Below are 57671 nucleotides of genomic sequence, written 5' to 3'. Positions count from 1 at the left end.
CAGTAATTCAGGATGTATATCTTGGTACTGTACCTTATATGACAGAAAAGGGTACTTTCGTTATCAATGGTGCAGAGCGTGTTGTTGTATCTCAACTTCACCGTTCTCCTGGTGTATTCTTCGGACAAAGTTTACATACCAACGGAACTAAGTTATATTCCGCACGTATTATTCCTTTCAAAGGATCATGGATCGAGTTTGCTACTGACATCAATAATGTCATGTATGCTTATATCGACCGTAAGAAAAAGCTTCCAGTTACCACTCTTTTAAGATCGATTGGTTTCGAAAGCGATAAAGAAATTCTAGAGATCTTTGATCTTGCTGATGAAATTAAAGTTTCAAAAACCGGACTTAAAAAAGTTGTCGGTCGTAAACTTGCCGCTCGTGTTCTTAAATCTTGGATTGAAGACTTCGTAGATGAAGATACAGGAGAGGTTGTTTCTATCGAGCGTAATGAGGTGATCATCGATCGAGAAACAGTAGTTGAACCAGAACACATAGACGAAATTCTTGAATCAGGGGCTAAGACTATCTTATTGCACAAGGAACAGCAAAATCTTGCTGATTATGCAATTATTTATAATACTTTGCAGAAAGACCCTTGTAACTCTGAAAAAGAAGCCGTTCTTCATATCTATCGTCAATTAAGAAACTCTGAGCCACCTGATGAGGCTACAGCCCGCGACGTAATTGACAAGTTGTTCTTTTCTGACAAGCGTTACGATTTAGGTGATGTGGGTCGTTATAGAATCAACAAGAAACTTGGTCTTAATACTGACAGCGATGTTAAAGTATTAACTAAGGAAGATATTATTGAGATTATCAAGTACCTTATCAAGTTGTTAAATGCGCGTACTGATGTGGATGATATTGACCACTTGAGTAACCGTCGTGTTCGTACTGTAGGGGAACAATTATATAGTCAGTTTGGAGTTGGTTTAGCTCGTATGGCACGTACGATTCGTGAACGAATGAATGTTCGTGACAATGAGGTGTTTACTCCTATTGATTTGATTAACTCGAAGACTTTATCTTCAGTTATTAACTCATTCTTTGGAACGAATGCTTTGTCTCAGTTTATGGATCAAACGAATCCACTTGCTGAGGTAACTCATAAGAGAAGAATGTCAGCTCTTGGACCAGGTGGTCTGTCTCGTGAGAGAGCAGGTTTCGAGGTTCGAGATGTTCACTATACTCACTATGGTCGTTTATGTCCTATTGAAACACCAGAGGGACCGAATATTGGTTTGATCTCTTCATTGTGTGTTTTCGCTAAGATTAATGATCTTGGGTTTATTGAAACACCATATCGTAAGGTAAAAGAAGGAAAGGTTGATTTAAGTAACGAAGGGGTTGCTTATTTATCTGCAGAGGAGGAAGAAGGATTGATTATTGCTCAAGCGAATGCACCATTAAATCCTGATGGTACATTTGTTAATGCTAAAGCAAAATCACGTAAAGATGGTGACTTCCCTTTCGAAGAAATTGAGAACCTTGACTTGATGGACGTTGCGCCTAACCAGATTGCTTCAATTGCGGCTTCTTTGATTCCGTTCCTTGAGCATGATGATGCCAACCGTGCTTTGATGGGATCGAATATGATGCGTCAGGCTGTTCCTGTTATCAAACCTGAGTCTCCTGTTGTTGGTACAGGTCTTGAAGCACATGTTGCTAAGGACTCTCGTACTCAGATTGTAGCTCAAAGAAATGGTGTTGTTGAATTTGTTGATGCAACTAAAATTGTAATCGCTTACGAAAGAAGCGAAGAAGAAGCATTTGTGAGTTTTGAATCAAATGTGGTTACTTACAATTTACCTAAATATCAGAAAACAAACCAGGGAACAACAATTGACCTTAAGCCTATTGTCGCTAAAGGAGACAAGGTTGTTGCAGGGCAAATCCTAACTGATGGTTATGGTACCCAAACTGGTGAGTTAGCACTTGGACGTAACCTTAAGGTGGCATTTATGCCTTGGAAAGGTTACAACTACGAGGATGCGATTGTAATTTCTGAGCGTATTGTTAAGGATGATGTATTTACGTCAATTCACGTTGATGAATACACGCTTGAAGTACGCGATACAAAACGAGGAATGGAAGAATTGACTTCTGATATTCCTAACGTAAGTGAAGAAGCAACTCGTAATCTTGATGAAAATGGTTTGATTCGTATCGGTGCGAATGTTGAGCCTGGTGATATCCTTATTGGTAAGATTACTCCTAAAGGTGAATCAGATCCTTCTCCTGAAGAAAAATTGCTTCGTGCAATCTTTGGTGATAAAGCCGGTGACGTTAAAGATGCGTCTCTTAAAGCTTCACCTTCACTTCGTGGTGTTGTGATTGAGAAGAAATTATTCTCTCGTGCTGTACGCGATCGTAAGTCGAAACAAAGCGATAAGCCATTGTTGCAAAAACTTGACGAAGAGTTTGAAAAAACAGTTGCAAATCTAAACAACGTTCTTGTTGATAAATTGTTTACGATTTGTAATGGCAAAACGTCACAAGGTGTTAAGGATTATTTAAGTGTTGATTTGATTCCTAAGGGTGTTAAGTTTACTCAGAAATTATTAATGGAGATTAATTATCTGCAAGTTGACCCTAACAAGTGGACAACTGATAAAGATAAAAATGACACCATTAAGACCTTATTACACAACTATATTATCAAGTATAAGGAACTTGATAGTGCAAGTAAACGTAAGAAATACAACGTTACAATAGGGGACGAAATGCCAGTAGGTATCATCCAGATGGCTAAGGTTTATGTTGCTAAGAAACGTAAACTACAGATTGGTGATAAGATGGCGGGTCGTCACGGTAATAAGGGTATTGTTTCTCGTGTTGTTCGTCAGGAAGATATGCCATTCCTTGAGGATGGTACAACTGTCGATATTTGCTTGAATCCACTTGGTGTACCATCTCGTATGAACCTTGGACAGGTATTTGAAACTGTGTTAGGATGGGCTGGTATTGAGTTAGGTTTGAAGTTTGCTACCCCAATTTTTGATGGAGCAACTCTTGACGAAATTACCGCATATACTGACAAAGCCGGTGTTCCTGCTTTCGGTAAAGCTTACCTTCATGATGGAGGTACTGGTGTAAGATTTGATCAACCTGCAACGGTTGGTGTTATCTACATGCTGAAACTTGGCCACATGGTTGATGATAAGATGCACGCGCGTTCTATCGGTCCATATTCTTTGATTACTCAGCAACCACTTGGTGGTAAAGCTCAGTTTGGTGGTCAGCGTTTTGGAGAGATGGAGGTATGGGCTCTTGAGGCCTTTGGTGCTGCTCATATTCTACAAGAAATCCTGACAATTAAGTCGGATGATGTAATGGGTAGAGCGAAAGCTTATGAAGCTATCGTCAAAGGTGAACCTATGCCAGCTCCTGGTATCCCTGAATCTCTAAATGTGTTGCTACACGAACTTAGAGGTCTTGGCTTGAGCGTTAAATTAGTATAAGCCTTATATAGAAAGTGAGTGTTGGTTTTACCGACATTCACTTTTCTTGAATCAATTTGTTAATATCCTAATTTTCAATATATGGCATTCAGAAGAGATAACAAAGTAAAGAGTAATTTTACAAAAATCTCTATCAGTCTTGCTTCTCCTGAAGAGATTTTAGAAAGATCGAGTGGTGAAGTTTTAAAGCCTGAAACCATCAACTATCGTACTTATAAACCTGAGCGCGACGGATTATTCTGTGAAAGAATTTTCGGTCCTGTAAAGGATTATGAGTGTCACTGTGGAAAATACAAGCGTATCCGTTACCGTGGTATTGTTTGTGACCGATGTGGTGTTGAGGTAACCGAGAAAAAAGTACGCCGTGAGCGTATGGGACACATCCAGTTGGTTGTGCCTGTAGCGCATATTTGGTATTTTAAATCGTTGCCAAATAAAATTGGTTACCTTTTAGGTTTACCAACCAAAAAATTAGATACGATCATTTATTACGAGCGTTATGTCGTAATTAATCCGGGTGTAAAAGCTGCTGATGGTATCAATTATCTTGATTTCCTAACCGAAGAAGAATATCTGGATATTCTGGATGAACTTCCAATGGAAAATCAATTGCTTGATGATGAAGATCCAAATAAGTTTATTGCTAAAATGGGTGCTGAGGCACTTTGCAGTTTGCTATCTCGTTTAGATCTTGATGCATTGTCATATGAATTACGCCATAAGGCTAGCACTGAAACTTCACAGCAACGTAAAAACGAAGCTTTGAAGCGTCTTCAGGTTGTTGGTGCTTTCCGTGATTCTAAAGAAGTGAACAATCCGGAATGGATGGTTGTAAAAGTTGTTCCTGTAATTCCACCGGAATTACGTCCTTTGGTACCATTGGATGGTGGACGTTTTGCAACATCGGATTTGAATGACCTATATCGTCGTGTAATTATCCGTAACAACCGTCTTAAAAGACTAATTGAAATCAAAGCGCCGGAAGTAATCCTACGTAACGAAAAACGTATGCTTCAGGAGGCTGTTGATTCACTATTTGATAACTCACGTAAATCTAATGCGGTTAAGACAGAAAATAACCGTCCTTTGAAATCTCTTTCTGATTCATTGAAAGGTAAGCAAGGTCGTTTCCGTCAGAATCTCTTGGGTAAGCGTGTTGACTATTCAGCTCGTTCGGTAATTGTTGTAGGTCCGGATTTGGAAATGCACGAGTGTGGTATTCCTAAGGATATGGCTGCTGAACTTTATAAGCCTTTCGTTATTCGTAAGCTTATCGAGCGTGGAATTGTTAAGACTGTAAAATCAGCAAAGAAAATCGTTGATCGTAAAGATCCAGTGGTTTGGGATATTCTTGAGAATGTATTGAAAGGACATCCAGTGCTGCTTAACCGTGCCCCAACTCTTCACCGTTTGGGTATTCAGTCTTTCCAACCAAAATTGATTGAAGGAAAAGCGATTCGTCTACACCCTCTTGCATGTACCGGTTTCAATGCCGACTTTGATGGTGACCAGATGGCGGTTCACTTGCCTTTAGGTAATGAAGCTGTTCTTGAGGCTCAAATGTTAATGTTGTGTTCTCACAATATTTTGAATCCGGCGAATGGTACTCCAATTACTGTTCCTTCTCAGGATATGGTACTTGGTTTATATTACATTACTAAGTCAAGAAAAGGTTGTAAGGGAGAAGGAATCACTTTCTATTCAGCTGAAGAGGCTATGATTGCTTTTAACGAAAAAGCAGTTGATCTTCACGCGATTATTAAAGTGAAAGTGAAAGATTTAAATGAGAATGACGAATTAGTTGATACTATTATTGAGACAACTATTGGTCGTATCATTGTAAATGAGTGCACTCCTGAAAAAGCAGGTTTCTTAAATCAGTTGATTACTAAGAGAGCGCTTCGCGATATCATTGGATACGTATATAAGAAGTGTGGTGTTTTCGCTACTGCTAAGTTCCTTGATGATATTAAAAACTTAGGTTACCGTAAGGCATTCGAAGGTGGTTTGTCCTTTAACCTTTCTGATGTTATTGTTCCTGCTGAAAAAGATGGATTGGTAGCTGATGGATATGCGCAAGTTGAAGAAGTTTTGAATAACTATAATATGGGTTTCATTACTAACAACGAGCGTTACAATCAAATTATTGATATTTGGACGCATGTAAATGCTAATTTGACTCAAACATTGATGACACAGTTAGAAAACGATAATCAAGGTTTCAACTCTGTATACATGATGCTTGACTCTGGTGCTCGTGGATCGCGAGAGCAGATTCGTCAGTTAGGTGGTATGCGTGGTCTGATGGCCAAGCCTCAGAAATCTGGAGCTAAAGGTGGTCAGATTATTGAGAATCCAATTCTTTCGAACTTTATGGAAGGTCTTTCTGTACTTGAGTACTTTATTTCGACTCACGGTGCGCGTAAAGGTCTTGCGGATACGGCCCTTAAAACGGCTGATGCGGGTTACTTAACCCGTCGTTTGGTTGATGTTGCACAAGACGTTATTATCCATGAGTCAGATTGTGGTACTTTAAGAGGTCTTTCTGCTTCTGCGATTAAGAATCAAGAAGATGTTGTTGCTTCATTATACGAAAGAATATTAGGACGTACAACTGTTCATGATATCTATCATCCATTAACTGGAAAACTTTTGGTTGCTTCAGGTATGGAAATCACTGAAGAAATTGCTGATGCTATTGAAGCTTCTCCAATTGAAACGGTTGAGATTCGTTCGGTATTAACTTGTGAAGCTCGTCAAGGAGTTTGTGCTAAATGTTACGGACGTAACCTTGCAAGTGGTGAACTAGTTCAAAAAGGTGAAGCTGTCGGAGTTATTGCTGCACAGTCAATCGGTGAGCCAGGTACACAGTTAACACTTCGTACTTTCCACGTAGGGGGTACCGCGGGTAACGTTTCAGCAGAAAACTCGGTTATTTCTAAATACGATGGTTTCGCTGAGTTTGATGAATTAAGAACTGTTGAGCATACGACTCAGGATGGTAAAAAATACGATGTTGTAATTGGTCGTTTGGCTGAATTACGTATTATCGATAAAAACACAAATATTGCTGTATCAACTCATACAATCCCTTATGGTTCTAAACTGTATATTAAGGATGGAGATGATGTTGCTAAAGGGCATTTGGTTTGTGAGTGGGATCCATATAATGCGATGATTATCTCAGAATTCTCTGGTAAGATTTCATTTGACAATTTGATTGAAGGTATTACTTTCACTGAGGAGTCTGATGAGGCGACAGGTTTTGCTGAGAAAGTAATTATTGAATCTAAGGATAAGGCGAAGAATGCAAGTGTTAGAATCTTAGGTTCTAATGGTGAAATTCTTAAGTCTTACAACTTACCAGTAGGCGCTCACGTTTCGGTAAGTGAAGGTGATATGATTACTATCGGTCAGTCAGTTGTAAAAATTCCTAGAAACGTTGGTAAAACGGGTGATATCACCGGGGGTCTTCCTCGTGTTACTGAGCTATTTGAGGCTCGTAACCCATCTAATCCTGCAGTTGTGTCTGAGATCGATGGAGAGATTACTTTTGGTAAGATCAAACGTGGTAATCGTGAAGTTATTGTAACATCACGAACTGGTCAGGAAATGAAGTATTTAGTTCCATTGTCTAAGCAGATGCTTGTTCAAGAGAACGACTACATTAGAGCTGGTACACCACTTTCTGATGGAGCTACAACTCCTGCTGATATTCTTGCGATTAAAGGTCCAACTAAAGTTCAGGAATATATCGTGAACGAAGTACAGGATGTATACCGTATGCAGGGTGTGAAGATTAACGATAAGCACTTTGAAATTATCGTTCGTCAGATGATGCGTAAGGTTGTTATTGCTGATCCGGGAGATACAACTTTCCTTGAAAAACAAATTGTTGACAAGCAGGCGTTTATGCTTGAGAATGATGAGATTTTCGGTAAGAAAGTCGTAGTTGATGCAGGGGATTCTAATGAGTTGGTATCAGGTCAGATTGTAACTGCAAGACAGTTGCGTGATGTGAATTCTGTATTGAAGCGTAAGGATATGAAATTGGTTGTTGCTCGTGATGTTATTGCGGCTACTTCTACTCAGATTCTGCAAGGTATTACTCGAGCATCACTTCAAACTCGATCATTTATTTCGGCTGCTTCTTTCCAGGAGACAACTAAAGTATTGAATGAGGCTGCAATTCGTGGTAAGGTTGATCACCTTGAAGGATTGAAAGAGAACGTTATTTGCGGTCACTTGATTCCTGCTGGTACTGGTCTTCGCGACTACAAAGACATTGTAGTTGGTGCTAAAGAAGATTACGAAAAGCTTCTTGCTAACACGTCTAAAGACGAATAAGCAAATTCTTAATAAATATAAAGGCTGTTTCATTTATTGAAACAGCCTTTTTTATGTCTCAATCCGAATATAATTTCTTATTTTAGCTAAATTCAATTTAACGACTAAACAGGAAAATAAACTTCTGATACAGAACTAAAAATATTACTAATGGAAGATAATAAAAAAAACAATCAAATCGATATTCAGCTTAGCGAAGAAGTGGCTCAGGGAACTTATTCCAATTTAGCTGTTATTACACACTCTAGTTCTGAATTTGTGGTAGACTTTATTCGTATTATGCCAGGTGTACCTAAAGCTGATGTAAAATCAAGAGTGATTTTAACACCAGAGCATGCTAAGCGTTTAATGCTGGCTCTACAGGATAATATCAGTAAATTTGAATCTGTTAACGGACCTATTAAGAATGTTGATGGCGGTCAAGGACCTCAAGGTCCTATCATTCCGATGGGCTTTGGTCCAACAGGACAAGCCTAGAAAATATAGTTTTAAAAGAAAAGCGGAGCTCGTGTGGAGACTCCGCTTTTTTTGATGTTGTTATTATGAGTTAATCTTGATTTCTTGAGTTTTAAGTTTTTTCCTGATCTTAAATTTGAATAAACTAAAAGCAATAATTGCTATTACTATTCCTAAGCTAATTCCCAAAGAGGTACTAATATTTAGGCCTCCATTTTTTATAGGTGCAACCAAAAGGTAAGTGAAACAAATAGCAGTCATAAAGCTTGCGGGTAGACTTAATATATAATGCGTTTTTTCATTTTTAGCCAAATACATTGCTCCGGTCCAAAGCATAATCATTGAAAGAATTTGATTGGCCAGACCTAAATATTTCCATATTGTTGAAAATTCTAATTGAGACAATAAAAAACCTATTGCAAATAGGGGAAGACTGATTAGAAGCCGGCTTTTTATTGAGCCTTGTTTTAGGCGTAGCATATCAGCTATTGTTAAACGAGCACTTCGAAAAGCCGTATCGCCTGTTGTAATCGGACAGGCAATGACACCAATAATAGCGAAAATTGCGCCTACTTTTCCAAGCCATGAATTGCATATTTCGTTTACGACCCAAGCCGGGTTATGCCCCGAAGTGATTGCGCTGTTCAGAGCATGCGTGTCACCAAAGAAATTAATTGCTGCAGTTGCCCAAATAAGTGTCACGATACCTTCTGCTATCATGGCACCATAAAATACAGGGCGTCCATAACTTTCTTTTTTCATGCAACGGGCCATCATGGGCGATTGAGTTGAATGAAAACCCGAAATGGCACCACAGGAAATAACGATGAACATCATAGGGTATAAAATATTTTCCTCAGGATTTGAATGAAAATTTTTAAATTGAGAGAAGCTTATCTCAGTCATATGAAGACTCCCATCAAACGATTTGAGGATCATGGCACCCGCAATCATTATAGCCATAATTAAGAGGGCTGCCCCAAATAGCGGATAGATTTTACCAATTATTTTGTTGATAGGGAGAAGTGTCGCAATCAGGTAGTAAGCAAAAATGCCATAAAGCCAAAAGTAGAAGCCACCATCTGTTAAATCCTTAAGAAGACCTGCCGGCCCTGTTACAAAGGCAACACCTACAAGAATGAGTAAGAGAATAGTGAAGATTCTGAGGAAATTTTGAAAGCCTGTTCCCAGATATTTACCAACAATTTCAGGGAAACTCGATCCATCATTTCGTATAGAGAGCATACCGGAAAAATAATCATGCGTGGCACCCATAAATATACAGCCCAATACAATCCATATATAAGCTACCGGACCGTATAAAGCACCCAATATTGCACCAAAAATTGGACCTAAACCAGCAATGTTGAGGAATTGTATGGTGAACATTTTCCATGTTGGCATCACTATAAAGTCAACATCATCCTTAAGTCTGATGGCTGGTGTTTTAATTTTGTCATCCGCTCCAAAAAAGCGTTCTATAAATTTTCCGTAGATAAAATACCCTGAAATAAGAGCAAGTATTGCGATTAAAAATGTAATCATTTGATGTTTTACTTGTGGTTTATTAATAGGTATTAAAGTTACCATTAATAATAAATGGAGAAACAGCTTAAATTAAAATTTTTACCAAAGATTCTAATAGGGGAGCTTATCATCTGATTTATATTAATTAAAAGCTGGTTGATTTATTATTATTGACTTTATCTAATCTTTTGAATTTTAAATGTTAAGAAGCATTTTTGTTACACTCTTTCAAGTGCTTATATAAATTTGTTTTAAGTAGTGTATTCCATATATTTGCTAAGCCTGATTTTAGGCTCAATGATAGCTTGAAACCAAATAATAACAAATTGTAATCGAAGAGACTGATGGTTTCGTTTTCATAAACAATGAAACTGAGATAAAGTATGAAGAATTCGATTATAAACTGATAAAACATATAACAATGAAAGGATTAAAAATTGTTGTTCTTGCTAAGCAGGTTCCCGATACTCGTAATGTTGGGAAAGATGCTATGAAAGCTGATGGAACTGTGAATAGAGCTGTTTTGCCTGCAATCTTCAACCCTGAAGATTTGAATGCACTTGAACAAGCTTTACGTTTGAAAGATAAATACCCTGGAACTGAAATTACACTTTTAACCATGGGGCCAGGTCGAGCAGCTGAAATTATCCGTGAAGGTTTATACCGTGGAGCTGATAATGGTTTCCTTTTGTCTGACCGTGCTTTTGCTGGTTCTGATACTTTGGCAACTTCGTATGCCATCTCTCAGGCTTTAAAGAAAATGGGAAATATCGATATTATTATCGCTGGCCGTCAGGCAATTGATGGTGATACAGCTCAGGTGGGACCTCAGGTAGCTGAAAAATTAGCTTTCCCACAGATTACTTATGCTGAAGATATCGTTTCTGCCGAAAAAGGTAAAATTATTGTGAAGCGTCGTTTAGAGCGTGGTGTTGAAACTGTTGAAGGGACAATGCCAATGGTTGTAACTGTAAATGCGTCGGCTCCTGATTGCCGCCCTCGAAATGCAAAGTTTGTAATGAAATACAAGCATGCAAGAGCGGTTTCAGAAATGCAAAATGCTGATGAAGATTATATCGCATTACACAACAATCGCCCTTATTTAAATATTGGTGAGTGGAGTGTTAATGATATTGAAACCAAGGCTGAGGAGTTAGGATTATCCGGTTCTCCAACAAAGGTGAAAGCCATCGAAAATGTTGTATTCCAGGCTAAAGAAGCTAAAGTACTTGAGCCTACAGATGCAGATATGGATGAGCTAATGAAAGAATTAATTGCTAACCATACAATTGGTTAATCGATTGGTTTTACCAGTCATCTCAATGTAGAATTTTAAAATTAAGAACCGTGAACAACGTATTTGTATATTGCGAAATAGAAGAGGGAAAGATTGCTGATGTAAGTCTTGAACTTTTAACCAAAGGTAGATCGTTAGCTGATGATTTAAAATGTGATCTGGAAGCTGTCGTTATTGGTGCAGATCTAAAAGGTGTTGAGAAACAAATTATTCCTTTTGGAGTTGATACTGTATGGATGGCTGACGATAAACGTCTTTACCCATACACAACTTTACCTCATACTTCAATAATTGTAAAATTATTCCAGGAAGAAAAACCTCAAATTGCTTTGATGGGTGCTACCAGCATTGGTCGTGATTTGGGACCTCGTGTTTCTTCTGCACTTCATTCAGGTCTTACTGCTGATTGTACCAGTTTGGTTATTGGCGATCACGAAGACAAAAAGAATAATAAAGAGTATAAAGATCTATTGTACCAAATTCGTCCGGCATTTGGAGGAAATATTGTTGCGACTATTATCAATCCGGATTGTCGTCCGCAAATGGCTACAGTTCGTGAAGGGGTGATGAAAAAAGAAATTCGTTCTGAAGCTTACAAAGGAAAAGTGAAGAATATCGAGGTAGAAAAATACTTGAATTCTGAAGATTTTGTGGTAAAAGTGATTGAACGTCATATGGAGAAATCCAAAGTAAACATCAAAAATGCAGGTATTATTGTTGCTGGTGGTTACGGTGTGGGTTCAAAAGAGAATTTCGAAAAACTAGCCGAACTGGCTCATGTAATTGGTGGTGAAGTAGGAGCTTCACGTGCAGCTGTGGATGCTGGTTACGCTTCTCACGAGCGTCAAATCGGTCAAACTGGTGTTACTGTACGTCCTAAGCTTTATATTGCTTGTGGTATTTCGGGTCAAATTCAGCATACAGCTGGTATGGAAGAATCTTCAATGGTGATTGCTATCAATACCGATAAAAATGCACCAATTAACAACTTTGCTGACTATGTGATTACAGGTGACATTGCTGATGTGATACCTAAAATGATCAAGAAGTACAAAGAGAATACCAAGTAATAATTTAGTTCAAACTCGAGTAGGTTGAAACTGATAATTGATTTCATCGATTATTTATCGCTTACTACAAAATACATCTAAAGAAATGGCTAATTTCTATACAGATAACGAGGACATGAAGTTCCACCTGGAACACCCGTTAATGAAAAAAATTGTTGCGCTTAAAGAGCGTGGCTTCGGAGATAAAGATAAATACGACTATGCACCTCTTGATTTTGAGGATGCTATGGATAGCTACGATCGTACCTTGGAAATTGTAGGTGAGATTTGTGGCGATATTATCGGACCTAATGCTGAAAGTGTTGATCAGGAAGGTCCTCAGGTTGTGAATGATCGTGTTATTTACGCAAGAGGAACTCAGGAAAATCACGATGCTTTAACCAAAGCGGGTTTGATCGGGATGAGTCTTCCACGTGAGTACGATGGTTTGAATTTCCCAATTGTACCTTACGTGATGGCAGCTGAATTGGTGTCTCGTGCCGATGCAGGTTTTGCTAATATTTGGGGGCTTCAGGACTGTGCTGAAACCATTCATGAATTTGCATCTAAGGAACAAAAAGAAAACTATTTGCCACGTTTCGCCAAAGGTGCAACAGCAGCAATGGATTTAACTGAGCCGGATGCAGGTTCTGATTTGCAGGCTGTGCAGTTGAAAGCAACTTATAATGCTGACGAAGATCAGTGGTATCTAAACGGTGTGAAACGTTTTATTACCAATGGTGATGGTGATGTTTCACTTGTACTTGCTCGTTCTGAGGAAGGAACCAATGATGGCCGTGGTTTGTCTATGTTTATCTACGATAAAAAGCACATGGCTGTTAAGGTACGTCGTATCGAGCACAAAATGGGTATTATCGGATCTCCGACTTGTGAGTTGGTATTTACCAATGCGCCAGCTGAATTGGTAGGTTCTCGTAAAATGGGACTTATCAAATATGTAATGTCGTTGATGAATGGTGCACGTTTAGGTGTAGGTGCTCAATCTGTAGGTATTGCTGAAGCGGCTTATCGTGAAGGTTTGGCTTATGCCAAAGAGCGTCGTCAGTTCGGTAAAGCAATTATCGAATTCCCGGCTGTTTACGAAATGTTGACAAATATGGAAGCTAAGCTTAACGCTTCTCGTTCTGTATTGTATGAAACATCTCGTATGGTTGATGTTTACAAAGCTTATTACCATATTTCTCAGGATCGCTCTTTGGATAAAGACGAGAGAGACGATATGAAAAAATACCAGCGTTTAGCTGATGTATTTACACCACTATTGAAATTGTTTGCTTCTGAGTTTTGTAACGAGATTGCGTACGATTCATTACAAATTCACGCAGGTTCGGGTTATATGAAAGATTACCCAATTGAGCGTTTGGTTCGTGATGCACGTATTACAAATATTTACGAAGGAACAACTCAGTTGCAAGTTGTGGCCGCAGTACGTGGTGTAACAACTGGTCAATATCTTGCTCAAATCAAATTCTACGAAGAGTCTGAGTTAAATCCACAATTGGAGTACATCAGAACAACGCTTAAAGGAATGACTGAGCGATATGAGAAAGCTGTTGCTAAAGTTAATGAGATTAATGCGACTGCAGATCATAACGACTTCCTGGATTTCCATGCACGTCGTTTGGTTGAAATGGCCGGATACATTATCATGGGTTACCTAATGTTAATGGATACAACTCGTAATGATAAGTATCAAGCTTCATGTGAGGCATTTGTTAAGATGGGTAAAGCCAAGTGTGCTGCTCATCTTGACTATATCATGAGTTCTGAACTGAAGGATTTGGGAATTTTTAAAAAATAAGCCTAATTAATTCTTTGAATATAGAGGGAGCTGCAGATTGTGGCTCCCTTGTTATATCAGGATATCTCAAACTAATAAATAAACAAAGTGATGATTGAAAGACTTAAATCAGTGGGATAAAATCGAAAGTGATGAAGCAATCTCAATTCTCTCTTTAAAAGATTAGCTTTCTTTAAATGTTGTTTAATTTATTATAATATATTTGTAAATGAGTGGTCGTTTTGATCAAATTAAATTAGACAGCACCGTTCTATTTGCTCTTATTTGTAGCAGATAGCCTTTGCATCTATAGATATCTCAATATCGAGATGAACAATCTTTTGGTACTATGGAATCAGAAAACAACGAATATTTTATTGCCAAATGGAAATCCCAATACAAAAAGGGATTGCTAGAATATATTATCATTTTGCTATTGCGTTCACGTCCATGTTATGGCTACGAACTCATTAGTGATATGAACCAATTTACTTCACTTGAAATTGCTGAAGGAACGATTTATCCTCTTTTGAATAGATTAAAAAAAGAAGGGCTGGTGACTTCAGAATGGGCCGAGCAGGAATCCGGTATTCCTCGTAAATACTACAAGCTTACCGAAGATGGATTAGCCATTTTAGGTACTATGAATGAATATGTTGGTTCTCTCAACTCTTCAGTAGAAAAAATTCTTAAAAAACAGATTCTCTGAAATAAACATTTAATATATCGACAGCTATGCAAAAATATATCTTATCCTTAGATCAGGGAACATCTATATCCAGAGCCATTATTTTTGATAATTCAGGCAAAATTATCTCAATTGCACAAAAGGAATTTGAACAGTTTTCTCCGCGTTTAAGTTGGATTGAACAGGATGCCAATGAAATATGGTACTCTCAGGCTTCGGTTGCCGAAGAGGCAATCCAAAAAGCAGGCCTTAAGGCTGAAGATATCAAAGCAATCGGTATCACAAATCAGCGCGAGACAACTATACTTTGGGACAAGGAAACGGGGAAGCCGATTGGTAATGCTATTGTTTGGCAGGATAGAAGAACTTCGCAGTATTGCGATGAGTTGAAAGAGAAAGGCTACGCACAAACTATCAAAGATAAAACAGGTCTGATTTTAGATGCTTATTTTTCGGGTACTAAAATTAAGTGGTTATTGGATAATATTCCAGGGGCAAGACAAAAAGCTGAAGAGGGAAACTTAGCATTTGGAACTGTAGATTCCTGGCTAATTTGGAAATTGACTAAAGGGGCTTGTCATGTAACTGATGTTTCGAATGCCAGTCGTACAATGATTTATAATATCAAATCATTGGAATGGGATAAGGAATTATTAGAACTTTTAGATATACCCGAAAATATTTTACCTGAGGTACGTACTTCGAGTGAAGTGTATGGCATGACTTCAAAGTCATTATTTGGAGTAGAGATTCCTATTGCAGGTATTTGTGGTGATCAACAAGCGGCTTTGTTTGCCCAGATGTGCTTTGAGAAGGGCATGGTGAAAAACACATACAATACGGGTTGTTTTATATTGATGAATACGGGTGACCAAATTGTAACTTCGAATAATAATTTAATCACGACAATTGCCTGGCAAATAGGTGATAAAGTTACTTATGCGCTAGAGGGAAGTGTTTTTATTGGTGGAGCCGTAATACAGTGGTTACGCGATCAGATGAACCTGATTCATTCTATTGAGGAAATAGAAGAATTAGCTCTTTCGGAGAAGGATAATGGGGGTGTTTATATCGTGCCTGCTTTTACGGGTTTAGGTGCTCCTTATTGGGATCAATACGCCAGAGGAACATTTTGGGGACTCAATATGGGAACCACTCCCGGACATATTGCTCGTGCAGCACTTGAATCGATTGCTTTCCGCTCTCGTGATGTTTTAAAAGCGATGGAACGTGATTCCGGAAATGCATTGACTCAGCTTCGGGCAGGGGGTACGGTTCTGAATAAAACCATTATGCAATTCCAATCTGATATTCTTGGTATCCCGGTTGTTCGTCCTAATGTGAAAGAAATTACCGCTCTTGGTTCTGCCTATTTAGCAGGTTTAGCCGTTGGTTTTTGGCAAGATATCGAGGAGATTAAGGCGCATTGGGAAATTACAGAAGTGTATGACGCAAAAATGGAAAATGATAAAGTTGACAAAACTTTAAAATATTGGAAAAGAGCTATTGGTAGAACCGGACAATGGTTAGATTCAGACGATTAAATACAATTATTGATATTGGAAAGGGGTGATAATTTATAAATTATCACCCCTTTTTTAGTTAAATGAAATTGGATTTAAGATTTAATAAATGTGGGCTCATTACGTAGATTAATTCTAAATTACTCTGATATGACAACATACCTTGTATAACTATGTATTTATTTTTAGGTTTGTATTGAAAGCAATTTTAAAAAGAGCGTTTAAATATGCTTATATATTTTGTGTTTATACATAGCAATACAATGTATGTGGTAATGTGATAATCATGAGATGGTGATTGAAGATTTGAAAAATGATCTAATCAGGATTAAAAGATATTTGATACTAACTCAATAACTAGGGAGGAACAAAAGAATGGTAATGGTACGTGAAAAAATGATTTCTGAAATACAAAAGACAAACCAGGAATGGGATGTTGTTATTGTTGGAGGAGGAGCGTCGGGGCTGGGAGCTGCACTTGAGGCTGTAACACGTGGAATGAAAACTTTATTGCTTGAACAAGACGATTTTACCAAAGGTACATCAAGCAGAAGCACAAAGCTGGTTCATGGTGGTGTTAGGTATTTAGCACAGGGAAATATTTCCTTGGTTCTCGAAGCATTGCGTGAAAGAGGCTTAATGAAACAAAATGCACCTCACCTGGTTAAAGATCAGTCTTTTATAATTCCTAGTTATAAATGGTGGGTCAAACCTTATTATACTTTAGGTTTAACTGTTTATGATTTTATGGCAGGCCGTTTAGGCTTAGGTCGTTCGTTGCCATACTCAAGAAAAAGAACACTCAAATATATACCAACATTAAAGCAAAAGAATTTAAGAGGTGGCGTTGTGTATCACGATGGACAGTTCGATGATTCACGTTATGGAATTAACCTTTGCCAAACTTTTGTCGAGAATGGAGGAACTGCAATCAACTATATGAAAGTGGTTGGTTTGAATAAGGCGAATGGAAAAATTTCTGGTGTTGCTGCCATTGATGGTGAAACTGGAAATCGTATCGATATTAAAGCGAAAGTGGTTATTAATGCTACAGGAGTTTTTGTTGATGATATTATTAAAATGGATGCGCCTAAGTCAAGAGATATTGTTTGTGTGAGTCAGGGCGTTCACCTTGTTTTGGATAAAGAATTTGTTCCCAATGATTATGCCATCATGATTCCTAAAACGGATGATGGACGTGTCTTATTTGCTGTGCCTTGGCACAATAAGGTGGTGGTGGGGACTACTGATGTTCAAAAAGAAGGAGCAGAATTAGAACCCAGAGCATTGGAAGAAGAGATCGATTTTATTTTAGAAACAGCTGGACGATTCTTAGCAAAAGAGCCTAAACGTTCTGATGTAAAATCGGTATTTGCCGGATTACGTCCTTTGGCAGCGCCAACGGGTGAGGGAAAAAAGACCAAAGAGATTTCCCGAGGACATAAAATTTATACCTCGGATGCTGGTTTGATAACCATTACCGGAGGTAAATGGACAACTTATCGTCAGATGGCTGAAGAAGTTGTTGATGCTGCATCAAAAGTGTCTTCTTATCCAATTAAAAAGTCTGTTACCCGTAATATGCCAATTCATGGCTGGAAAAAGAATGTTGACCTGTCTGATCCTTTGTATTTTTATGGATCTGATTCTGATAAGATACTTGCGTTATCGAAGGAAGATAAGGATTTAGGTAAGTTTTTGAGTAAGGACTTGGGGATAATAAAAGCACAGGTTGTTTGGGCTGCTCGTCATGAAATGGCACGTTCAGTTGAAGATGTTTTATCACGAAGAACCCGAGCCTTATTATTGGATGCCAGAGAGAGTGCTCGAATTGCACCGGATGTTGCCCAACTTTTAGCTAAGGAATTAGGATTTGATTCTAAATGGGAAGCTGATCAAGTTGAGAAATATAGAAGCCTGGCTTTAAGATACATTTTAAACTAAAATGAAAAAGCTTTTTGATTTGTGAATACAAGGTGTTAAACGAAGTCATTTGTTTTGTATTCACAAATATAAAGCTGATATGATTGATTTCTTAAGATGAGTGCCTGGTAACATGTACTCATCTTAAACATTCAGAGAAGATATACTTTTGTTTATTATCTTAGAGCTGCGTTGTCAAATAACAGGCAGTTTTTTTTTGATTTGTTCGCAAACGTTTTCATCATTAGGGTTTTTATTTTAGACGGATAAATATACCTTAATTCATTACTGTTTACAAAGGCATCTCTTAAATACCAAACGAATATGAACGAGAAGTTTATTTTATCTCTGGATCAGGGAACAACCAGTTCAAGAGCAATTGTTTTTAATAAGAAAGGAGAAATTGTAAGTTCTGCACAAAAGGAATTGACTCAGATTTTTCCTCAGCCGGGTTGGGTCGAACATGACGCTATAGAGATTTGGTCAACTCAGGCAGGTGTGGCTGCCGAAGCAATCGTTCGTGCTGGAGTCAACGGCTTGAGTTTAGCCGGAATTGGGATTACGAATCAAAGAGAGACGACAGTCGTTTGGGATCGGGAAACAAGTCAGCCCATTTATAATGCGATTGTTTGGCAAGACAGACGTACTGCTAAATATTGCGATCAACTAAAAAAGGATGGTTATGCTGATATGATTCAGGATAAGACAGGTTTAATAATCGATTCTTATTTTTCCGGAACGAAAGTAAAGTGGATTTTAGACAATGTTGAAGGTGCACGTGAAAAAGCAGACGCGGGAAAATTGGCCTTTGGAACGATTGATTCCTGGCTCATTTGGAACTTAACGCAGGGGAAGGTTCATGTGACGGATGTAACGAATGCGAGTAGAACTCTCTTATATAATATCAAAACATTGGAATGGGATACTGAGATGTTGGAACTTTTGAATATCCCTGTGAATATGCTGCCTGAGGTTAAATCATCTTCTGAAGTATATGGGCACACAGTTAGTACGCTTTTTGCGCATGCAGTGCCTATTTCGGGTTTAGCAGGAGATCAACAAGCGGCAAGCTTTGGCCAAATGTGTTTAAAGCCTGGTTTGGTTAAGAATACTTACGGCACAGGATGTTTCATGTTATGCAATACGGGTAACCGACCAGTAAAATCGAAGAACAATTTGCTGACAACTATTGCCTGGCAAATTAATGGCGAAACGACTTATGCATTGGAGGGTAGTATTTTTATGGGAGGTGCCATTGTTCAATGGTTACGTGATGGTTTAGGTATTATCAAAACATCCTCCGAGGTTGAAGTGCTGGCAAAAACGGTAGATGATAATGGTGGTGTATTTATGGTGCCGGCATTAACAGGATTGGGAGCACCACATTGGGATCAGTATGCACGAGGAACAATTGTTGGTTTGACAAGAGGATCTACGGCGGCACATATTGCCAGAGCAGCTCTCGAAGGTATTGCGTTTCAAGTTAGAGATGTTTTAAAAGCGATGGAGGCTGATGCAGATATTAAAATAAATGAACTCCGTGTAGACGGAGGTGCTGCGACTAATAATTTATTGATGCAGTTTCAGGCTGATATCCTTAACGTTCCTGTATCTCGACCTAAAATATCAGAAACAACCGCTTTGGGTGCAGCTTATCTGGCAGGTTTGGCTGTTGGATTTTGGAATGGAGTTGGAGATATTCAACATCAGTGGGGAATGGACAGAAAGTTTGAGTCCCAAATGTCCAAAGATGAAACTCAGCTATTAATCGAAGGATGGGATAAAGCTTTGGATCGTTCAAAGAATTGGGAGAAGAAAAATTAATCTTTTTTAGATCTGGAAGCTGATAACAGTTCTTTTTATTGGACTAAGTATTGAGTTTGTGTCTTGAAAATGTAATTGATTATTAATGATTTTTGTTTTATTATTGAGATTGTATCTAAATAATATTTAAAATTAAAATATACTTTGCATAGCTATGTATTTTTTTTAAGTTTGTCACCACGAGAGTAATAAGACATTAAATAAGCCTGGCTTATTTATTTTTTCTCTTCATGCATAGCATAACAATGTATCTGATTATAAAATGTATTCTTAAAATATTTTAAACATGGAACAGCAAAATGATTTTACATTTGAATTTAATGCTACCATGGATCGTTTTTATAAGTACTTCTCGGATTTATTAGAACGGGAACTAAACGGAAAAGATGGTGCAACGTTTAAAAATTCGAACAAGCAAGTAAGTAATAAGCAATAAAGAAGAATAAAATGGTAATGGTACGTGAAAAGATGATCTTGAACTTGAAAAACATGTCTGAAAAATGGGATGTTGTGATAGTTGGAGGTGGAGCTTCTGGTTTAGGTGCAGCTGTTGAGGCAGCTACCAGAGGACTGAAAACCTTGTTGCTGGAGCAAGATGATTTTACGAAGGGAACTTCCAGTAGAAGTACAAAGTTGGTTCATGGAGGGGTTCGATATTTAGCACAGGGTAATATTTCTCTTGTACTTGAAGCACTTAGAGAAAGAGGGTTGATGAAACAGAATGCGCCTCACCTGGTTAAAGATCAATCGTTCATCATTCCCAGTTACAAATGGTGGGTGAAGCCATATTATACTATAGGATTAACGGTTTATGATCTGATGGCCGGAAGATTAGGTTTGGGACGTTCTTTACCTTATTCCAGAAAAAAGACCTTAAAACATATCCCAACTCTGATTAAAGAAAAGTTAAGAGGCGGCGTTGTATATCATGATGGACAATTCGATGATGCACGTTATGGGATTAACTTATGTCAGACTTTTGTTGAAAATGGTGGCACAGCTATCAACTATATGAAAGTTGTTGGGTTAAACAAGACCAATGGTAATATTTCGGGAGTTACAGTTATTGATCAGGAAACTGAAGAAAAATTTGAAATTAATGCAAAGGTTGTCGTAAATGCAACAGGTGTATTTGTTGATGATATCATCAAGATGGATGCACCAAAATCCAGAGATATTGTTTGTGTTAGTCAGGGGGTACATCTTGTTTTAGATAAAGAATTTGTTCCAAATGATTACGCGATAATGATTCCTAAAACGGATGATGGTCGTGTTTTATTTGCAGTACCTTGGCACAATAAAGTGGTTGTGGGAACAACCGATATTCAGAAAGAAAAGGCAGAGTTGGAACCCAAAGCCCTTGATGAAGAGATTGACTTTATTCTTGAAACAGCAGGCCGTTTTTTAACTAAAATGCCTAAGCGTTCAGATGTAAAATCAGTATTTGCAGGATTAAGACCTTTGGCAGCTCCAACCGGAGAAGGGAAGAAAACAAAAGAAATTTCCCGAGGGCATAAAATTTACATATCTGATTCCGGACTTGTTACTATAACGGGTGGAAAATGGACAACATACAGACAGATGGCTGAGGAAACTGTTGATACAGCTTCAAAAGTAGCAGGTTTTGTCTTAAAGAAATCAATTACTCGTAAATTGCCACTTCATGGTTGGAAACAAAATGTCGATTTAAAGGATCCTCTTTATTTCTATGGTTCAGATGCTGAGAAAATACTTTCTTTAGCTAAATCAAATAAAGATATGGGACTTTGTCTAAGCCAGGAACTTGGAATTATAAAAGCGCAAGTGGTTTGGGCTGTCCGAAATGAAATGGCACGTTCACTGGAGGACGTTTTATCACGAAGAACCCGTGCACTTTTACTTGATGCCCGAGAGAGTGTCAGAATCGCACCTGAGGTGGCTACAATAATGGCTATTGAACTTGGGAAGGATGAAGATTGGATTGAAAAACAAATTAACAAATATACAAGTTTGGCAGCGAACTACGTTTTAAACTAAAATACTCACCCAAAATCTTATAATATGATTGGTTTTCTAAAACCGGCGGCACATAAAGAATTACTGCCGGAAAATAAAATTGACCCGACGTACAAACGATTGCGTTTACAGGTTTTCCTAGGTATCTTTTTGGGATACGCAGGTTATTATCTTGTCAGAAAGGTGTTTTCACTGGCAATGCCGGATTTAGTTGAATTAGGCTATACCAAAACTGAGTTGGGATTTGCATTATCAGGTGTTTCGGTAGCTTATGGTTTAAGTAAGTTTATCATGGGCAATGTGTCTGACCGTAGTAATGCGAGACGATTTCTGACTTTTGGTTTGGTTCTTTCGGCAATCACTATGATTGCAATGGGTTTACTTCCGGTTGCTACGTCATCGATTGCAATCATGTTTGTATTGCTTTTACTTAATGGATGGTTTCAGGGAATGGGATGGCCTCCTTGTGGTCGTGTAATGGTCCATTGGTTTTCTATTCGCGAGCGTGGAACGAAGATGTCGATTTGGAATGTGGCTCACAATGTTGGTGGGGGTATTATAGGTCCTCTGGCTATTTTAGGTGTTGCTATTTTTGCTGACTGGCAATCGAAATTATATTTCCCGGGTTTTGTTGCGCTTGGTGTTGCATTTATAGCCTGGTTATTAATTCGTGATACACCACAATCTTGTGGATTACCAAATATTGAGAAGTTTAAAAACGACTATCCTGATAATTATTCTGAAAAATATGAAGAGGAGATGACTGCTAAAGAAATCTTCATGAAATATATTCTTAAGAATAGATTGCTATGGTCGATAGCCTTTGCAAATGCATTTGTTTACTTGGTGCGATATGGTGTACTCGACTGGGCTCCTTTATATCTTGAAGAAGCCAAAGGCTTTTCGATTAAAGAAACAGGTTGGGCCTATTTTGCATACGAGTGGGCGGGTATACCCGGAACCATATTATGTGGATACCTAAGTGATAAAGTGTTTAAAGGGAAACGAGCTCCTGTGAGTATCATTTATATGATATTGGTTTTTGTTTCTGTTATCATGTATTGGTTCAGTCAGTCGATAGTAATGAATTCGATAGCTCTAATTTGTATTGGATTCCTAATCTACGGTCCTGTGATGTTGATTGGTGTACATGCTTTGGATTTGGTTCCTAAAAAGGCAGCAGGTACAGCTGCCGGATTAACAGGTCTGTTTGGATACTTGGGAGGTGCCTTGTTTGCCAATATTGCTATGGGAGCTGTTGTTGATACCTGGGGTTGGAACGGTGGATTTATTGTTCTTTTGGGTGCCTGTATTGCGTCCATTATCCTGATTGGTATTTCCTGGATTCAGGAGAAAAATGGTCATAATGGTCTTCATCATTAATTTATTGAGAGATTCAATCTTAATTAAAAAACAAATAATAAAAATTAATAATTACTAACCATAAATTTTAAAACACATGAAAAGTCTAAATGTGAGAAATTTGTTAGCAGGTGCTCTAATCCTGACTAGCATTGGATTTGCAGGATGTGAAGATGACACCCCTGATTATAATCCTTACAACTTATACAAAACTTATCCTTTAAACGAACTTAGTGCAGAGGCTAAAATTGTTCGCGACTATGTGAAACCTGACGCTGTGATTGCTCACCGTGGTTCAACATTCTGGGCCCCTGAGGAAACAGAAGCAGCTTTCCGTTGGGCTCGTAATATGGGTGCTGACTATTTGGAGATCGATCTTCAGAGAACAAAAGATGGTGTATTACTAGCTTTACATGATGGAAATCTTCGTCGTACATCTAATATCGAAAGTATTTTCCCAGGAAAAGAAGATTATCCTGTAAGTGTTTTTACATTGAAACAATTACGTCAGTTAGATGCAGGTTCATGGTTTAATATTGATAAACCTGAAAATGCTCGTGCCTCATTCGTTGGCTTACAGATCTGTACACTAAAAGATGTGTTGTTGATTGCCGAAGGTATGAAAGTGAAGAGAAATTCGGAAGGCAAGCCTTACTACAAAAAAGCTGATGGAACTGAAACTCTGGTTTTAGAAGATTCTTCAACGGGAGAGTTTGTTTTTGTTGTTGATAATGACGATAATGGTAACCGTCCAGGTGTTTATGCTGAAACTAAAGAGCCTTATTTATTTAGTGGAATGGAAGCTGACTTAGCAGCCTTTTTAACTGATGCGGGTTGGAATATTACAGATTCTCCTAAAACAATTGCAACGACTCCGGGTAAAGTTGCTGTTGGCAATACCAATGGTCGTTTTATTTTACAAACTTTCTCTCGTGAGTCTGTTGTGAAATTGGAGAAAGAATTACCTGGAGTACCTAAGTGTATGTTGCTTTGGGAAGATGAGAGTGCTGCTTACGTTCGCCCATCCAATTCAATTGAATCATTGGCTGAATTCATTAATTTCTCAGTAGAATATAATTGTCATATTGCAGGCCCTTCTATTGCCGGAAAACCTAATGGGTATCCTGAATTAACTGAACCTTGGATGTGTGAAATGTATCACCGTGCTGGTATGCTTGTTCATGCTTATTCTTTTGATACTGAAGATCAGTTGAGAAAATACAATGGAGATTATTTTTATGCTGGAGTCTCTCGTTTTGACAATCCTGCTCGTGTAATTAGTGGAGATTTTGGATATGATGTAAACCCTAATATGTTTATCGATGGTGGTTTTACTAATTTGACAGATTTGTCAATGAAGTATCAGAACCGTGAAGTTGTGGGTACTGCTCAGGAAGTGATGAATGACTTAGGTTACTAATTGTTAAATCTATAAACGATAAAGATATGTTAAGAAAAATATATATCGCTACACTAGCTTTAGGAATGGTAGCGGCAAGTGCAGTAGCTCAGGAAAAACAATTGACTGCTGAGTCAAAAAAAGGAGGTATCGTATTAACCTCTGCTGATAAGGATTATCAGGTAAGCCTTAATGGTAGAATTTATATGGATGGTGTTCATTATTTCGATGATGCGACTGATTTAAGTTCAGATGCTTCCATAAAGGATATTCGCTTGGGAACTACAGTAAAGTGGGGCCAATGGAGTGCTAAAGTGAATGTGAGCTTTGGTAATAATGAAGTGAAAATTAAGGATGCATTCTTAAGATACAATCAAGCCAAAAACAGTATTTTCACTGTTGGTAACTTCTTCGAACCATTTGGTATCGAGGCATCAGCTTCAAGCAAAAACCTTCGTTTTATTGGTGCTTCCAATACCACACAAGCTATGGGAATTGGTCGTAGCATCGGTTTGGGATACACTTATTATACCGATAAGTTCTACGGATCAACAGGTCTTTTTGCAGGTTCTGTAGATAATCACAATAAGGGTGATCAGGGTTTCTCTACGACTACAAAATTGGTTTATACTCCAATCGTAAACGACAATGTGCTTTTCCAATTAGGAGGTTCATTTACCTATCGTATTCCGGAAGCGAATGGTTTTAACGAGTCATTAAATGATGACGATTATAATCGTGAAGTTTCATTAGCAGCTGGTCCAGAGCATAAATTTTTAAATGCTGATATTAAAGGAGCAAGAACAGATATGCGTTATAACTTCCAATCTATGGTTCTTAGCGGTCCTGTTATGTTGCAAGCAGAGTATACTAAAACGAAAGTGACTCGTGACGATGACTACGTTTCAAGATTGATGAAAGATAACCCTTATTGGACTCATACTGCAGGTGGAGGATATGCATGGCCAGTTGCTCCAGGTGATTATCCAGGATGGTATGGTGAGATGCGTGATATTGAAACAGAAGCTTTCTATGTTACAGCTGGGTTCCTTTTGGGTGACAACTATTCATATAACTCTTCAACTGCTTATATCAATCGTCCAAAGGCTGGTTCTTATGAATTCCTTTTACGTTACGATAACACAGATTTGAATGATATTGATGGAACTTATTTCAACGGAGCTTACGGTCCTGCTGATTTAGGAGCAGCTTTAGGTGGAGCTGGAAATATGAGTATCCAAGGTGGTAAGGCAGAGACGATTAGTGCTGCTGTTAACTACTATCTAAACGATAATGTGATGTTTCGTTTAAACTACAGCTACATGGATGTTCAGAACCAAGTTTATCCATTGGATGAGAAAGTTGGTATGATTAAAGCCAGAGTACAGGTTAATTTCTAATCTGAATCATAAATTATTACACTTCGACATGTAATTTTTTAAGAGTGGGTCAATTCATTTTGACTCGCTCTTTTTTTGTAGTTAACCGTTTAATACTTTTTTAAGAAAAAGTTAACTCAATAGAAACGATTGGGACAAGTGTCTCTATTAAGTTTACTTGTAGAAAATTAAGATGCAGATTTGACTAATAAATTGTTTTTTCTAACTGAGTGTGAACTATTTTAAAAGTATCAATCATGGAGCAATCAAAAGATTTTACATTTGAATTTAATACTACGATGGATCGTTTTTATAAATTATTTTCCGAATTAATTGATAAAGAATTGAATGAGAACAACGACACTGAACCTTCAGATCTAAATAACATAGCTTGCAGGAAATAGGGGCCCCTATTGGAATAGGAGTTTAAAAAATTGTGGCATAATGTAGAGGTGATTTTTTATCTGAATAGAGAAAATCCTTTTAAAAGACTTGTGATGAAAGGGTGTGTCAACAATGATTGATACGCTCTTTTTTTATAGGGAGTAGTAGCTTAAGAAAGATATTTTATTTTTTAAAGAAACATTCTTTTAACCTAAAGTTAACCTTATGGGTGCATTAGGTATATGTTGAGATATTATTTTTGCTTCTGAAATCAAAACAATGTTTTTTAATTTGATTTCGAGTACTACTAAATTAAAACAACCACAATGAAATTAAAGAATCTATTATCAGGTTTACTGATATTGACTGCAGCCCTAAGTACGACTGCACAAGAAAAAGCAGAATTTAAGCCATCAGGAAAAGCATCAGGAAAAGTGTTTTTCAATTACCATTACGATATGACTAATGGGACTAAAAAGGAAAGCAGTTTTGAAATTCAAAGAGCTTATTTTGGCTATAAGTATCACATTAGTAAAGATTTTACAGCCAGTGTGACTTTTGATGTTGGACAAAATGAAGGCGGTAGCGATTATACGGCTTATCTTAAAAAAGCTCAGTTGGACTGGAAAATGTCTCCGGTTGTTAAACTGTCTTTAGGTATGATTGGTTTGGAACAATTCAGCGACCAGGAAAGTTTTTGGGGATACCGTTATATCATGAAATCATTTAACGACCAATATGGATTTGGTAGCAGTGCTGATTTGGGAATTAAGGCTAACATTAAAATCACTGATAAGTTATATGCCAATGCATTTGTGATTAATGGTGAGGGCTATAAGAAAATCCAGGACGAAGATGGAAAACAAAAGATTGGAGCCGATCTTGTATTCAAAAACAAAGGTTTGATTGCAAAATTTTATGCGGATGCCAATACCACAACTGTTGTTGATAATGGTGGCAATGAGAAGGATGTTACTGTTTCAGCTTTAGCTGCATTTGTTGGTTACAAATTCTGTGATCATTTTAAAATGGGTGCAGAATACAACAAACTGATTAATGGAAGTAAGTATTCTAAAGCTGCTGACAATCATGATTTAGATGGTTTATCTGTATATTCAACTTATATTGTGAATAAGAAAGTGGAAGTTTTTGGACGCTATGACTATCTGAATTCAAATAAATTGGATGGTGAGACTGAAAAGTGGAACCTTTCTAAAAATGGAAGTGCGATTACTACTGGTGTTCAGTATGCTCCTGCAAAAGGTGTAAAAATGGCATTGAATTATCAGGGGTTTATGCATAAAGATACAAGTATCGAAGACAAGTCGTTGTTGTTTGTCAACTTCGAATTCAAGTTTTAATTATCGAAATAACTCAGGATTTAAAGCTGCTCATTTGGGCAGCTTTATTTGTTTAGGAGTGTAGGCCTTGCTAATTTTGCAGAATTGAGTAATTACCATTTTTTTAATAATTCGTGTTCATGAAAAAAACAAAATTAGTTTTAGGTCTGTTTCTAATATTTAGCACCTTGGGGGGAATGAGCCAGAATAAAATAGAATTGGCTACAAAAGTCAATAAAGGTTCCATTTCTTTCGCGAGTGAAGATGGTAACTTTAAGTTTGGTTTTGGCGGACGTGTATATATGGATGCTGCAGCCTACTTCGATGATAAAACCGATCTTGGCAGCGGGAGTGAATTTAGAGATGTTCGCCTTTTGATGAAAGCGACCCTATGGAAAAAATGGGATGCAAAAATCAATGTTGGATTTGCCGATGGCGCTGTTGCTTTGAAGGATGTTTTTCTTCAATATAATATTGACAAGAACAGTTTGGTTCGTGCCGGACATTTTTTAGAGCCTTTTGGAATTGAGCAGACAGAGAGTTCAAAAACAACCAGGTTTATGCATGCTTCCAGTACAGTAGAAGCATTCCGTCCGGGACGTAACCTGGGTGTTGCATACGAGCTTTGGGGACAGAAATATTTCTACACAATTGGTTTATTTGGTAGTGATACGAATAATAAAGCAGCGGGAGACGAGGGCTTTAGTTTGAATTCACGCTTGGCATATGCTCCAATCAATTCAAATGGAAATTTACTGCATTTTGGTGTTTCAGGTATTTACAGAACTGCTGATCCGGCTTTTAATAGCGATGGGGAAAGTGTCATGAAATCAATTCGTTATCGATCTCGGGCAGCCACACATATCGAACGTCGTCGGTTTATAGACGCTAATGTGATTGGTGCAGAAAATCAGGTGAAATTGAATTTTGAAATGATTGCTGCTTCAGGGCCTATTTCAGTACAAGGCGAATTTGTTGATGCTAAGGTAAATCGCAATAAAGGCTTTGAGGATTATCATTCAAAGGGGTGGTACGCTCAGTTTGGATGGTTGATCAAAGGTGGCGATTACAAGTACACAATGAAATCAGCTCGTTTGACTAAACCCGGACCTGGTTCTGTCGAATTATTAACCCGTTACAATGAAACAGATTTGAATGATTCTGATGCGGGTATTTTGGGTGGAAAGCAAAAAGATATCACTCTGGGATGCACTTGGTATGTAAATCACAATATTCTGATGAGGTTCAATTTTACCAATGTTGATTTGGATGCTTATGCATTGAATGGAGAGGAAAACTTTAATATGATTCAAACACGCTTGCAGTTTGCTTTCTAATAAAGAATAAATTTTTTTAAGAAAAGGCTGTTGAGATTTAAGTTTCAACAGCCTTTTTTATTTTTTGCATACAGCCATTAGATAATATCCTTAAGCAGTTTCTGATAAATTTCGTAGTTTGTGTCGTCGAAAACACAAAAGGTAATTTCTTTCAGATGTTTCAGTTTTAAACTTTTCGTCATGACAGTCTCAATGGCAATTTTTGCAGCCTCTTCTTTCGGATAGCCGTATACTCCTGTACTAATGTTCGGAAAGACAATACTTTCCAATTTGTACGCTTCGGCTAGTTTCAACGAATTCTTATAACAGGATTTCAATAGATTGGCTTCATTGCTGTTTCCGCCTTTCCAAATTGGACCTACAGTATGAATCACATGCTTGCAAGCTAAGTTGTAAGCATTGGTAATTTTGGCCTTTCCGGTTGGGCAACCATTTAATTTTCGACATTCCACAAGAAGTTCCGGGCCGGCAGCCCGATGTATGGCTCCATCAACACCACCACCACCCAATAAGCTTGAATTGGCAGCGTTTACAATGGTATCAACGCTCATTTTTGTAATATCGCCTTTGTGCAGTTTGATAATCATATTATAGACTAAATAATTTTTGATCAGAAATTATTAAAAAAAAATAATGAAATTGATAGATGAAACAAATAACACTTTTAAACTCAGTTATATTTAATGTAATTTAAAGTTTAAATTTAATTAAAATATCAGAAACGAAAACGATTGCAAAGCCTTGATAGTGAAATTGTTTCTTTTGTATTAAGAAAATATTTCTAAATTAGCATCAGCTAGCCAAGCCATATAATTTAAAAGTAATTGGATGAATTTTATAATCAACAATTCGATTTCTTGATAATAAGAATGAATGATTGGTTTTTAATTCGACAATTCAAAACTTAAACTTTGAATATGAAAAGAGTATTAGTTGCAACAGGGGGTGGCGATTGCCCAGGATTGAATGCGGTAATTCGTGCAGTAGTTAAACGTGCAGCACAAGAAAAAGATTGGGAAGTAATTGGTAGTATTCAGTCTTTTGATGGAATATTGAAAGAACCTACTGAAATAAAAATATTAGATGATGCAGCTGTAAAAGGGATACATTATCAGGGAGGAACGATCATTGGTACAACAACCAAAGGAGGGCCTTTTGCTTGGCCGGTAAAAAATTCTGATGGTACATGGGGATCAGCTGATCGTTCAGATGAGATGATTCGCAAATTGCAATATTTAGGTGTTGACGCTGTCATTAGTATTGGTGGAGATGGTTCGCAGAAGATCTCTCAGGCTCTTTATGAAAAAGGTTTAAACATTATTGGGGTACCAAAAACAATTGATAACGACTTGATGGCAACCGATTTCACCTTTGGTTACCAAACTGCTGTTCAGGTTTGTACTGAGGCTGTTGACAAGTTGAAAACCACAGCAGCATCTCACAACCGTATTTTCATTTTGGAAGCAATGGGACGTGATGCGGGATGGATTGCTTTATCTGCTGCTATTGCAGGTGGTGCAGAGGCTTGCTTGATTCCTGAAATTCCTTATGACATTCAGAAAGTGAAGGAAAAACTGGATACACGTTTCCTAAAAGGAAAAGGTTTTGGAATTATTGTAATTGCCGAGGGTGCTATGCCTATTGGAGGAGAAGCTTTAGCTGAACAAAGTGTTGAAGTGGGAAATCCAAACTTGAAACTAAGTGGTGCTGCTGATCGTTTGCTATATGAATTAAAGGAGGCTGGTGTTGAAGCTGATATCAGAACAACTGTTCTAGGTCACTTGCAACGTGGCGGTATTCCTACAGCCTATGACAGAGTTTTAGCCACTCAGTTTGGGGTCAAAGCTTTCGAAATGGTACTTGAAAAGAAATTTGGACATATGGTGGCTTATCATCATCCTGAAGTTGTTGCTGTACCACTGCCAGAAGCAATTGGTAAGCAAAACTTAGTAAATCCTAACTCTAATTTGGTAAAAACAGCCAAAGGAGTTGGTATTTGTTTTGGTGATTAAACCGAAAAAACTTACAACTAAATACATAAAACCCGAAAGTCAGCAGGCTTTCGGGTTTTGTATTTATAAGAAACGATTTTTCCAATCTGATTTTGGTATCATACAGGACGTTTTTTTTCCAAACCAGGCATATCGGTTTTTAGCAATTTTATCGTATACCCAATTGCAAAATCTTTTGGGCAAATGCCTGAAATGGTAGATTGCTTTCCAGGGATAGATCAAGTGTTTTGATATTTCGAACACGGCTTCGCTTTTGGTGTAGACTTGCCTTTCTTCAATAAAAATGAGACTATCCAGTTTTTCTCCTTTCCAATTTAAGTCACGAATTAATTTATCGGCTTTAGCTGATTGCAATGGACAAAAAAGAAGATTCGCTTTTTTGTTATAAGCCAATAAAAATCTGACTGAAGTATTGCACAAATTGCAAACTCCATCGAACAGAACGATCGGATGTGATGATTGAGATTCTGTCATCAGATTGAGTTGAAAATCGATTTAATAGATGATATTAAAAATGAAGCCAACGGCCAAAATACCGGTTGCTACTACACCAATAAAGATAAGGATTAAAGGCATCTTTAAAACTTTTTTCAGAATAATGATTTCGGGTAAGGAGAGCCCAATCACCGACATCATAAAGGCTAAAGCTGTCCCTAGCGAAGCCCCCTTTTCGATCAGAACACTCACAATGGGGATAATTCCGGCTGCATTCGAGTACATCGGGATTCCAATTAGAATAGATAGAGGAACTGAGTACCAAGCCGATTTTCCCATTAGCCTCGCCATGAAATCTTCCGGAACATAGCCATGTGCTGCAGCTCCAATTGCCACACCAATGACAATATAAAGCCAAATTTTGCCAACAATTTCTTTGACGGTTTCAAAACCCAATTTGATTCGATCCGAAAAACGAATTTTGGTTTCGTCGATTCCTGTTTGCCCGGTTTTCACTTCAAAAACCCAATCCTGAATGTATTTTTCAAGTTTAAGAATTCCTATGATCCAACCAGCAATGATGGCAATTAATAAGCCGGTTAAAGTATAAATAATGGCTGTTTCCCATCCGAAAAGGCCAACCAACATGATCAGGGCTATTTCGTTTACCATAGGAGCAGCAATCAGAAAGCTGAAAGTGACCCCCAGAGGTACACCAGCCTCAACAAAACCTAAAAATAGGGGAATGGCCGAACAAGAACAAAATGGCGTTAGAACGCCTAAAAATGCGGCTAAAATGTTGCCCATAAAAGTCGACTTTCCCGCTAAAGCCTGTTTGGTTTTCTCAGGCGAAAAGTAGCTTCGGATGATGCCGACACCAAAAATGATGAGGACGAGTAGTAAAAGAACTTTAGGAACTTCGAAAATAAAGAAACGCAAGGTTTCACCCAGATGGCTTTTCGGTATCTGAAAAACGGTATCGATTAGATAATCGGCAATATTTTGTAAGTTGACATAAAGCAGATACCAAACGGGTAATAGAAGAAGTACCCAAAGCAATTGCTTTTTATTTGTGATTTGTATTGATTTAATCATGATACAGGGACAGCTTAGGCAATAAAAAAGATATAAGAAAAATACAGACCGGCTAAAATGAAGGTGACCGCAGCCACTTTTCTAAACCAAAACTCGAAGCTTTTAACCCTATTGTAAAAATTACCAACGCCAGATAAAGTAAAGGCAAGCAGGTAAGCGATAATAATAACAGGTAGTCCGGTTGCTATGGCATACACAAATGGCAGATATAAACCATCAGCCTGAGAAATACTAATAGGGATGAGCATGCCGAAATAGAGAATACCACTGTAGGGACAGAATGCTAATGCAAAAATAATTCCCAGTAACAGGGCTCCCCAGTAACTCCCTTTAATCTTCTCCCCATTAATTTTTTCGGTTAAACTGCCAACTCCGGGAAAATTAAAAGAAATTATGTCGAGCATAAATATGCCAACAAGAATCAGAACGGGGCCTAACAAGCGTTCTCCATAAGTGTGAAAAAATGATGAAACATTAAATTTGCTTGCACCGAAATAAAGAATAACACCCAAAATGGTGTAGCTGATAGCACGCCCTAAAGTATAGACGAGTCCACTCAAAAATATTTTTTTCTTATCACCTAAATCTTTGCTGATATAGGCTGTTGCCGTAATATTTGTTGCCAGAGGGCAGGGGCTTATTGCCGTCATCAAACCGAGAAGGAATGCCGATAGGATGGGCAAGTTGCTTTGGGATAAAAGTTGATCAAGATATTCCATTTGTAATGGTTTTCTTACTGAGTGATGACTTAATCTTCCATTCTTATAATTAAAAACTTTGAGAATGGAAGATTAAGTCGTAATGAAGAGGTTAATTTCTTAGTTACATTTCCGAAGAAATGTAACTGAATATGGGTTTGATCAGGAATCTAGCTCTCTGACTTAAGCGTTGACTCTAACTTTTCAAGGTAAGCTTCAGGATTGTTGATTGCATTTCGGAATGCAAAGTTGGTTAGATCCTCAATTTTACCGGATTTTGCATGTTTTACATATAGGCTTGAACCTGTTGCCTGAAATTCTTCAGCCAGATTTTTGTTTTCTTCTTGGTCAATATTTACGTCGAAGAATTTTACATTTAATTTTTCAGCAAGTTCTTTGGCTTTGGCACCAACAACTTTACAGGTTTTGCATTTTCTGTCACCATGAAAATAGTAAATGCCGGCACCTTCAATTTTATTCTCAGCAAGTGTTGTTTCACAAGATTTTGAACTACAATTCGAGCAGTCAGATACGCATGCTGTTGCTTCTTTTTCTGCTGTTTTATCTGTTGCTTTTTTTGTGTTCGACTGGCAAGCTCCTAAGCTAAGTCCAAGAGTCAGAAGAGTTATGCTTAAATAGTTTTTCATTATAATTTGTTTATTGGGTTATAGTGATTTAATAAGTTCTTTGATTTCGGATACAGGGGGTACTTTTCCACTGAATAATACCTTTTCGTTCACGACAAGTGCAGGTGTCGACATGACGCCATAGGCCAGAATTTTCATCATATCATCAACTTTGGTAATGTTTGCTTCGATATTTAATTCTTCAATTGCCTTTTGAGTTGCTTGGTGCAGGGTGTTGCATTTTTTGCAACCGGGTCCTAATACTTTAATTTCCATATTATAAGGTTTTAGTTTTAAAAGGATGCTGAAGCATTCTTTAATGTTTTTTATTTACTTGAATTTATTTCTTTTTCAGCATTAAAAAGGTTTGTAAACACCTCGTTTGCTTTTGCCCAATTCTCTTTATTGAGGCAATATTTAATTTTAGGTGGCATAATCTCGCCTTGTATCAAGCCCGATGCTTTTAACTCTTTCAGATGTTGTGAAAGGGTAGAGCGGGCAATGGGCACTTCTTCAGCTAAATCACCACTGTAGCAACAGGATTGATTTGATAAGAGTTTACAGATATAGACTCTCACCGGGTGAGAGAGTGCTTTGGCAAAACGTGCCAGTTGTTTTTCCTGATCGGAATAAAATTCGTTTTCTGTCATATGTTTCGCATTTCGTAAAAATACGAAACGAAGGTAAGGATTTATTTTAAAAAACGGATAGGATGCGTCTTTTTTATAGCTTTTTACCAAAGCTAATTTATATAAAGCTTATCTTCGGTTATAGAATATAATCGTGAAAATTCTAATTTTAAGCTTGAGTAAAAAGTAAAAATAATGGATACAGTAAAGGAGCAAAAGGGCTTGGTATACAATAAAATATTAGCAGAGCTTGATCGAAAAATTGAAGTGATTCAGTCAGCTATTGCTTCAGCAAAGGAATCAAGAAATAGCGATACTAAGAGCAGTGCGGGCGATAAGTACGAGACCGGGCGTGAGATGATGCAAATCGAAATTGAGAAGAATGAAGTACTGCTGAACCAAACGCTTAAGCATCGAAAAGAGTTGGCTCGTATAGATAGCTCAGAAGAATTCAATAAGGTGTCTTTTGGCAGTCTTGTTGTGACAGATCAAGGAACGTATTTCATCTCAATTGGTATTGGGAAAATACAAATTGGCAATCAGGTTTGTTATGCGATCTCTTTGGCATCTCCTATTGGTGGTTTATTAAAGGATAAACTTATTGGGGATGAGGTGCAGTTTCAGGGAAGGATATTTAAAATAAAAGAGATTGTGTAGTTTGTTAAAACATTAATGTGAAAAATAAATGTGCCCCTATTCTCCACAAGAATAGGGGCATTTTAATTAGTCATTTATGATTTCTTATTGCAATTCTATTTTGTATAGGTCTTCATTTTTGCATTTTCGAGATAGGGAAGTGGTGAAACCAGATCAAATTCCTTTGAAACATCAAGGAACATATTCAGCAGATTTAGGTGACCGCTACCAATGATCAATAGAATTCTTTCTTCAGGTTTCTGTGCAACCCGTTGAAGGTTTCTGAATATTCTCAGATTACGGTTAAACCACCTTCCGGTTTCAAAATCGACGCCTGCAAAATCTCCAGCTTTCTCTTCGTACTTAAAGGGATTCAATAAATACACCGAAAGACTTTCCTTAATTTTTTTTGGATTATTTAATTGGATGAATTCGTCAATTATATTTGATACTTGTTTTGATGTTTTCTTTTCCATATAGATGGAATCAGGTGACTGAAAGTAATAACTTTCAAAATTGGCAGCACGGATACTATCTTTAAATAACGTTTCCATATCGTTATAATGTTTGCCCCAATCATTAACACAGTGAATTTTAGGAAGGTTCAATTTTTTTCCCATCCGGAAAGCTAACTGAAAGATTTCATCTTTTTTTAATTTGAATTGATCTGACTTGTATAATGAGAACAGCGAATCGATTACTCCTTGTTCATTAGGCGTTCTTTCAATTGCAATTATGGTCGGTTTAAAGGTTTCAATGGCATTGCAAATAGCAATTATTTCAGACTGGTAGGGTTCTTCCAGAACTGATATCTGGTCTTTTTTCTTGGTTTTTTGTACATCAAGGTTGTGGTAGGCTAAATGGAAAACACCTAATGTCATAATCTGTGTTTGGGGAGGTGTTTTGGTACCTTGTGCGAATAAAGCATTGGCAAGTATCACGCCACTTAATAGAATCAATATTTTTTTCATAATCATATTTATTGTTTTCGTTAAGGACGTTTAATTATTCAAAGTGTTGCATCTGTTTTTTTGTACTGATTCTTGTAGAATGTTTAGTTAGGATTAAGTTATTATTATATTAAGGCTTATTTATTAGTTAGAAAGATATAGTAAACAAAAAATGGCTCATCGATTTATATCGATAAGCCATTTTTAATATCATCTTGCTTATAAAAGCAAAATTTTTTATCTCAACTGAGCGTTCAATTGTTTTTCGTAGCTCTTGATCAGCTTTTGCATGATTTTATCAATCTGCTTGTCAGTTAGTGTTTTTTCAGTATCCTGGATAATGAAACTTACAGCATATGATTTTTTATCAGCACCCAATTGCTCTCCTTCGTAAATATCGAATAGAGAAACTGATTTTAATAAGTTTTTCTCACAGTTGAAAGCAATGGTTTTGATTTCGGCAAAGCTAACGCTTTTGTCAATCAATAAGGCCAAATCACGCTTAACAGCCGGGTATTTAGCTATTGGTTCGTAGTTCACCTTATTTTTTGTTGCTTCAGCCAATAGAGTCTCCCATTTGAAGTCGGCATAATAAACAGGTGTGTCAATACCAAAGTTTTTTAGTAATTTACCACTAACCATACCCATTTCAACCAATACCTTTTTCTTAGATCCGTAAGTTAAACCCTCAGTAAAAATATCGCTATCCGTTTCGCTGATTCTTAGTTTTTCAATATTGAAACCTAATCGTTTCAGAATATTTTCAGTGTAAGCTTTTAGGTGGAAGAAAGTTGTTGGTTCTTCTTTAAGGTTCCAGTTTGTCGAGTTTTTAGCACCACACATAAATAGTGCTAAGTGCTGGTTCTCAAAGTAATTGTTCACCGGATTCTCATTCTCCTCGTTTACGATATGATGGTATGACTTACCAAACTCGTACAACTTAAGATCTGCATTTTTACGGTTGATGTTGTAAGCAATAGCCTCTAAACCACCAAACAGTAAACTTTGACGCATGGCATTAAGATCAGAACTTAAAGGATTCTTAATACGTACTGTGTGATTTTCCTGAATGCTTTCCAAACCTTCGTAATAGCTGGCCTTCGAAAGAGAGTTATTCATAATCTCGTTGAAACCGCCATAGCTAAGCATATCAGCAAGCATATTTTTAAGTTTGTGCTCGTCAGGTTTTGGAGCAAAACTTAATGAAGCATTAACCTTATTAGGTGTTTCGACATTATTGAAACCATAAATACGTAATACTTCTTCAACGATATCAGCCTCACGTGTTACATCAACACGGTAAGGAGGTACCAATAGGCTCATTTGATCGCCATCAACTTTGTCAACTTTAATTTCTAAAGCTTCAAGAATATTGATGATAGTTTCTTTTCCGATTTTCTTTCCAATCAAACCTTCAATTCTTGAAATACTAGCTTCAACTTTAAAGTCCTCAATAGGGTTTGGATAAATATCGATAAGATCTGATGAAATGGTTCCACCAGCAATTTCTTTAATTAATAAAGCTGCTCTTTTTAAAGCATAAATGGTGTTGTTAGGATCTGTTCCACGCTCGAAACGGAAAGAGGCATCGGTATTTAAACCTTGACGACGCGCTGTTTTACGAACATATACTGAATCGAAATAGGCCGATTCAAGGAAAATATCAGTTGTGCTTGCGCTTACACCCGAATCCATGCCACCAAATACACCTGCAATACACATTGGTACTTCTGCGTTGCAAATCATTAGGTCATTTTCGTGCAATTCGCGTTCTACTTCGTCCAAAGTTGTAAACTTGGTTTCAGCAGGTAAGGTTTTTACAATCACTTTACCACCTTTAACTTTTGCATAGTCAAAAGCATGCAATGGTTGAGCCGTTTCGAACAACACATAGTTGGTGATATCCACAACGTTGTTGATTGGTTTCAAGCCGATAGCTTTCAAACGGTTTTGCAACCATTCTGGTGATTCAGCAATCTGAACACCACTGATACAAACACCTGAATAACGAGGGCATGCCTTTTCGTTTTCAACGATTATTTCGATTGGTGTATTTGTGTTATCAATTTTAAAATCCTCTACTGATGGAATTTTGTAATCGATATCTTTTTGTTGTTTTAGGTAAGCTGCCAAGTCGCGAGCTACACCAATATGTCCTGCACCGTCAATACGGTTAGGAGTCAAGTCAATTTCAATGCAAGTATCGTCCTCAATATTGAAGTATTCTTTGGCAGGTGTTCCTACAACAGCATCTTCCGGTAATACCATAATACCATCGTGACCTTGGCCTAAACCGATTTCATCTTCGGCACAAATCATACCCATTGAAGGCTCGCCTCTTAGTTTTGATTTCTTAATCACAAAACTCTCGTTGCCATCGTATAGAACGGTTCCCACTGTGGCTACAACCACTTTTTGTCCGGCAGCTACGTTTGAAGCACCACATACGATCGGTAGCAACTCTCCCGAGTTAACATCAACAGTTGTGATACTCAAATGATCAGAACCAGGGTGTGGTACACAGGTTTTTACTTCTCCAATTACTAGACCTTCAAGGCCGCCTTTAATTGATTGGATATTTTCAATACCACCAACTTCAAGACCAATTTGAGTTAAAATGTCATCCATTTCAGCAAGCGTCAAATCTACATCTATGTAGTCCTTCAGCCATTTGTACGATATCTTCATTATATGAGGGTTTTATACTGATAATTTCATTGATTGGGAAAATAAAGACTAAGTTAGCCTGTCTTTGTAGAGCAAGAGAAGCTTAGTAATCATCTATTTTCAAGCTTACAAAAGTAGGAATTTTAAGGCAAACAACAAGCAGAATTTTTAATATGCATTTCTTCTCTGTTCAAGCATAATTCGATATCTTTGTCTGTCTTACAAAATAGATCGAAATGACTGATACAAATAACAAACCTCTGATACTTGTAACCAACGACGATGGTGTTAATGCTCGAGGCATTAAGGCTCTTTACGAGATGGTTAAAGGTTTTGGTGAAATATATATTGTAGCGCCCAATCGTGCTAACTCGGGTAAATCAAATTCAATCACTGTTGAGGTGCCAATTCGTATTCGCAAGATTAGAGATGAGGAAGATTTGAAGGTGTTTTCATGCAAGGGGACACCTGTTGATTGTGTGAAATTGGCTTTAAATAAGATTGTTCCTCGTCAACCCGACTTTGTTGTTTCGGGTATTAATCATGGTGCTAATACTTCTGTAAGTGTGTTGTATTCGGGAACAATGGGGGCAACGATAGAGGGCTGTTTAGCTGGTATTCCATCTCTTGGTTTTTCTGTGGATAGTTTTGAGAGTAAGGTTGATTTTTCACAATGCGTGAAATACGGTCGTAAGATATTCGAGAATGTTGTGAAAAATGGTTTGCCTAAAAGTATTTGTTTAAATGTGAATTTTCCGAAAGGTGATATCAAAGGCGTTCGCGTGTGTCGTCAGGCAGATGGCATGTGGAAAGAGGAATTCGATCATCGTACCGATCCTTTTGGTGGAGACTATTATTGGTTAACAGGGCATTTTAAAAATGCGGAGCCTCATGCTGAAGATACGGATGAAAGTGCCATCAGAAATGGCTACGCCTCTGTGGTGCCTACCCAAATTGATATGACTGCACATCACGTTTTAGAAAATCTAAAAAATTGGGATTATGAAGTCCTTGATTAATAATTCCTATGTTGGAACCTTGATTGGTTTACTTGTTCCCGTATTATCAATTTTTATTGCCTACTTGGTGAATTTTCGCGATGAGATGACCTTTTCTCAGTTTATTGATGGGGTTTTGGTATTAAAAATTTACGCGAAGCTGATGGCGGTAGCTGTATATTTTGGTAATGTGATTTGCTTTTTTCTATTTATCAAATTGGATTGGTTAAAAGCAGCTCGTGGTGTGCTTTTAGCGACGATTATTTATTCATTCATTGTCCTGCTTTTTAGAGTGGGATTGTAGGCCTTTTTTATTTTATCTTTTACCCTTGTCTCTTTAAATTATGAAATATTATATCATAACAGGTGAAGCCTCTGGTGATCTTCACGCTTCAAACCTAATGAAAGAACTTAAGAATGAAGATGCCCAGGCGCAGTTTCGTTTTTGGGGTGGCGATTTGATGCAGGCACAGGGGGGAGAAATGGTAAAACATTACCGCGAAACGGCTTTTATGGGTTTTGTAACAGTGCTAAAGAATCTGAAAACCATTCGAGCCAATTTTAGACTATGTGAAACTGACCTTTTGAATTTTGCACCCGATGTTTTAATTCTGGTTGATTACCCGGGTTTTAATTTACGAATGGCCGCTTTTGCTAAGAAACATGGTATTCGGGTTCATTATTATATTTCACCTAAGATTTGGGCTTGGAAGGAGTCTCGTGTGAAGAAGATAAAGGCTTATGTCGATCGTATGTTTACGATATTTCCTTTTGAGACTGAATTCTACAAAAAGCATAACTATGAAGTGAGTTTTGGCGGCAACCCATTATTCGATGCAATTGAAAACAGAGAAAATAAGGATGAGACGTTTGATCATTTTATCGAGCGAAACCAATTGTCCAACAAACCCATTATCGCTCTTTTAGCCGGTAGTCGTAAGCAGGAAATAGAGCGTATTCTACCTGTTATGCTTCAGGTAATTCCTCGTTTCCCCGATTATCAGTTTGTAATTGCTGCCGCACCTTCAATTACAAAGGAATTTTACGCATCCGTATCAAAAGGGAATGATTTGAGTTTTGTTTACAATCAAACCTATGACTTATTGCAACAGTCAAAGGCAGCTTTGGTTGCTTCCGGAACGGCAACTCTCGAAACAGCATTGCTTCGTATTCCTCAGGTAGTGTGTTATAAAATGAGCGGAGGAAGCATTGCCTACCGATTGGGAAAAATGCTTTTGAATATCAAATACATTTCATTGGTTAATTTGGTTGTTGACAAGTTTGTGGTGAAGGAGTTGATTCAACAATATTGCAATCCGGATAATATCAGTAAAGAATTGGATTTAATTATAAACGATGAGGTGTATCGTTCGAAAATGTTGACCAATTACGAAGAATTAAATGTGCATTTAGGCGGGGCTGGTGCATCAGCTCGTTTTGCCAAAATGATTTATGAGGATATTCAAGCCATTAAGGCTTAGTTTTTTTTGAGTTAACTGATTACTGCTCATCCTTTGAGGGTATTGAAACATAAGTAGGAGAGAAAATCTCAGATTTATTTTGCAAATTTGTAACGCACTCCAAAAATTCATACATGTTCACATTATTATTAAAGGAATTTCGATCGTTCTTTAGCTCCATAAGTGGTTATTTAATCATCAGTATTTTCTTATTGGCTACTGGGTTGTTTATCTGGGTATTTCCAGGTAATACAAATGTTTTGGATGGAGGCTATGCCAATTTGGATACCCTTTTTGATATGGCTCCCTGGATTTATCTGTTTTTAATTCCGGCTTTGTGTATGCGTTTGTTTACCGATGAAAGAAAATCAGGAACCATTGAACTTTTATTTACCCGTCCTATTTCTGATTTTAAGATTGTTTTGTCGAAATTTTTTGCAGCACTTCTACTGGTCATTTTCTCATTGCTTTTCTGTTTAATTTATTATTTGTCAGTTTACTATCTGGGAAAACCCGTTGGGAGTATCGATGTTGGGGCGTTCTGGGGATCTTTTTTAGGTCTGTTTTTTCTGGCTATAGGCTATGTTTCCTTAGCTGTTTTTGCCGGTTCTTTAACGGATAATCAAATTATTGCTTTTCTCTTATCGCTGGTTTTGTGTTTTAGTTTTTATATGGGATTTGATTACCTGTCTGATCTGATGATATTTCAAAGTTTACAAACTGAGGTGATTAATTTGGGAATCAATGAGCACTACCGATCCTTGTCAAGAGGGGTTGTTGATTCACGAGATGTGAGTTATTTTATTTGCTTGTCGCTTACTTTTCTTTTTGCAACACGTACAGTGCTTCAGAGTAGAAAATGGTAGTTTACATCAGGCTTTTTTCAAAAAATAAGATCGATAAAATCATATAGCATCATGCAAATATCAAGCAAAAAGAAGAATTTATTTCAACTATTTCTTTCGGTTTTAGTTGTTCTGTTTGCGTACCAGTTTTTACAAGTTTTTCATTTTCGTATTGATTTAACTTCAGAGAAACGTTTTACGCTATCTGATAACACCAAAGCGCTATTGGCCGATTTAAAAAAGCCAGTTTATTTTGAGATCTATTTAGATGGGGATTTGCCTCATGGTTTTAATAAGCTTAAGAATGCAACGGTTGATCTGATAGAAGAATTTAAATCTTATACAGATGTTGAAATTGCTTACAGTTTTATTGATATTAATGCTCAGCTTAATCCAAAATTAAAAGAGAAATCCTTACGCGAACTATCAGAGAGAGGTCTAAAGCCAACCAGTATTCAGGAAACCTCTCGTGATGGAAGTGTGAAACAAAAGATTATTGTTCCCGGGCTTTTTGTTCACGATGGGAAAAAGGAAACCCCGGTTAATCTTTTGAAATCGGTGTCGGGATTATCGGCAGATCAGAACCTGAATCATTCTATTGAAAGTATCGAATATGAACTTTCAATGGCCATCAGATTATTGAATCAGACTAAGGTTAAGGAGATTGCCTTTTTTACAGGGCAAGGAGAACTGGGCGAATATGAAGTGGCTGATTTTACGGCATCTCTTTTACAACGCTATAAGGTCAGTCGGGCTACTGCTTATGAATTATCAAAAGATCTCAAGCGATTTGCCTGTGTGATTGTGGCACAACCTCGAAGTGCGTTTAGTAAAAAAGCCAAATATGCTCTCGATCAGTATATCATGAATGGGGGCAAGGTGATGTGGCTGATCGATGAAGTTGCTGCCTCAATGGACAGTATTTCTGCCAATGGCATGTCTATGGCATTTTATAAGCCATTGAATCTGGAAGATCAGTTGTTTAAATATGGGGTTCGTATTAATCCTGATTTGGTAATGGATGTCCAGAGTCAACTCATACCGGTTCAATCCACTGCATCCGGACAGAATGGAAAATATGTACCGGCTCCCTGGTATTACTCGCCACTTTTGGCTCCACCATCCAATCATCCTATTACCCGAAAGTTGAATATGGTTCGGGTTGAATTTGCAAATTCAATTGATAAGGTTGGAAATAATCCCAATTTAAAACACACTGTTTTATTAGCGAGTTCGAATTTTACCCGACTTCAGAAGGTTCCAACTCCCATTCGACTTGATATTGTTGCACAAAAAATGGAAGCCAAAGATTTTCCTGATGGTTCAAAAGTGATGTCGGTATTGATTGAAGGTAAGTTTCAGTCTGTTTTTAAGAACAGAATTTGGGAAGGAATCGACCGTTCAACTTATAAAGATGAAAGTCCTGAGAGTAAGATGATCGTTATATCTGATGGAGATATAATTAAAAATCGCGTGAGAGGGCTTGGTGGAAATGTACAAATGGAAGCTTTAGGATACGATAGGTATTCCCGAAAAACCTATGGTAACAGGAACTTCCTTCTGAATTGTATTGATTATTTATGCGATGATGAGGGGTGGATGAATTTGCGATCGAGAGAAGTGAAACTTCGATTATTGGATAAAACAAAACTGAGAGAAAACCGTCTTTTTTATCAGATTCTGAATTTGGGTTTACCTCTGGTCTTACTTTTGGTTTTTGCAATTATTTGGCACTACTTACGCCGAAAAAAATATCGAAATTAAACAGCTTCTTTCTAAAAAAAACTGAAGGAGAAATTGAAAGTAAACTCTTGGGAAAAAAGCAGATTCGAATAAATAAAATTCGTATATTCACCACTTAATATTTTTAACATTACTATGAATATTGGTGATGTCAAAAAATAAAATTGCAAGAAAACTATTAAATACACTGACAGATGAAATCTGATTGATTAACAGGATGTTTAGTCAAGTGTTATTTCAAAAGTCAACTTAAAAACAAATTATATACATATGAAATTTGTAGTATCAAGTACTGAGATTTTAGGACACATTCAAGCTATTAGCCGTGTTATTAGCAACAAAAACACACTTCCAATTCTCGATAACTTTTTATTTGAATTGAAGAATGGTGAATTAATAGCTACTGCTTCTGATTTGGAAACCACATTAATTACAACAATTCCATTGGATGCTTCTGAAGGTGATGGTGTAATTGCACTTCCAGCAAAGATTTTAACTGATACTTTAAAAGAGTTTCCTGAGCAGCCTTTGACTTTTGAAGTTGATCCTCAGACTTTAGCTGTGAAATTGAGTACTGAGAATGGTAAGTTTAGCATTCCCGGACAGAATGGTGATGACTATCCTAAAAATCCGGAAAAAGGACAGGATAGCGTTGTAAATATTACAGTGGCTAGCGAAGTATTATTAAAAGGTGTGAACAAAACTTTGTTTGCGACTGCTGATGATGAGCTTCGTCCTGTAATGAATGGTATTTTTATCGAACTGAATAATAATGACCTGACTTTTGTTGCTTCTGATGCGCACAAATTGGTACGTTACAAGCGTCTTGATGGCCGTTCAGAAGTTGAATCTTCATTTATTCTTCCTAAAAAACCAGCTTCATTGCTTCGTAATATTCTTCCTAAAGAAGAAAATCCGGTATTGGTTGAGTTTGATGATAAGAATGCATTCTTCACACTTTCTAACTATAAGTTGATTTGTCGTTTGGTTGAAGGAAAATACCCAAGTTATGGTTCGGTAATTCCAACTAACAATCCTTTTAAATTAACTATTGATCGTGTTGAGCTTTATAATACATTGAAACGTGTTTCTGTATTTTCAAACCCGGCAAGTAATTTGATCAAGTTTGAGTTAAATAACAACGAATTGGTTGTTTCAGCTCAGGACATTGATTTCTCTATTTCAGCTCGTGAAAGACTGATGTGTCAGTATGAGGGAGAAGCTCTTGAAATTGGCTTCAAATCAGTATTCTTGTTGGAAATTCTACAGAATATTTCATCATCGAATGTGGTGGTTGCCTTATCTGATCCAACACGTGCTGGTTTATTCTTGCCATACGACAATGAAAATGCTGATGAGGATGTATTAATGTTGTTAATGCCAATGATGATTAACGTTTAATTTAAACGGATTATATAATATTTGTAAAAAAACCTGATGAGAGTGAGCTTTCATTAGGTTTTTTCTATTTAAGATGAGATCTTTATATTGTAAGATTTAGAGATCTAATTATAACTTCTCCAAAAGAACAAGTCAATATGAATTTGAATTTGAAAAACCCAATTGCTTTTTTTGATTTAGAAACAACCGGAATTAATGTGTCGAAAGATCGAATTGTAGAAATTGCGATTGTAAAAGTTAGTCCAAACGGTAATGAAGAGACTAAAACATTTCGTGTTAATCCGGGAGTTCCAATTCCGAAGGAAGCAAGCGCCATACATGGTATTTACGATGAGGATGTAAAAGATGAGCCCACTTTTAAAGAAATAGGTAAGATTATTGCAAAATTCATTGAAGGTTGTGATTTGGCAGGTTATAATTCCAATCGATTTGACATTCCCTTATTGGCAGAAGAATTTTTGCGTGCTGATATCGATATTGATATGAGAAAACGCAAATTTGTAGATGTGCAGACTATTTTTCATAAAATGGAGCAGCGCACATTAACAGCAGCTTACAAGTTCTATTGTGGTAAAGATCTTGAAGGGGCTCATGGTGCTGAGGCAGATACTATAGCAACATACGAGGTGTTGAAATCTCAATTGGATAGATATGAAACTCTTGAGAATGATATCGATTACCTTTCAAAATTCTCAACTCAGAATAAGAATGCTGATTTTGCAGGAATGATTGTTTTTGATAAAAAAGGGGTTGAAACCTTTAATTTTGGGAAGAACAAAGGCAAAGCCGTTGAAGACGTTCTGAATGAACAACCAGGGTATTACGGTTGGATTATGAATAATGATTTTCCTCTGTATACAAAGAAAGTTTTGACTGAGATTAAGCTTCGAAACTTTAACATGTAGAATCCGGTAAATTAGGATTTCTGATTTTAAAAAAGGAATAAACTATTTCACGAATGACACTATGAAAATATTAGCGATTGGCAGAAATTATGTGGATCATGCTAAAGAATTGAATAACCCGGTGCCAACCGAGCCAGTGGTTTTCTCAATGCCTGATTCAGCGCTTTTAAAGAGCAATAACGATTTTTATTACCCTGATTTCTCAAAGGATATCCATCATGAGGTTGAAGTTGTGGTTAAAATTAATCGGGTAGGGAAGAATATTCCAATTGAATTTGCACATCGATATTACGAAGAACTGGCCTTGGGAATTGATTTTACAGCCCGTGACATTCAGACCGAATGCAAGAAAAAAGGTTTGCCCTGGGAAAAGGCAAAAGCCTTTGATGGGGCAGCTCCCATCTCTAAATTTGTACCTAAAACAAAGTTTAAAGATATCAATGCTCTGAATTTTAGTTTGGATATCAATGGACAACGCGTACAGACAGGGAATACTGCTGATTTGATTTTTTCAATTGATTACCTGATCAGTTACCTGTCGAAATATTTCACACTGAAAATTGGTGATCTGATTTATACGGGAACTCCTGAAGGTGTTGGACCTGTAAAAATCGGAGACCATCTGGTTGGCGAGTTGGAAGGTGAAGAATTGCTAAACTTTCATGTTCGCTAAAGACTGATCCTTTTTATAGCTTGAATTTGTCAAATTTTGATGAATTCGCCCTTAAATAAAGACATTTAGCTGTAATAGTGGTTTTAGACTAGTATCTGAAACCACTATTTTTGTAAGCGCTTGATTTTATTGGGTTTTAAAAGGATTTCTGTGCTTGTTGACTCCGTTTTTAATTTTTTTTCAACCGATATTGGATTTGCATTTCCGCCGAAATGCTTTCAAGTCGGCTAAACATGTGTATCTTTGCAGCGATTTACAACTAAACTAGTTTTATGGATTATCAACATTGGGGCAAACATCTTCGCCAAAGATTTGAAAAATTTGGCGACAAGGTTGCGATGTCCTATAAGAATGAGGATAGTGGGGAATGGGTTGATGTGAGTTGGTGTGAATTCGGAATTCAGACCAGACAAGTATCTAAGGCTCTGCTTAAATTGGGTATTGGAATACAAGAAAGCGTTGCTATTTTTTCTCAAAACATGCCTGAATGGATTGTTGCCGACCTTGCAGTCATGAGTGTAAGAGGTGTAACGGTTCCTATCTATCCAACCAATTCGACAGCTGAAGCAAAGTATATTATACAAGATGCTTCGGTTCAGGCTATTTTTGTAGGTGAACAAGAGCAATATGATAGAACCATGGAATTGCTTGGAGAATGTTCACAAGTAAAAATGGTTATCGTTTTTGATAAGGCGGTTAAAATAAATGATCATCAGCATACCATGTATTGGGATGAGTTTATCGAAATGGGTAAGGCTTCCCGTTTGGGAAAAGAGTTTGATGCCCGATTCGAAACAGCTAATCTTGATGATTTAGCAACCCTAATTTATACTTCAGGTACTACAGGAGAGCCTAAAGGGGTTATGATTGATCACAATAATATTACTTCAGTTCTGCGTTCTCACGATAAGGAACTTGCAGTTGGTGATGATGAGGTTTCTTTAAGCTTTCTTCCATTGAGCCATGTTTATGAACGTGGTTGGACGTTTTTCTGTTTACACCGAGGTTATAAAATCTATTTCAATCGCGATCCAAAACAAATTGGTCCGACAATGAAAGAGGCCAGACCAACTCTAATGTGTACGGTTCCGCGTATTTATGAAAAGATATATTCAGCCATTCAGGATAAGAGTAAGGATGCTTCAGGCATCAAAAAGAAAATTTTGAATTGGTCGCTGAAAATAGGGGAGTTACGAAATAATCAGTACAAGCGTTTCGAAAAGAAAGTTCCTTTTGGCTTGAAACTAAAATATAAACTTGCCGATAAATTAGTCTTGAGCAAGTTCCGTGATATCTTTGGAGGAAGAATCAATTTTACGCCATGTGGTGGCGCTCCGCTTTCATCAGAAATTATCGCTTTCTTCCATTCGGTTGGTATCAATGTGAAAATGGGCTATGGTCTTACTGAGACGATGGCAACTGTTTGTTTATATGGTGATACGCATATCGATTTTAATACCACAGGTAAAACACTCAATGGTGTTGAGATTAAGATTGGAGAGAATGACGAGATACTTGTAAAAAGCCCGGGGGTGATGCGAGGCTATTACAAAAAGCCCGAAGAAACGGCTAAGGTGATGAAAGATGGCTGGTTTTGTACAGGCGATGCAGGTCGAATTGATGAGAATGGAAATTTGACGATTACCGATAGAATTAAAGATCTGATGAAAACCTCTGGCGGTAAATATGTAGCGCCTCAAAAGTTGGAAACAACTTTGGTAAATGATCAGTTTATTGAGCAAGTTGCCGTTATTGGGGATTGTCAGAAATATGTGACAGCCTTGGCTGTTCCGGCTTTTGAACCTTTACGACAGTATGCAAAAAAACATAACATTTCCTTCGATTCTATCGAGGAATTGATTACTCATTCTCAAATTGTTGAGTTCTTTGAAAAACGATTTGAGGATATGCAAAAGGAATTTTCGCGTTTCGAAAAAATTAAGAAGTTTACACTTTTACCAAAGGAATTTTCAATGGAAGCCGGTGAAATTACATCAACGCTTAAATTGAAAAGAAAAGTCATACAAGAAAAGTACAAGCATCTTATCGAAAAGATGTATAAGGATTAGTACAAGATTTAAAACAAGCATATCGAAGCCGATGGAATAATATTCTATCGGCTTTCTTGTTTTTGTTACTTATTGCTGACTTGAGATCCTATCTAATAATTTATGTTGTTAAAATCTGTTATTTCCCCAAAGGTTTTGGCTCGGTTCTTTTCTTAAACTCAAAAAAAAATTACCTTTAGGACTGCATTTTCGAAATCACTCTTATTATTTTGATTTTGCAATTGATTTTAAATACTTAAAAACAAATATAATGAGCAAAGAAATTTTAAGCTTAGAGCCTAAAGCAATTTGGGAGAACTTTTATGCATTAACTCAAATTCCTCGTCCATCTAAACATGAAGATGCTATTCAGGCATTCATGGTGAAATTTGGCGAAGACTTAGGTCTTGAAACAATTAAAGATGCGGTTGGAAACATCATTATTAAAAAGCCTGCTACTCCAGGAATGGAAGATAGAATGGGTGTTGTGATGCAAGGTCACCTTGATATGGTTCCTCAGAAAAATTCTGATACAGAGCATGATTTCGAAAAAGATCCTATCGAGACTTATGTTGATGGTGAATGGTTGACTGCTAACGGAACAACTCTGGGTGCTGATAATGGTATGGGTGTTGCTGCAGCTATGGCTGTTTTGCAATCTACTGACTTGGTTCACGGTCCGGTTGAAGCTTTATTCACTTCTGATGAAGAAACAGGTATGACAGGTGCTTTTGGTCTGCAACCAGGTGTGCTTGATGGTGATATTCTTTTGAATATGGATTCTGAGGACGAAGGTGAATTGTATGTAGGTTGTGCCGGAGGTATCGATGCAAACATCACATTCAAAAATAAATTGACAGAAACACCTAAAGGAACTGTTGCTTTCAAATTGAACATGAAAGGTCTTAAGGGTGGTCATTCAGGAATGGAAATTATTTTGGGTAGAGGAAATTCTAACAAATTATTATTCCGTTTCTTAAAGCATGCAGCTAAGAATTTTGGTTTACGTATTGCTTCTGTTGATGGTGGATCATTACGTAACGCGATTCCACGTGAGTCTTTTGCTGTTGTTGTTGTACCAGAGAAGCATGTTGACGCTTGTGCAGCCTCTTTGAAGGAGTTTGAAGCTATTTTTAAAGCTGAACTAAGTGCAGTTGAACCAGATTTAACCTTCTTTGCTGAGCCATGTGACTTACCAAAGAATGTGATGAAGGGTAAACTTCAGAACAGATTAATTGATGCGATTTATGCTTGTCCTAATGGAGTAATTCGTATGAGTGATGCGATGCCAGGTTTGGTTGAGACTTCAAACAACCTTGCTCGTGTTTATAGCGATGATAAAAAGATCATGATTCAGACTTTATTGCGTTCTTCGGTGAACTCTGCAAAAGAAGATTTGGCTGAAATGATTTCTTCTGTATTTACTTTGGCTGGTGCGAAGGTTGTATTGGAAGGTGAATATCCAGGATGGAAACCAAATATGGATTCTCCAATCTTGAAAACCATGCAAAACGTTTATAACGAGAAATATGGTAAGATTCCTGAGATCAAAGCGATTCACGCAGGTCTTGAGTGTGGTTTACTTGGTGCTGTTTACCCACACTGGGATATGATTTCTTTCGGACCAACCATTCGTTTCCCTCACTCACCAGATGAGAAAGTGAAGATCGATACCGTTCAGAAATTCTGGGATTTCACTGTTGAAACTCTTAAGAACATTCCCGTTAAGAAATAATCTTTTGTGATATATTATAAAAATAGCCCTCTTTTACAGAGGGCTATTTTTGTTTCCATACTGATCGCCTTAAATAAGCAGGGGGTATATAAAAGAGATACTACTTGAACTAAAAAACATCTTACAGGTACTAAAGAAGTGCTTGTTTGCACTAAAAAAGATACCTAGGGTATGTAAAAAAGATACTGTTTGAACTAAAGAGCATCCTGTTTAAACTAAAAGACATCCTCGAGGCACTTCGGAAGCTAAACGATTAACTAAATAAGTGATTGTTTTAACTAAGAAACATCCTTCAGGAACTTATGAAGTGCAAAGAGGAACCAAAAAAGGTACTCCTTAGATAATAGGATAATATAAAAATAGCTCGATTATTGTCGAGCTATTTTTTGTATCAAGTTTTGATGAGATTTACTTCGTCATATCAATTGTTTCAGCTTCAAGGGTCAAATACTTACCCATTGAGTTAGCTGTCATGCACGAGTGAATGGGTAGAATACCAATCAGATCGCCAACTTGAAACTCGTTAAAGAAATCTTCGTTGCATTTTATAATGCCATGTTCCTGAGATAGGTTTGAAAGAAAACCACCGCTCATAATCGGACTCCAGCCATCAGGTTTGATGTTGACCAATGAACCAAAAAGTTTGGTGCCTTCTTCGTCAGCTTCAAGGTATTCTTTTGAGAAATGAACACCGCCGCCATAGATAACTAATTCGTTTCTGTCGGCATGTTTAGCGATAATCGGACAGGCCATAGCTACAGCTATCTCGTCTTCTTCGCAGGACCCCAAAACGAATTGCATCATATCATAGAAAGCAAAATTCCCCGGGCGAATTTCATCTATACCAAAGAATTCTTCACTAATGCTGCAGGCAGGTGTGTCACCCAGTGAAACTTCCAAGTCGGGAAACTGAGAACGGAAAACATCTTTTAGTTCGTTTAAATCGAGTACAGTTTGTTTGTGGTTGCGGTGAATTTCGTCAGAATCACTGGCTTTGTAGTTGTGACCACTGTGTGCTAAGAATCCTTTAAATACCAGTCGGGTTGAGGCTTTGATGTAATTCAGCAGGTTTTGAATGCCAGAGGTATCCTGAGCAGCAATTCCGGTGCGATGATAGCCCGTATCGATTTTGATAAAGACATTCACATTATTATTTAATTCAGCCTCAAGATGGTGGATGCTTTCTGCTGATTCAACTAAAATATTCAGTTGTATTTTTCCAGCCAATTCGTCTATGACGTCCATTTCCCTCAAATTGACAGGTATAGCAACAGTGATGTCGTCCCATTTGTTGTCTGCAAAATATTGAGCCATTTGTAGTGAGGATACCGCAATTTTGTTGACACCACGTTCACGAAACCATTCCCCAACTTCAGCCGATTGATGTGTTTTAAAATGAGGTCGAAGGCTTAAGTTGCAACGTTGTGCACGCGCAATCATATTCTCGATATTACGAGTGCACTTATTTTTGTCGAGTAAAAGTGTCGGTTTTTTTATATGTATTCTGATATCCATGAATTCCTGTAGGTTTAGTTCATTTTTTTGTGAATGCCTTTGAGCATCTCATTTTTTAATTTGAGTACTTTCTTCGAAACTCCAACTTTGTAGATATGCGGGCTAATGAATCGTTTATGTTCGTCAGGAAGTTGGGCAAAACGTTTTTGCAGATAGGCATTTATTTCATTTGGACTTTGTTCTTCGATTAGGATTTCTCCATTTTCCATAACCTTTTGTGTCAGCACCTCAAAAGTTAAGCCATCAAGTTCAGTAGTTTTATGTGAGTGAAAAGGGTGGTAAATCTGATCAATATGATCTTCCTCAATTAAGAGAATTCCATCCCGGAAGAACATTCCATCCCTGTCAATATATCGCACGACTTTTTTTCTCCCCGGAAGCGTCATTTTCTCCACATTTTCCGAAACTTTCAGACAGGGAGTGTTGTTATTCTCAACCAGTTTATAAACTCCATCAAGAGCCCCCGTGTCGTTTCCGGTTACCAATTCGGTTCCAACTCCGTAACCATCAATTTTGGCGCCTTGTTCGTTCAAACTTTTAATAACATATTCGTTGAGTTGATTCGATGCAAATATCTGCACATAGCTAAGATCAGCATCATCAAGCATTTCGCGGCCCTTCTTACTTAAATAGGCAAGATCGCCGCTGTCCAATCTAATCCCGACAAGCTTATGTCCTTTCTTTTCAAGTTCTTTGGCAACCAGAATGGCATTGGGAATACCTGATTTTAGTGTGTTGTAAGTATCAACCAGTAAAACTGTTGTATCAGGATTTATTTCAGCATACTGGCGGAAGGCATCAATCTCCTTTTCAAAACTTTGTACCCATGCGTGAGCTTGAGTTCCACTTACAGGAATGTCATAATTGAATGCGGCATAAACATTTGATGTTGAATTCGCACCGCCAATAATAGCAGCTCTGCTTGCATGAATACCACCCAAACCTTGAGCTCTTCTTAATCCGAAATCGGCAAAGGCTTTGTCACCTATAACCGAACGTATTCGGCAAGCCTTGGTCGCAATCAGAGATTGAAAATTGAGGTAATTCAAAAGAATTGTTTCAACCAGCAAACACTCAATCATCCGGCCTTCTATACGTATAATTGGTTCGTACGGAAAAGCGATTTCTCCCTCTTTCATACTATATATATTTCCTCTGAATCTAAAATCTTTTAAATAGTTTAGGAATTCATCTTTTAAACCTGCTTTTTTAAGAAAAGCTAAATTTTCATCTGAATAAGAGAATTTTGATAGAATACTGAGTAGATCCTGTAGCCCTGCAAAAACGACATATCCTCCCTTATAAGGATTGGTTCGGAAAAAATAATCGAATGTGCTCGTTTCATTTTGTTTACCACTATAAAAGTAGGCTTGAGCCATGGTCAGCTCATAAAAATCGGTATACAGTCCTGTGTTTTGAGTCAGTGTTTGCATTTTTAGTCTAAATATGTCAGACAACAAAGATAAGGACAAAGTTTGAAGGATACTTAAAGCTTGATGTTAAATACTGGTTAGTCCCTGTTGCTTATTCAAAGGTCATTGATTTCTCAAACCTCAGATTTGGTGGTTGTTTCACAACTGCCATGATTCGAGCAGGTTGAGAGTATATTGTCCACAGAAGTAAATGTGGGATTATGCGACACAATTTAAAAACATGAGGCTCAGTTTTGCTTGTCTCAGTATAAATCTTAATTTAGCGGGCTCTAAAACATTAACTTAAACGAAATAAAAAATTAAAAACATGGCTATAACAAAAGCAGCTAGTCTCTCAATTCGAGACAGCAAAAGTGCAAGATGGTTCGTTTTATTAACGGTTTCCTTCTTGATGCTTACAGGATATTTCTTTACAGATATCATGTCTCCTCTGCAAGGAATGTTACGTGACCAAATGGGATGGTCTAACTCATCTTATGGAACTTTTGCTGGTTCTTATTCTGTATTAAACGTATTCTGTTTGATGCTTATTTTTGGTGGTATTATCCTTGATAAAGCAGGTATTCGTTTTACAGGTACTTTCTTTGTTGGAATTATGATTGTTGGAGCTTTTTTCAACTATTATGCCATGACTGATACGTTTAATAATGGTGGTTTAGGCTACGATTTTCTTAATTCATTCTTAACAGATTATAAGCCTTCTTTAAAGATGGCTATGATTGGATATGCTTTATTTGGAGTGGGTGTTGAGATTGCTGGAATTACGGTTTCTCGAATCATTGTAAAATGGTTTAAGGGAAAAGAAATGGCATTGGCGATGGGACTCGAGATGGCTTGTGCTCGTGGTGGTATGCTTATCGCATTCTCTGCTTCACCATGGATGACAGGTGCTGATAAAATTATTTCACGTCCTTTGGCATTCGGTGTTATTCTTTTGGTTATTGGTTTGCTTGCATTCTTTGTTCATAATATGATGGATAAGAGGTTAGATGCTGAGGTGGCTGCTGATACGAGTGTTGTAGCTTCTGAAGAAGAATTTAAGGCTTCGGATGTCTTCTTGTTATTTAAAAATCCAGGATTTATCTTGATTTCACTTCTTTGTGTATTATTCTACTCTGCTGTATTCCCATTCACGAAATTTGCTCCGGATTTAATGGTTCAGAAATATGGTTTTGCTGAAGAATTCTCAGGAATGATTGTAGGTCTTCTTCCTATTGGAACGATGATTCTGACACCAATTTTTGGTGCTTTCATGGATAAAAAAGGAAAATCAGCTAGTATTATGATGTTGGGATCTTTATTATTGATCTTCTCACATACTATTTTTGCTTTCTTACCTGGAAATACGGGTTTTGCATTTGCTGCTATGATTGTTCTTGGTTTTGCATTCTCTTTTGTACCAGCTGCTATGTGGCCTTCAGTACCAAAGATTATACCGGAATCACGTTTGGGTTCAGCTTATGCAATGATCTTTATGATCCAGAATGTGGGTCTGATGTTATTCCCTATGCTTTTGGGAGCTGTATTGGATTCGGCAAACGAAGGATTGGCTGAAGGTGCTGCTCTTAACTATACTGAGCCAATGATGTTGATGGTTGGTTGTGGTATTGCAGCTCTTGTTGTAGCTTTCTTCTTGAGAGTTGTTGATAAGAAAAGAGGATACGGTTTGGACCTTCCTAATATTCAGGAATAGTTTCAAATAATATATAGAGTTTAAAGCCACCTTCGGGTGGCTTTTTTTGTAAGTAGCTGTAAGTGATAAAATATAGGTTTGTTTTTTTAGGCATTAATCTTAATTTAGTATAATCTAAAACCCAAAAACTAAATACTAACCCAAAAATTATTGTAATGACAGATGCTATTAAAAAAACTTTGAGAGATAGTGCAGGTGCTCGTTGGTTTGTGCTAATTCTCGTTTCGGTAACTATGCTTATAGCATATACCTTTATGGAGGTGCTTTCTCCACTTCAAACACTTATTCAAAGCACATACGGATGGAGTGGAACAGATTGGGGGCTGGTTACAGGTGCCCAGGGATACTTAAATGTATTTGCATTTATGCTGATCTTCTCTGGTATTGTACTGGATAAAATGGGGATTAAATTTACAGCCATAGGATCTGGCTTGGTAATGATTCTTGGAGCTATTGTTAAATATTACGCATTTGCTCATAATTTTGAAATGGGATCTGCTATTTTAGGGATCGATTCCAGAGTGTTTGTTTCAGCATCAGGATTTGCAATATTCTGTGTTGGAGCCGAAGGTGCTGGTATTACTGTATCCAGAATCATTGTAAAATGGTTTAAGGGGCGGGAAATGGCACTTGCAATGGGAACTGAGATGGCTTTAGCACGTTTAGGTTCATTCCTTGCTTTATTCGGTTCGCCTCGTATAGCTGATGCATTTAGCATTCCAACAGCCGTATTGGTAGGAACGCTTGCTTTATGTATCGGATTAATTCTTTTCATTGTTTATTGTCTAATGGATGTGAAATTGGATAAGCAAATTGAAGATGAAGCTGAAGAAGAAGAACCTTTCAAAATTGCTGACCTTGGTGTTATTATTAAAAGCAAAGGCTTTTGGTATATTGCTATTCTTTGTTTGTTATTTTATTCTGCCGTATTCCCATTCTATAAGTTTTCTTCAGGTTTAATGGTGAACAAGTTTGGTATTGATCCATCTACTGCTGGCGATATTCCTTCGATTTTGCCATTTGGAACGATTCTTTTAACGCCACTATTTGGATTTATTTACGATAAATATGGTAAGGGTGCTTCTATTATGATTCTTGGAGCTGTATTGCTTGTTATTGTACATACGATATTCTATATACCTTCGCTGACAGCAACATGGGTTGCAATTTTTGCAGTAGTTCTATTGGGAATTGCTTTCTCATTGGTTCCTTCGGCTATGTGGCCTTCAGTTCCAAAGATTATTCCTGATAAGCAGTTAGGCTCGGCTTATGCATTAATTTTCTATGTTCAAAATATTGGTTTAATGCTTGTGCCTATTTTACTAGGTGTTGTTTTGGATAAAACAAACCCAGGTGTAAATGAAAAAACCGAAAGCGCCATCCTTAACTTCAGAGCAGAAGGCATTCCTGCAAATGAAATCTCAGCAAAAGTGCAGGCTCTTAGAGAAGCTGGTGATATTCCTATGTTCGATTATTCATCAACCTGGTTAATTTTTGTTGGATTAACTATACTTGCTACTGTATTTGGTTTCTTATTGAAAGCCGAAGATCGCAAAAAAGGTTATGGTCTGGAGTTACCTAACATCCAGAAATAATATTATAACAATTGAAAAGCCACCTGAATGCACTGCCCCCAAAAAGTTAGACACTATTTGGGGGTATTTTTATGAGTAGAAAACACAAATACAGTAAGGCATTTAAATTAGACGCCGTTCAGAAAGTTTTACAAGATTATCAAAGCATCACCATGGTTAGTGATACTATTGGTATCCATAAGAGTGATCTGAAAAAATGGATCAAATATTATCAGGAGTACGGAGAATCTGGTCTGAAACCAAAGTCAGCTAATGCATCTTATTCGGGAGATTTTAAGCTGAAAGTTATTCGCAGTATTGAACAAAGTGGGCTATCTTTCCGAGCTGCAAGTTTAAAATATAATATTCCAAGCCACAGTACAGTTTAAGGCTGGTATCAAACCTATATTTCAAAAGGAGCTCTTGAATTGTACAAAGATGGCAGAGGTCGCCCTATATCTATGAATAACAGAAAGTCTAGAAAAATATTAAAAAAAACACAGACAAGAGAGGAAGAACTTTTGCTGGAGAATGAATCTTTAAAAGCTGAATTAGCTTTGCTAAAAAAGTTGAAAGCCTTAGCCCAAGCCAAAAAGAGAAAGCAATAGCCATAAAGGAGCTAAGGCAACATTACCATCTGTCACTATTATTACAACAGGGGTCAATGGCAAAAAGTAGTTTTTATTATCACTTGAAGTCTTTACAACAAGTGGATAAGTATGAACAGGTAAAATTGAAAATACAAGAGATTTACCACAAGCACAAGGGAAGATATGGTTACAGAAGAATCACATTAGCA

General features: G+C 37.3%; 46 protein-coding genes (1 of these 46 running past the window's edge). 34 read left to right on the top strand and 12 right to left on the bottom strand.

Annotated features, from left to right (window positions below):
* The 3 genes from rpoB to EO244_RS00210 form a co-directional block, all read left to right on the top strand.
* Positions 1 to 3470, top strand: partial view of a DNA-directed RNA polymerase subunit beta gene (rpoB, locus tag EO244_RS00220; protein ID WP_129251804.1) — the 3' portion only. Its footprint begins 343 nt before the window's first position; the window shows 3470 of its 3813 coding nt (coding positions 344-3813); its start codon lies beyond the left edge, outside the window; its stop codon occupies positions 3468 to 3470.
* An 81-nt stretch (positions 3471 to 3551) separates the two neighbouring features.
* The gene (gene rpoC, locus EO244_RS00215) at positions 3552 to 7817 is read left to right on the top strand and encodes a DNA-directed RNA polymerase subunit beta' (RefSeq protein WP_129251802.1); all 4266 of its coding nucleotides are present in this window, start codon (positions 3552 to 3554) and stop codon (positions 7815 to 7817) included.
* A 150-nt stretch (positions 7818 to 7967) separates the two neighbouring features.
* Positions 7968 to 8294: a DUF3467 domain-containing protein gene (locus tag EO244_RS00210; RefSeq protein WP_129251800.1), complete on the top strand. Its 327-nt coding sequence runs from the start codon at positions 7968 to 7970 to the stop codon at positions 8292 to 8294.
* 63 nt (positions 8295 to 8357) lie between these two features.
* Here the strand turns inward: EO244_RS00210 and EO244_RS00205 are convergent, their stop codons facing one another.
* Positions 8358 to 9818, bottom strand: a complete 1461-nt coding sequence (locus EO244_RS00205; protein WP_129251798.1) for a carbon starvation CstA family protein — start codon at positions 9816 to 9818, stop codon at positions 8358 to 8360.
* Positions 9819 to 10221: 403 nt separating this feature from the next.
* Between EO244_RS00205 and EO244_RS00200 the strand changes: the two genes are divergently transcribed.
* The 14 genes from EO244_RS00200 to EO244_RS00140 all read left to right on the top strand — a co-directional run bounded on the left by EO244_RS00200 (position 10222) and on the right by EO244_RS00140 (position 29101).
* Positions 10222 to 11097, top strand: coding sequence for an electron transfer flavoprotein subunit beta/FixA family protein (locus EO244_RS00200; protein WP_129251796.1), 876 nt, complete (start codon positions 10222 to 10224; stop codon positions 11095 to 11097).
* A gap of 50 nt (positions 11098 to 11147) precedes the next feature.
* Positions 11148 to 12167 carry an electron transfer flavoprotein subunit alpha/FixB family protein gene (locus EO244_RS00195; protein ID WP_129251795.1) on the top strand — a complete coding sequence of 340 codons (1020 nt, stop codon included), beginning with the start codon at positions 11148 to 11150 and terminating at the stop codon, positions 12165 to 12167.
* 85 nt (positions 12168 to 12252) lie between these two features.
* A complete protein-coding gene (locus EO244_RS00190) occupies positions 12253 to 13968 on the top strand; it encodes an acyl-CoA dehydrogenase family protein (RefSeq protein ID WP_129251793.1) in 1716 nt (571 codons plus the stop codon).
* A gap of 328 nt (positions 13969 to 14296) precedes the next feature.
* A complete protein-coding gene (locus EO244_RS00185; protein ID WP_129251791.1) occupies positions 14297 to 14656 on the top strand; it encodes a PadR family transcriptional regulator in 360 nt (119 codons plus the stop codon).
* Positions 14657 to 14682: 26 nt separating this feature from the next.
* A complete protein-coding gene (glpK, locus tag EO244_RS00180) occupies positions 14683 to 16179 on the top strand; it encodes a glycerol kinase GlpK (RefSeq protein WP_129251789.1) in 1497 nt (498 codons plus the stop codon).
* 360 nt (positions 16180 to 16539) lie between these two features.
* Complete coding sequence (locus EO244_RS00175) at positions 16540 to 18102, top strand: glycerol-3-phosphate dehydrogenase/oxidase (RefSeq protein WP_129251787.1); 1563 nt, start codon at positions 16540 to 16542, stop codon at positions 18100 to 18102.
* A gap of 303 nt (positions 18103 to 18405) precedes the next feature.
* Positions 18406 to 19905: a glycerol kinase GlpK gene (gene glpK / locus EO244_RS00170; protein WP_129251785.1), complete on the top strand. Its 1500-nt coding sequence runs from the start codon at positions 18406 to 18408 to the stop codon at positions 19903 to 19905.
* A 286-nt stretch (positions 19906 to 20191) separates the two neighbouring features.
* On the top strand, positions 20192 to 20341 hold the full coding sequence (locus tag EO244_RS16835; RefSeq protein WP_164977370.1) for a hypothetical protein: 150 nt from the start codon (positions 20192 to 20194) through the stop codon (positions 20339 to 20341).
* Positions 20342 to 20394: 53 nt separating this feature from the next.
* Complete coding sequence (locus tag EO244_RS00165) at positions 20395 to 21921, top strand: glycerol-3-phosphate dehydrogenase/oxidase (protein WP_241687916.1); 1527 nt, start codon at positions 20395 to 20397, stop codon at positions 21919 to 21921.
* A gap of 24 nt (positions 21922 to 21945) precedes the next feature.
* Positions 21946 to 23283, top strand: coding sequence for a glycerol-3-phosphate transporter (gene glpT, locus EO244_RS00160; protein ID WP_129251781.1), 1338 nt, complete (start codon positions 21946 to 21948; stop codon positions 23281 to 23283).
* Positions 23284 to 23359: 76 nt separating this feature from the next.
* Positions 23360 to 24682 carry a glycerophosphodiester phosphodiesterase family protein gene (locus tag EO244_RS00155; protein WP_129251779.1) on the top strand — a complete coding sequence of 441 codons (1323 nt, stop codon included), beginning with the start codon at positions 23360 to 23362 and terminating at the stop codon, positions 24680 to 24682.
* Between the two features lie 26 nt (positions 24683 to 24708).
* Positions 24709 to 26061: an OprO/OprP family phosphate-selective porin gene (locus EO244_RS00150; protein ID WP_129251777.1), complete on the top strand. Its 1353-nt coding sequence runs from the start codon at positions 24709 to 24711 to the stop codon at positions 26059 to 26061.
* Positions 26062 to 26750: 689 nt separating this feature from the next.
* Positions 26751 to 27785 carry an outer membrane beta-barrel protein gene (locus EO244_RS00145; protein WP_129251775.1) on the top strand — a complete coding sequence of 345 codons (1035 nt, stop codon included), beginning with the start codon at positions 26751 to 26753 and terminating at the stop codon, positions 27783 to 27785.
* A gap of 119 nt (positions 27786 to 27904) precedes the next feature.
* Positions 27905 to 29101 (top strand): OprO/OprP family phosphate-selective porin, encoded by a 1197-nt coding sequence (locus EO244_RS00140; RefSeq protein WP_129251773.1) that lies wholly within the window; start codon positions 27905 to 27907, stop codon positions 29099 to 29101.
* A 77-nt stretch (positions 29102 to 29178) separates the two neighbouring features.
* Here EO244_RS00140 and EO244_RS00135 read toward each other — a convergent pair whose 3' ends face one another.
* Entirely contained in the window at positions 29179 to 29688 is a 510-nt protein-coding gene (locus EO244_RS00135) for an O-acetyl-ADP-ribose deacetylase (protein ID WP_129251772.1), read from the bottom strand.
* Between the two features lie 330 nt (positions 29689 to 30018).
* Between EO244_RS00135 and EO244_RS00130 the strand changes: the two genes are divergently transcribed.
* Positions 30019 to 31113: a 6-phosphofructokinase gene (locus EO244_RS00130; protein WP_129251770.1), complete on the top strand. Its 1095-nt coding sequence runs from the start codon at positions 30019 to 30021 to the stop codon at positions 31111 to 31113.
* Positions 31114 to 31176: 63 nt separating this feature from the next.
* On the opposite strand, the gene EO244_RS00125 is transcribed toward EO244_RS00130, so the two are convergent.
* The 6 genes from EO244_RS00125 to EO244_RS00100 form a co-directional block, all read right to left on the bottom strand.
* Positions 31177 to 31587 carry a thiol-disulfide oxidoreductase DCC family protein gene (locus EO244_RS00125; RefSeq protein WP_129251768.1) on the bottom strand — a complete coding sequence of 137 codons (411 nt, stop codon included), beginning with the start codon at positions 31585 to 31587 and terminating at the stop codon, positions 31177 to 31179.
* Positions 31588 to 31608: 21 nt separating this feature from the next.
* Entirely contained in the window at positions 31609 to 32643 is a 1035-nt protein-coding gene (locus EO244_RS00120) for a permease (RefSeq protein ID WP_129251766.1), read from the bottom strand.
* Between the two features lie 14 nt (positions 32644 to 32657).
* A complete protein-coding gene (locus tag EO244_RS00115) occupies positions 32658 to 33362 on the bottom strand; it encodes an aromatic aminobenezylarsenical efflux permease ArsG family transporter (protein WP_129251765.1) in 705 nt (234 codons plus the stop codon).
* A gap of 149 nt (positions 33363 to 33511) precedes the next feature.
* Complete coding sequence (locus tag EO244_RS00110) at positions 33512 to 33988, bottom strand: nitrophenyl compound nitroreductase subunit ArsF family protein (RefSeq protein ID WP_129251763.1); 477 nt, start codon at positions 33986 to 33988, stop codon at positions 33512 to 33514.
* Positions 33989 to 34006: 18 nt separating this feature from the next.
* Complete coding sequence (locus EO244_RS00105; protein ID WP_129251761.1) at positions 34007 to 34243, bottom strand: thioredoxin family protein; 237 nt, start codon at positions 34241 to 34243, stop codon at positions 34007 to 34009.
* Between the two features lie 50 nt (positions 34244 to 34293).
* The gene (locus EO244_RS00100) at positions 34294 to 34617 is read right to left on the bottom strand and encodes an ArsR/SmtB family transcription factor (protein ID WP_129251759.1); all 324 of its coding nucleotides are present in this window, start codon (positions 34615 to 34617) and stop codon (positions 34294 to 34296) included.
* 174 nt (positions 34618 to 34791) lie between these two features.
* Here EO244_RS00100 and EO244_RS00095 point away from each other — a divergent pair, with 174 nt between their 5' ends.
* Positions 34792 to 35253 (top strand): GreA/GreB family elongation factor, encoded by a 462-nt coding sequence (locus tag EO244_RS00095; protein ID WP_129251758.1) that lies wholly within the window; start codon positions 34792 to 34794, stop codon positions 35251 to 35253.
* A gap of 95 nt (positions 35254 to 35348) precedes the next feature.
* Here EO244_RS00095 and EO244_RS00090 read toward each other — a convergent pair whose 3' ends face one another.
* Together EO244_RS00090 and pheT are read right to left on the bottom strand one after the other, a co-directional pair.
* Positions 35349 to 36203, bottom strand: a complete 855-nt coding sequence (locus tag EO244_RS00090; RefSeq protein WP_129251756.1) for a DUF5694 domain-containing protein — start codon at positions 36201 to 36203, stop codon at positions 35349 to 35351.
* Positions 36204 to 36419: 216 nt separating this feature from the next.
* Entirely contained in the window at positions 36420 to 38870 is a 2451-nt protein-coding gene (gene pheT, locus EO244_RS00085; RefSeq protein WP_129251754.1) for a phenylalanine--tRNA ligase subunit beta, read from the bottom strand.
* Positions 38871 to 39085: 215 nt separating this feature from the next.
* On the opposite strand from pheT, the gene surE reads away from it, so the two are divergent.
* The 10 genes from surE to EO244_RS00035 all read left to right on the top strand — a co-directional run bounded on the left by surE (position 39086) and on the right by EO244_RS00035 (position 50657).
* Positions 39086 to 39868 carry a 5'/3'-nucleotidase SurE gene (surE, locus tag EO244_RS00080; RefSeq protein ID WP_129251752.1) on the top strand — a complete coding sequence of 261 codons (783 nt, stop codon included), beginning with the start codon at positions 39086 to 39088 and terminating at the stop codon, positions 39866 to 39868.
* Positions 39852 to 40151, top strand: coding sequence for a hypothetical protein (locus EO244_RS00075; RefSeq protein WP_129251750.1), 300 nt, complete (start codon positions 39852 to 39854; stop codon positions 40149 to 40151). The genes surE and EO244_RS00075 overlap by 17 nt, the downstream gene beginning before the upstream one ends.
* 40 nt (positions 40152 to 40191) lie before the next feature.
* Positions 40192 to 41328: a lipid-A-disaccharide synthase gene (lpxB, locus tag EO244_RS00070; protein WP_129251749.1), complete on the top strand. Its 1137-nt coding sequence runs from the start codon at positions 40192 to 40194 to the stop codon at positions 41326 to 41328.
* 113 nt (positions 41329 to 41441) lie between these two features.
* Positions 41442 to 42173, top strand: a complete 732-nt coding sequence (gldF, locus tag EO244_RS00065) for a gliding motility-associated ABC transporter permease subunit GldF (protein ID WP_129251747.1) — start codon at positions 41442 to 41444, stop codon at positions 42171 to 42173.
* A 51-nt stretch (positions 42174 to 42224) separates the two neighbouring features.
* Positions 42225 to 43916: a gliding motility-associated ABC transporter substrate-binding protein GldG gene (gene gldG / locus EO244_RS00060; protein WP_129251745.1), complete on the top strand. Its 1692-nt coding sequence runs from the start codon at positions 42225 to 42227 to the stop codon at positions 43914 to 43916.
* 249 nt (positions 43917 to 44165) lie between these two features.
* Positions 44166 to 45296, top strand: a complete 1131-nt coding sequence (gene dnaN, locus EO244_RS00055) for a DNA polymerase III subunit beta (RefSeq protein ID WP_129251743.1) — start codon at positions 44166 to 44168, stop codon at positions 45294 to 45296.
* A gap of 137 nt (positions 45297 to 45433) precedes the next feature.
* Entirely contained in the window at positions 45434 to 46201 is a 768-nt protein-coding gene (locus EO244_RS00050; protein WP_129251741.1) for a 3'-5' exonuclease, read from the top strand.
* A 61-nt stretch (positions 46202 to 46262) separates the two neighbouring features.
* Positions 46263 to 46874, top strand: a complete 612-nt coding sequence (locus EO244_RS00045) for a fumarylacetoacetate hydrolase family protein (protein WP_129251740.1) — start codon at positions 46263 to 46265, stop codon at positions 46872 to 46874.
* Between the two features lie 272 nt (positions 46875 to 47146).
* A complete protein-coding gene (locus EO244_RS00040; RefSeq protein WP_129251738.1) occupies positions 47147 to 48943 on the top strand; it encodes an AMP-dependent synthetase/ligase in 1797 nt (598 codons plus the stop codon).
* Positions 48944 to 49193: 250 nt separating this feature from the next.
* Complete coding sequence (locus EO244_RS00035) at positions 49194 to 50657, top strand: aminoacyl-histidine dipeptidase (protein WP_129251737.1); 1464 nt, start codon at positions 49194 to 49196, stop codon at positions 50655 to 50657.
* A gap of 408 nt (positions 50658 to 51065) precedes the next feature.
* Here EO244_RS00035 and EO244_RS00030 read toward each other — a convergent pair whose 3' ends face one another.
* Together EO244_RS00030 and EO244_RS00025 are read right to left on the bottom strand one after the other, a co-directional pair.
* Positions 51066 to 52172, bottom strand: a complete 1107-nt coding sequence (locus tag EO244_RS00030; RefSeq protein WP_129251735.1) for an alanine racemase — start codon at positions 52170 to 52172, stop codon at positions 51066 to 51068.
* A gap of 14 nt (positions 52173 to 52186) precedes the next feature.
* On the bottom strand, positions 52187 to 53605 hold the full coding sequence (locus EO244_RS00025) for a nicotinate phosphoribosyltransferase (protein WP_129251733.1): 1419 nt from the start codon (positions 53603 to 53605) through the stop codon (positions 52187 to 52189).
* 307 nt (positions 53606 to 53912) lie between these two features.
* Between EO244_RS00025 and EO244_RS00020 the strand changes: the two genes are divergently transcribed.
* From EO244_RS00020 to EO244_RS17165, 5 genes are all read left to right on the top strand, one after another.
* Complete coding sequence (locus tag EO244_RS00020) at positions 53913 to 55298, top strand: MFS transporter (RefSeq protein WP_129251731.1); 1386 nt, start codon at positions 53913 to 53915, stop codon at positions 55296 to 55298.
* Positions 55299 to 55453: 155 nt separating this feature from the next.
* Positions 55454 to 56893 carry an MFS transporter gene (locus EO244_RS00015; protein WP_129251729.1) on the top strand — a complete coding sequence of 480 codons (1440 nt, stop codon included), beginning with the start codon at positions 55454 to 55456 and terminating at the stop codon, positions 56891 to 56893.
* A gap of 71 nt (positions 56894 to 56964) precedes the next feature.
* Positions 56965 to 57261 (top strand): transposase, encoded by a 297-nt coding sequence (locus EO244_RS00010; RefSeq protein ID WP_129251728.1) that lies wholly within the window; start codon positions 56965 to 56967, stop codon positions 57259 to 57261.
* A gap of 72 nt (positions 57262 to 57333) precedes the next feature.
* Positions 57334 to 57480, top strand: coding sequence for a transposase (locus EO244_RS00005; RefSeq protein ID WP_129251723.1), 147 nt, complete (start codon positions 57334 to 57336; stop codon positions 57478 to 57480).
* A gap of 56 nt (positions 57481 to 57536) precedes the next feature.
* The coding region (locus EO244_RS17165) for an IS3 family transposase (protein ID WP_394343718.1) at positions 57537 to 57671 on the top strand (135 nt) is incomplete at its 3' end.

The organism is Ancylomarina salipaludis, from assembly GCF_004122035.1.
In the GTDB taxonomy this organism is placed as follows: Bacteria; Bacteroidota; Bacteroidia; order Bacteroidales; family Marinifilaceae; genus Ancylomarina; species Ancylomarina salipaludis.
Note: the sequence above shows the minus strand (reverse complement) of the source record. Positions and strands in the feature narration are given on the sequence as shown.

Excerpts from the sequence above, each read along its gene's own strand:
- EO244_RS00035 (WP_129251737.1), top strand. The coding sequence starts at position 49,194 with ATGAGCAAAGAAATTTTAAGCTTAGAGCCTAAAGCAATTTGGGAGAAC.
- EO244_RS00145 (WP_129251775.1), top strand. The coding sequence starts at position 26,751 with ATGAAATTAAAGAATCTATTATCAGGTTTACTGATATTGACTGCAGCC.
- EO244_RS00105 (WP_129251761.1), bottom strand. The coding sequence starts at position 34,243 with ATGGAAATTAAAGTATTAGGACCCGGTTGCAAAAAATGCAACACCCTG.
- EO244_RS00135 (WP_129251772.1), bottom strand. The coding sequence starts at position 29,688 with ATGATTATCAAACTGCACAAAGGCGATATTACAAAAATGAGCGTTGAT.
- EO244_RS00155 (WP_129251779.1), top strand. The coding sequence starts at position 23,360 with ATGAAAAGTCTAAATGTGAGAAATTTGTTAGCAGGTGCTCTAATCCTG.
- EO244_RS00150 (WP_129251777.1), top strand. The coding sequence starts at position 24,709 with ATGTTAAGAAAAATATATATCGCTACACTAGCTTTAGGAATGGTAGCG.
- glpK (WP_129251789.1), top strand. The coding sequence starts at position 14,683 with ATGCAAAAATATATCTTATCCTTAGATCAGGGAACATCTATATCCAGA.
- EO244_RS00125 (WP_129251768.1), bottom strand. The coding sequence starts at position 31,587 with ATGACAGAATCTCAATCATCACATCCGATCGTTCTGTTCGATGGAGTT.
- EO244_RS00040 (WP_129251738.1), top strand. The coding sequence starts at position 47,147 with ATGGATTATCAACATTGGGGCAAACATCTTCGCCAAAGATTTGAAAAA.
- EO244_RS00020 (WP_129251731.1), top strand. The coding sequence starts at position 53,913 with ATGGCTATAACAAAAGCAGCTAGTCTCTCAATTCGAGACAGCAAAAGT.
- EO244_RS00005 (WP_129251723.1), top strand. The coding sequence starts at position 57,334 with ATGAATAACAGAAAGTCTAGAAAAATATTAAAAAAAACACAGACAAGA.
- EO244_RS00200 (WP_129251796.1), top strand. The coding sequence starts at position 10,222 with ATGAAAGGATTAAAAATTGTTGTTCTTGCTAAGCAGGTTCCCGATACT.
- EO244_RS16835 (WP_164977370.1), top strand. The coding sequence starts at position 20,192 with ATGGAACAGCAAAATGATTTTACATTTGAATTTAATGCTACCATGGAT.
- EO244_RS00205 (WP_129251798.1), bottom strand. The coding sequence starts at position 9,818 with ATGATTACATTTTTAATCGCAATACTTGCTCTTATTTCAGGGTATTTT.
- EO244_RS00095 (WP_129251758.1), top strand. The coding sequence starts at position 34,792 with ATGGATACAGTAAAGGAGCAAAAGGGCTTGGTATACAATAAAATATTA.
- EO244_RS00190 (WP_129251793.1), top strand. The coding sequence starts at position 12,253 with ATGGCTAATTTCTATACAGATAACGAGGACATGAAGTTCCACCTGGAA.
- rpoC (WP_129251802.1), top strand. The coding sequence starts at position 3,552 with ATGGCATTCAGAAGAGATAACAAAGTAAAGAGTAATTTTACAAAAATC.
- EO244_RS00090 (WP_129251756.1), bottom strand. The coding sequence starts at position 36,203 with ATGAAAAAAATATTGATTCTATTAAGTGGCGTGATACTTGCCAATGCT.
- EO244_RS00210 (WP_129251800.1), top strand. The coding sequence starts at position 7,968 with ATGGAAGATAATAAAAAAAACAATCAAATCGATATTCAGCTTAGCGAA.
- EO244_RS00115 (WP_129251765.1), bottom strand. The coding sequence starts at position 33,362 with ATGGAATATCTTGATCAACTTTTATCCCAAAGCAACTTGCCCATCCTA.
- glpT (WP_129251781.1), top strand. The coding sequence starts at position 21,946 with ATGATTGGTTTTCTAAAACCGGCGGCACATAAAGAATTACTGCCGGAA.
- EO244_RS00015 (WP_129251729.1), top strand. The coding sequence starts at position 55,454 with ATGACAGATGCTATTAAAAAAACTTTGAGAGATAGTGCAGGTGCTCGT.
- dnaN (WP_129251743.1), top strand. The coding sequence starts at position 44,166 with ATGAAATTTGTAGTATCAAGTACTGAGATTTTAGGACACATTCAAGCT.
- EO244_RS00140 (WP_129251773.1), top strand. The coding sequence starts at position 27,905 with ATGAAAAAAACAAAATTAGTTTTAGGTCTGTTTCTAATATTTAGCACC.
- EO244_RS00165 (WP_241687916.1), top strand. The coding sequence starts at position 20,395 with ATGTCTGAAAAATGGGATGTTGTGATAGTTGGAGGTGGAGCTTCTGGT.
- gldF (WP_129251747.1), top strand. The coding sequence starts at position 41,442 with ATGTTCACATTATTATTAAAGGAATTTCGATCGTTCTTTAGCTCCATA.
- gldG (WP_129251745.1), top strand. The coding sequence starts at position 42,225 with ATGCAAATATCAAGCAAAAAGAAGAATTTATTTCAACTATTTCTTTCG.
- surE (WP_129251752.1), top strand. The coding sequence starts at position 39,086 with ATGACTGATACAAATAACAAACCTCTGATACTTGTAACCAACGACGAT.
- lpxB (WP_129251749.1), top strand. The coding sequence starts at position 40,192 with ATGAAATATTATATCATAACAGGTGAAGCCTCTGGTGATCTTCACGCT.
- EO244_RS00045 (WP_129251740.1), top strand. The coding sequence starts at position 46,263 with ATGAAAATATTAGCGATTGGCAGAAATTATGTGGATCATGCTAAAGAA.
- glpK (WP_129251785.1), top strand. The coding sequence starts at position 18,406 with ATGAACGAGAAGTTTATTTTATCTCTGGATCAGGGAACAACCAGTTCA.
- EO244_RS00185 (WP_129251791.1), top strand. The coding sequence starts at position 14,297 with ATGGAATCAGAAAACAACGAATATTTTATTGCCAAATGGAAATCCCAA.
- EO244_RS00110 (WP_129251763.1), bottom strand. The coding sequence starts at position 33,988 with ATGAAAAACTATTTAAGCATAACTCTTCTGACTCTTGGACTTAGCTTA.
- EO244_RS00025 (WP_129251733.1), bottom strand. The coding sequence starts at position 53,605 with ATGCAAACACTGACTCAAAACACAGGACTGTATACCGATTTTTATGAG.
- EO244_RS00175 (WP_129251787.1), top strand. The coding sequence starts at position 16,540 with ATGGTACGTGAAAAAATGATTTCTGAAATACAAAAGACAAACCAGGAA.
- EO244_RS00100 (WP_129251759.1), bottom strand. The coding sequence starts at position 34,617 with ATGACAGAAAACGAATTTTATTCCGATCAGGAAAAACAACTGGCACGT.
- EO244_RS00130 (WP_129251770.1), top strand. The coding sequence starts at position 30,019 with ATGAAAAGAGTATTAGTTGCAACAGGGGGTGGCGATTGCCCAGGATTG.
- EO244_RS00120 (WP_129251766.1), bottom strand. The coding sequence starts at position 32,643 with ATGATTAAATCAATACAAATCACAAATAAAAAGCAATTGCTTTGGGTA.
- EO244_RS00075 (WP_129251750.1), top strand. The coding sequence starts at position 39,852 with ATGAAGTCCTTGATTAATAATTCCTATGTTGGAACCTTGATTGGTTTA.
- pheT (WP_129251754.1), bottom strand. The coding sequence starts at position 38,870 with ATGAAGATATCGTACAAATGGCTGAAGGACTACATAGATGTAGATTTG.
- EO244_RS00050 (WP_129251741.1), top strand. The coding sequence starts at position 45,434 with ATGAATTTGAATTTGAAAAACCCAATTGCTTTTTTTGATTTAGAAACA.
- EO244_RS00030 (WP_129251735.1), bottom strand. The coding sequence starts at position 52,172 with ATGGATATCAGAATACATATAAAAAAACCGACACTTTTACTCGACAAA.
- EO244_RS00010 (WP_129251728.1), top strand. The coding sequence starts at position 56,965 with ATGAGTAGAAAACACAAATACAGTAAGGCATTTAAATTAGACGCCGTT.